This is a genomic window from Pantoea pleuroti, from assembly GCF_014156615.1.
GTDB classification, from domain to species: Bacteria; Pseudomonadota; Gammaproteobacteria; order Enterobacterales; family Enterobacteriaceae; genus Pantoea; species Pantoea agglomerans.
Genome location: NZ_SBFD01000003.1, coordinates 141,313 through 195,548, shown reverse-complemented (window position 1 = coordinate 195,548; position 54,236 = coordinate 141,313). Strand labels below are relative to the sequence as shown.

40 protein-coding genes (1 of these 40 running past the window's edge) are annotated in these 54,236 nt (G+C 49.6%); 32 read left to right on the top strand and 8 right to left on the bottom strand.

Going from position 1 to position 54,236, the window contains the following annotated elements:
• Positions 1–159: 159 nt before the first annotated feature.
• The 3 genes from yegD to EPG66_RS08630 form a co-directional block, all read right to left on the bottom strand.
• On the bottom strand, positions 160–1,512 hold the full coding sequence (yegD, locus tag EPG66_RS08640) for a molecular chaperone (protein ID WP_031591370.1): 1,353 nt from the start codon (positions 1,510–1,512) through the stop codon (positions 160–162).
• Positions 1,513–1,587: 75 nt separating this feature from the next.
• A complete protein-coding gene (locus EPG66_RS08635; protein WP_182686530.1) occupies positions 1,588–4,923 on the bottom strand; it encodes a diguanylate cyclase in 3,336 nt (1,111 codons plus the stop codon).
• 163 nt (positions 4,924–5,086) lie between these two features.
• On the bottom strand, positions 5,087–5,701 hold the full coding sequence (locus EPG66_RS08630) for a phosphatase PAP2 family protein (protein ID WP_010248160.1): 615 nt from the start codon (positions 5,699–5,701) through the stop codon (positions 5,087–5,089).
• Between the two features lie 283 nt (positions 5,702–5,984).
• Between EPG66_RS08630 and udk the strand changes: the two genes are divergently transcribed.
• The 3 genes from udk to asmA all read left to right on the top strand — a co-directional run bounded on the left by udk (position 5,985) and on the right by asmA (position 9,125).
• Positions 5,985–6,626, top strand: a complete 642-nt coding sequence (gene udk / locus EPG66_RS08625; protein WP_010670982.1) for a uridine kinase — start codon at positions 5,985–5,987, stop codon at positions 6,624–6,626.
• Positions 6,627–6,707: 81 nt separating this feature from the next.
• Positions 6,708–7,289 (top strand): dCTP deaminase, encoded by a 582-nt coding sequence (dcd, locus tag EPG66_RS08620; protein WP_004571280.1) that lies wholly within the window; start codon positions 6,708–6,710, stop codon positions 7,287–7,289.
• 12 nt (positions 7,290–7,301) lie between these two features.
• Entirely contained in the window at positions 7,302–9,125 is a 1,824-nt protein-coding gene (gene asmA, locus EPG66_RS08615) for an outer membrane assembly protein AsmA (RefSeq protein WP_182686528.1), read from the top strand.
• 30 nt (positions 9,126–9,155) lie between these two features.
• Here asmA and EPG66_RS08610 read toward each other — a convergent pair whose 3' ends face one another.
• Complete coding sequence (locus EPG66_RS08610; protein WP_083069061.1) at positions 9,156–10,727, bottom strand: TerC family protein; 1,572 nt, start codon at positions 10,725–10,727, stop codon at positions 9,156–9,158.
• 795 nt (positions 10,728–11,522) lie between these two features.
• On the opposite strand from EPG66_RS08610, the gene wbaP reads away from it, so the two are divergent.
• From wbaP to EPG66_RS08465, 29 genes are all read left to right on the top strand, one after another.
• Positions 11,523–12,956 (top strand): undecaprenyl-phosphate galactose phosphotransferase WbaP, encoded by a 1,434-nt coding sequence (wbaP, locus tag EPG66_RS08605; RefSeq protein WP_031591364.1) that lies wholly within the window; start codon positions 11,523–11,525, stop codon positions 12,954–12,956.
• Positions 12,957–13,243: 287 nt separating this feature from the next.
• Positions 13,244–14,383: a polysaccharide export protein gene (locus tag EPG66_RS08600; protein ID WP_010248145.1), complete on the top strand. Its 1,140-nt coding sequence runs from the start codon at positions 13,244–13,246 to the stop codon at positions 14,381–14,383.
• 9 nt (positions 14,384–14,392) lie between these two features.
• On the top strand, positions 14,393–14,827 hold the full coding sequence (locus EPG66_RS08595; protein WP_010248142.1) for an arsenate reductase/protein-tyrosine-phosphatase family protein: 435 nt from the start codon (positions 14,393–14,395) through the stop codon (positions 14,825–14,827).
• 12 nt (positions 14,828–14,839) lie between these two features.
• Positions 14,840–17,017, top strand: a complete 2,178-nt coding sequence (gene wzc, locus EPG66_RS08590) for a tyrosine-protein kinase Wzc (RefSeq protein WP_010248139.1) — start codon at positions 14,840–14,842, stop codon at positions 17,015–17,017.
• Positions 17,018–17,294: 277 nt separating this feature from the next.
• Positions 17,295–18,431 (top strand): EpsG family protein, encoded by a 1,137-nt coding sequence (locus tag EPG66_RS08585; RefSeq protein ID WP_010248137.1) that lies wholly within the window; start codon positions 17,295–17,297, stop codon positions 18,429–18,431.
• Positions 18,432–18,559: 128 nt separating this feature from the next.
• Positions 18,560–19,477: a glycosyltransferase family 2 protein gene (locus tag EPG66_RS08580; RefSeq protein ID WP_182686526.1), complete on the top strand. Its 918-nt coding sequence runs from the start codon at positions 18,560–18,562 to the stop codon at positions 19,475–19,477.
• 69 nt (positions 19,478–19,546) lie between these two features.
• Positions 19,547–20,299 carry a glycosyltransferase family 2 protein gene (locus tag EPG66_RS08575; RefSeq protein ID WP_010670978.1) on the top strand — a complete coding sequence of 251 codons (753 nt, stop codon included), beginning with the start codon at positions 19,547–19,549 and terminating at the stop codon, positions 20,297–20,299.
• A gap of 46 nt (positions 20,300–20,345) precedes the next feature.
• The gene (locus tag EPG66_RS08570; protein WP_010670977.1) at positions 20,346–21,380 is read left to right on the top strand and encodes a glycosyltransferase; all 1,035 of its coding nucleotides are present in this window, start codon (positions 20,346–20,348) and stop codon (positions 21,378–21,380) included.
• A gap of 82 nt (positions 21,381–21,462) precedes the next feature.
• A complete protein-coding gene (locus tag EPG66_RS08565) occupies positions 21,463–23,679 on the top strand; it encodes a phage tailspike protein (RefSeq protein WP_083069054.1) in 2,217 nt (738 codons plus the stop codon).
• A 159-nt stretch (positions 23,680–23,838) separates the two neighbouring features.
• Positions 23,839–25,101 carry a colanic acid biosynthesis pyruvyl transferase WcaK gene (gene wcaK / locus EPG66_RS08560; RefSeq protein WP_031591357.1) on the top strand — a complete coding sequence of 421 codons (1,263 nt, stop codon included), beginning with the start codon at positions 23,839–23,841 and terminating at the stop codon, positions 25,099–25,101.
• Between the two features lie 4 nt (positions 25,102–25,105).
• On the top strand, positions 25,106–26,329 hold the full coding sequence (locus tag EPG66_RS08555; RefSeq protein WP_031591356.1) for a glycosyltransferase: 1,224 nt from the start codon (positions 25,106–25,108) through the stop codon (positions 26,327–26,329).
• Positions 26,326–27,666: a lipopolysaccharide biosynthesis protein gene (locus EPG66_RS08550; RefSeq protein WP_031591354.1), complete on the top strand. Its 1,341-nt coding sequence runs from the start codon at positions 26,326–26,328 to the stop codon at positions 27,664–27,666. The genes EPG66_RS08555 and EPG66_RS08550 overlap by 4 nt, the downstream gene beginning before the upstream one ends.
• 278 nt (positions 27,667–27,944) lie before the next feature.
• The gene (gene galF / locus EPG66_RS08545) at positions 27,945–28,847 is read left to right on the top strand and encodes a UTP--glucose-1-phosphate uridylyltransferase GalF (RefSeq protein WP_031591353.1); all 903 of its coding nucleotides are present in this window, start codon (positions 27,945–27,947) and stop codon (positions 28,845–28,847) included.
• Positions 28,848–28,889: 42 nt separating this feature from the next.
• The gene (gene galE / locus EPG66_RS08540; RefSeq protein ID WP_010670976.1) at positions 28,890–29,903 is read left to right on the top strand and encodes a UDP-glucose 4-epimerase GalE; all 1,014 of its coding nucleotides are present in this window, start codon (positions 28,890–28,892) and stop codon (positions 29,901–29,903) included.
• A gap of 552 nt (positions 29,904–30,455) precedes the next feature.
• The gene (locus EPG66_RS08535) at positions 30,456–31,871 is read left to right on the top strand and encodes a mannose-1-phosphate guanylyltransferase/mannose-6-phosphate isomerase (RefSeq protein WP_060680585.1); all 1,416 of its coding nucleotides are present in this window, start codon (positions 30,456–30,458) and stop codon (positions 31,869–31,871) included.
• Positions 31,872–31,885: 14 nt separating this feature from the next.
• Entirely contained in the window at positions 31,886–33,268 is a 1,383-nt protein-coding gene (cpsG, locus tag EPG66_RS08530; protein WP_182686523.1) for a phosphomannomutase CpsG, read from the top strand.
• Between the two features lie 48 nt (positions 33,269–33,316).
• The gene (gene gmd / locus EPG66_RS08525) at positions 33,317–34,357 is read left to right on the top strand and encodes a GDP-mannose 4,6-dehydratase (RefSeq protein WP_182686521.1); all 1,041 of its coding nucleotides are present in this window, start codon (positions 33,317–33,319) and stop codon (positions 34,355–34,357) included.
• A 1-nt stretch (position 34,358) separates the two neighbouring features.
• Complete coding sequence (locus tag EPG66_RS08520; protein ID WP_182686518.1) at positions 34,359–35,261, top strand: GDP-mannose 4,6-dehydratase; 903 nt, start codon at positions 34,359–34,361, stop codon at positions 35,259–35,261.
• Positions 35,237–36,400 (top strand): glycosyltransferase family 4 protein, encoded by a 1,164-nt coding sequence (locus EPG66_RS08515; protein WP_182686517.1) that lies wholly within the window; start codon positions 35,237–35,239, stop codon positions 36,398–36,400. The genes EPG66_RS08520 and EPG66_RS08515 overlap by 25 nt, the downstream gene beginning before the upstream one ends.
• Complete coding sequence (locus EPG66_RS08510; protein WP_220495178.1) at positions 36,397–37,512, top strand: glycosyltransferase family 4 protein; 1,116 nt, start codon at positions 36,397–36,399, stop codon at positions 37,510–37,512. Before EPG66_RS08515 ends, EPG66_RS08510 begins: the two co-directional genes overlap by 4 nt.
• 135 nt (positions 37,513–37,647) lie before the next feature.
• Complete coding sequence (gene gndA, locus EPG66_RS08505) at positions 37,648–39,057, top strand: NADP-dependent phosphogluconate dehydrogenase (protein WP_010248093.1); 1,410 nt, start codon at positions 37,648–37,650, stop codon at positions 39,055–39,057.
• Positions 39,058–39,149: 92 nt separating this feature from the next.
• The gene (locus EPG66_RS08500; RefSeq protein WP_182686515.1) at positions 39,150–39,947 is read left to right on the top strand and encodes an ABC transporter permease; all 798 of its coding nucleotides are present in this window, start codon (positions 39,150–39,152) and stop codon (positions 39,945–39,947) included.
• Positions 39,947–41,176, top strand: coding sequence for an ABC transporter ATP-binding protein (locus EPG66_RS08495; RefSeq protein WP_182686513.1), 1,230 nt, complete (start codon positions 39,947–39,949; stop codon positions 41,174–41,176). The genes EPG66_RS08500 and EPG66_RS08495 overlap by 1 nt, the downstream gene beginning before the upstream one ends.
• On the top strand, positions 41,169–42,626 hold the full coding sequence (locus EPG66_RS08490; protein ID WP_182686511.1) for an FkbM family methyltransferase: 1,458 nt from the start codon (positions 41,169–41,171) through the stop codon (positions 42,624–42,626). Before EPG66_RS08495 ends, EPG66_RS08490 begins: the two co-directional genes overlap by 8 nt.
• A 9-nt stretch (positions 42,627–42,635) precedes the next feature.
• On the top strand, positions 42,636–46,334 hold the full coding sequence (locus tag EPG66_RS08485; protein WP_182686509.1) for a glycosyltransferase: 3,699 nt from the start codon (positions 42,636–42,638) through the stop codon (positions 46,332–46,334).
• 138 nt (positions 46,335–46,472) lie between these two features.
• The gene (locus tag EPG66_RS08480; RefSeq protein WP_182686506.1) at positions 46,473–47,423 is read left to right on the top strand and encodes a glycosyltransferase; all 951 of its coding nucleotides are present in this window, start codon (positions 46,473–46,475) and stop codon (positions 47,421–47,423) included.
• Position 47,424: 1 nt separating this feature from the next.
• The gene (locus EPG66_RS08475) at positions 47,425–48,063 is read left to right on the top strand and encodes a class I SAM-dependent methyltransferase (RefSeq protein WP_045140287.1); all 639 of its coding nucleotides are present in this window, start codon (positions 47,425–47,427) and stop codon (positions 48,061–48,063) included.
• A complete protein-coding gene (locus EPG66_RS08470) occupies positions 48,042–48,941 on the top strand; it encodes a hypothetical protein (RefSeq protein ID WP_182686504.1) in 900 nt (299 codons plus the stop codon). The genes EPG66_RS08475 and EPG66_RS08470 overlap by 22 nt, the downstream gene beginning before the upstream one ends.
• Positions 48,916–51,171 carry a hypothetical protein gene (locus EPG66_RS08465; protein WP_182686502.1) on the top strand — a complete coding sequence of 752 codons (2,256 nt, stop codon included), beginning with the start codon at positions 48,916–48,918 and terminating at the stop codon, positions 51,169–51,171. The genes EPG66_RS08470 and EPG66_RS08465 overlap by 26 nt, the downstream gene beginning before the upstream one ends.
• A 95-nt stretch (positions 51,172–51,266) precedes the next feature.
• Here the strand turns inward: EPG66_RS08465 and EPG66_RS08460 are convergent, their stop codons facing one another.
• The 4 genes from EPG66_RS08460 to hisIE form a co-directional block, all read right to left on the bottom strand.
• Entirely contained in the window at positions 51,267–52,565 is a 1,299-nt protein-coding gene (locus tag EPG66_RS08460; protein ID WP_115758977.1) for a succinylglutamate desuccinylase/aspartoacylase family protein, read from the bottom strand.
• A 106-nt stretch (positions 52,566–52,671) separates the two neighbouring features.
• Positions 52,672–53,463, bottom strand: a complete 792-nt coding sequence (locus tag EPG66_RS08455; RefSeq protein ID WP_115758976.1) for an ABC transporter substrate-binding protein — start codon at positions 53,461–53,463, stop codon at positions 52,672–52,674.
• 66 nt (positions 53,464–53,529) lie between these two features.
• A complete protein-coding gene (locus EPG66_RS08450) occupies positions 53,530–54,006 on the bottom strand; it encodes a YbaK/EbsC family protein (protein WP_182686500.1) in 477 nt (158 codons plus the stop codon).
• Between the two features lie 114 nt (positions 54,007–54,120).
• Positions 54,121–54,236, bottom strand: the 3' portion of a protein-coding gene (hisIE, locus tag EPG66_RS08445; RefSeq protein WP_109650766.1) for a bifunctional phosphoribosyl-AMP cyclohydrolase/phosphoribosyl-ATP diphosphatase HisIE. 496 nt of this gene lie beyond the right edge of the window; the window shows 116 of its 612 coding nt (coding positions 497–612); its start codon lies beyond the right edge, outside the window — the gene reads right to left on this strand; it ends in the stop codon at positions 54,121–54,123.

Genomic DNA, 54,236 nt, shown 5'->3' with positions numbered 1-54,236 from the left:
CGGTCCGTCAGGCAGAGGAATGAAGTGAAGGAACCGCGCAGCGGCGCGAGGACCGCCAGCCCCAGCCCGGCACCAGACTGCGTTATCACCTGTCGCTTAACTGACTGTCATTACACCCTCAGGTGCCGTTTTTTTATTGCAGCGCAGCGTAAAGCAGAATTAACGGAACATCACTTCCGCCCAGCGGGCCAGCCCTGCGGTGACGGAGGCGAAATCATCGCCGCCCGCAATCGGTGTATCCGGCAGCGTCTGCTGCAGCGCCGCGCGCAGCAGTGGCGAACGCGCACTGCCGCCGGTCAGGTAAATCACATCGGGCTTAATCTGGCTGGTGGCTAATGCCAGCTGCACCTGTTCCAGAATTTTCTCCAGCGGCTGACTGATGGCGTCCTGCAGCTGATCAACTCCAATCTCTGTCTCTAATGCGGCGGCAATAAAGTCGAGGGAGGCGGTATGCGCCGGGCTGGCTGACAGCGCAATCTTGCTCTCTTCCGCTGCACGCACCAGGCGATAACTGAGCTTCTGCTGCCATACTTTCAGCAGGCGAGCCACCACGTCACCCTGTTCCGCATCCCGCACTAAATCCCGCAGCCACTTTCCGCAGGCGGGACTGTAAAAGTCGCTTTGTGCCGGAACATCATTGATGGCGATCGCATTCCACCACGGCAGGGCAGGCAGGGCGGTGCCTTTCTGGGTGTTACCGCCCAGACCGAGTAGCGGCATCAGGGTCTTAAACGTCAGCATGATATCCAGGTCGTTACCGCCGACGCGGCAACCGCTGTGGCCCAGCAGACTTTCACGGCGGTCAGCTTTATCACGCCACTTCGGCCCCATCAGCAACATCGAGCAGTCAGTAGTACCACCGCCAATATCCACCACCAGTACCCGCGTCTCCTGCTGCAGCGTGGCTTCGAAATCGAGTCCGGCCGCCACCGGTTCGAACTGGAACTCCACGTCGCGGAAACCGGCGCGGTGGGCGGCGCGCAGCAAAATACCTTCAGCCTGCTGGTTAGACTCTTCACTGCCTAAACCCTGGAAGTTAACCGGCCGTCCGATCACCGCCTGATCGATAGCCTGATCAAGCTGGCTTTCACCCTGCTTGCGGATGTGCAGCATCATGGCGCAGACCAGATCTTCAAACAGGGCAATCTGCTGTGGCTTCAGGCCAGTAGCACCGAGGAACGATTTGGGGGATTTAACGAACCAGACATCTTCGGGATCGACCATATAGTGCTGCAGCGCGGTAAGGCCAAACTGCACGCTATTGGGCTGGACCTCGATATCTTCTTCACGGTTATATCGCAGCGCACGCTGCAGCAGCGCCGTGGTTTCGCTGTCAGGCGTCGCGACCTGATGATGACGATAGAGCCATTCGCTGATCGACTCGCGGGTTGGCGCACAGATCATCGACGGCAGCAGGCGCTGATCATTTTCCAGCGTTAACAGACGTGGCGTGCCATTTTCGCTGACTGCAATAGAGCAGTTAGCCGTGCCGTAATCGAATCCTATGAACATTTTCGCCCCCATGCCGGAAAAAAGGGGGCGACTTTAGCGCAGCTTCAGCAGGGTGGCAAGCGGGCAGCGCCGGAATTAACGAATAGCGAAGATGTGATCTTCGGCCAGTGAACGCAACGGCTGGCGCTCCGCCACGGCACTGCCCCAGACGCCATTAACATCGAGGTTAGCCAGGGTGCTGAGCAGGGCCGGTACCGAAACCGGACCGGCCAGCACCGAGATATTGCGCTGTGTGGCCTGGCCCTGGATGATGGTCAGCAGCATCTCATCCATCAGATTATTGTGAACGTTGGCAACCAGTTCAGGTGCCAGCACCAGATAATCGACCACCTCGTCACTCAGCAGATTGAAGGCATCCAGATTACGGCCAAAATGCTGCAATACGATGCGGCAGCCGCATTGCCGCAGTTGCAGCAGCGCGGTATAGAGCTGATCGCCCTGGCTCAGCACGCTGGCGGCAGGAAAAGCAAAACCACAGCCGCTGCTGGAGAGACCGGCGGCAACAAAGCGCTGGCAGAGTTGCTGCACAAAGGCGGCATCACTCAGTACCTGAGCATTGAGCGGCAGAATCACCGGGATGCCTTTGTTATTGAGCCGCTGCACGTCGTGGCGGAAAAAAGCCTCAAGAATATTGTTATCCAGCCGGCGACGCAGCGTTTCATCAGGCAGGTTATTGCGCAGCAGTGTCTCATCCAGCAGCAACCCGTCAGCGGTCAACAGCTGGACCTCAAGCAGCCAGATAAAGGCGGCCTGCGGCGTTTTTGGCGGGGCAACGGCCCAGGCGGGCAGTTCGATCTGCAGCGCATCAATCATCGCCGCATTCATGCCCTGATGGTTGCCCGACAGCGGTAAGCGATGCTGTTCGTAGACCACCAGCCGTCCGCGCCCGCTGCGTTTGGCGTTGTAACAGGCGATGTCCGCCTGCGAAAGCACGTCGCTGCTCTGACAGTTTTCTGCTGAAATCTGCGTCACGCCCGCGCTGGCACCGACCTGATAGAGGCGTCCCAGCCACTGGAACCGGTAATCATTTACCGCGGCGACAATGCGCTGCACCACATCATGCGCCTGTCCGATATCGCAATCGGGCATCAGTAGTGCAAACTCATCACCGCCCAGTCGCGCAAGGAAATCGCTGCTGCGCAGAGGGTGCTGCATCAGATCGGAGAGTTCGCGCAGTAACGCATCGCCTGCCGCATGCCCGGCGCTGTCATTGACCGCTTTAAATTTATCAAGGTCGATAAACACCAGCACATGCTGATGCTGATGTTCCGCGGCATCAAACAGCAGACGCTTAAGCTGAAGTTCGAAGCTGGCGCGGTTAGGCAGACGGGTCAGGGTGTCATGCAGCGCGCTGTAGCTCAGGCGCTTCATCAGTTTGCGTGACTCACTCACATCCTGAATGACCATCACCGCCCCCTGTTCCAGACCCGCTTCCGAACGCAGCGGCGTGATGCTGTAGTGAATATCGATATGGCCGCCATCCGGCGTATGCAGCACCAGATCTTCAGCGAGACCGGGGGTGATTTTTTCCGGCGGCAGCTGGCATAACAGCAAATTCTCTACCTCAGGGCCGTTACGTCCCTGCGTGATATGCAGCAGCTCACTCAGCGGCTGACCGGCGGCCTGCTCCTGCGACCAGCCACTCATTTTCTCTGCCACCGGGTTCATAAAGGCAACGCGCATCTCTTTATCGGTGCTGATGACCGCTTCGCCGATCGAATCCAGGGTGATCGCCATGCGCTCTTTCTCCTGAAACAGCGCCTCATTAAGATTGCGTAGCGGCGTGATGTCCTGACAGATGCCCAGCATGCGCTCAATGCGCCCCTCTTTACTCAGCAGCCGGTTGGCCTGAGTGCGCACCCAGCGATGCCCCTGGTCATCGACCACGCGGTACTCCATGTGAAACGCGCTGCGAAGCTCAATCGCCTGTTGCACCGTCAGTGCGGCATACTCGCGATCGGCGGGATGCAGCAGATGGATCCAGAGGTCATAGCTGGGCGATTCATGAGGAGCAAGACCAAACAGCGCGTACATGCGCTTATCCCATAACATCTCGCCGGTCAGCAGGTTCCACTCCCATACGCCGATGCCACCCGCTTCGTTGGCCAGCGTAATACGCTCCATCAGCCGGCGATTCACCTGCTCACTCTGCTTCAGCTCAGAGATATCGATAATCTGGGCAATAAAGTAGAGCGGGGCGTAGCTGCTGTCGCGCACCAGCGATACCGTCAGCAGCGTCCAGACAATCTCACCATCTTTGCGGAAATAACGCTTTTCCAGAGTGTAGGTATCAATCTCACCCGTCAGCAGCCGGCTCACCTGTTGCAAATCCAGGCTGAGATCGTCGGGATGGGTGATCTGCTGGAAAGTCAGCCGTTTCAGCTCCTCAGCCGGATAGCCCAGGATCTGGCACAGCGAGCGGTTGACCTGCTGCCAGCTGCCGTTCGGCGCCACCAGCGCCATACCGATGGCGGAATACTCCATGGCGTGACGGAAGCGGGTTTCACTGTCAGTGATATGGAGCTTTTCACGCCGGAACGCATCCATCACCAGCGACATAATGTGACTGGGGATTAGCACCAGCAGGAACGGCAGCCAGCTGGATACCGGGCCCAGCGCGCTGTTGTTGTTCACCACGGTAACCAGATCAAAGGCGAGCAGTATCGAGATAAAACTGGCGTTCAGGAAGAACAGCACAAACGCCTGCAGCTTGGGCAGGCGGACCGCGCACCAGAACAGGATCACCACGATAAAGGTAAATGGCCACGGCAAAAAGCGCAGCGCCAGATAACTGGCCCCGAGGGTGAGAAGAAGCGTCAGCAGAGCTTCGGCCAGGCGCAGATTGCTGAACACCGTGCGACGCAGCGGCCACGGCAGCAGTAACAGCATCGGGCCTAACACCAGCATGCCGATGATTTCGGAGATCACCCAGGTATAAAAGAAGGGAAACGAGGCGTGGCCGCTGACCTGCAGCGTCCAGAGTGCCAGCAGGCCGCTGAGCACCGGCGTCACGATGCCCACCGACAGTACCATCCGTGCCCAGTCATGCAGCGAATCCAGCGGCGCGCGCCGATCCAGCAGGGCGCGCAGTAGCATGCCACCCACACCGGCCTGGATAAGATTGAGCAGGGCGAATTTAATATTCGAGAGGGCAGGCCCGATGATGATGGCGTTAGCCCCGGCGGTGCCAAGCACGCAGGCTGTCAGCAGCAGCGGAAGCTGGCGTGACGGGCAGCGGAAAACCACGACGGTCATTAAGGTGGTCGGAAACCAGAGCGGGGAGATTTTGCCGCTGACGACGATCAGTTCCAGACAGAAGAGTGTCAGGACAAACACCACGCAGCCAAGGAGCAGCGCCGAGAGCCAGCGGTTTGGCGTGCTATTTTGCGGGGACAGGATCTCTATCGTCATGCGGACTTCCGGCAGGGTGCAGCGCTCCACAATGGCGTATCAGGCACCAGTCATTCTCTCACTGCATGCTAGCACATCCGGCCAGGAAAAAAGGGGTGAAATCAATATTGCCCGTTATTCGGCGAATTGACGGGCACGGTAAGATTGATTGCCAGCACGTTGATTACTGGCGGAAAAGATCGGCGCGGGTATAGGGTTTCTCCATGCCCGCAAGGCTGGCGGCGAAACGCTCCAGGAACTGCTGCGTGGTGGCGACACGACCGTGACTCATCAATACAAACGGCACTAACAGCGCAGCACCCACCTGCGGCCAGCTGAAGCCTTTGAGCGAGGTGCGACGCTGGGAGATCAGAAACGCCGTGCTCAGCGTGAAGCCCAGCAGCAGCCCGGTGACCACCTCACTTTTAGAGTGTGCGTGGATGACCAGGCGGGAGAAACCGACCATCAGGGGAATCAGATAACCAACCCCAATCGCCGCAATGCGCCACATCGCGGACCAGCGTCCGGAAATCAGCCATAGCATGACCGGCCACAGCGTGGCGGACATGGCGCTGTGGCCGCTGAAACCGGTAAAATTAAAGCGGGCGCTGCCGATGCCAAACCCCAGAAACAGAATTTTAGAGATGCTGACGGTCAGGCCAGCCAGGCCAAATGCCACAATCCAGTAAAAGACCGTATGACGATTATCACTCTTCCACGGCAAAATCAGCGCAATAATCACCGCTGTTGGAATCAACAGCATGCTGTCGCCAAAATAGGTCAAAGTCTTCCAGTGCATACCACTCCTGATGCATCTTCGGTCGTCACGTTAGCGACACGCGTTGTCTGAACAGCGCGCCGCGCAGGCCATTTTTTTTATAGTATGGTGTGCCGTTAGTTTATCGGTGAAATGAGTGGCGTCCAAAGGAGAAAGTCTGAAAAGTCGCCGACGCCATTTCTCTGGCATCAAAAGGCCGAAATCCCTATACTTAGCGCGAACACACCCTCTCCATTTCGGCCCGTCCGCTGCCCGCGTAATGTGTGACCAGTGGCAGGCTCCAGTTATCAGGTCTTAAAAAAGTATGACTGACAAGTCTCATCAGTGCGTGATTGTAGGCATTGCCGGCGCTTCCGCATCCGGTAAAAGTTTAATTGCCAGCACGCTCTATCGTGAAATCCGTGATCAGGTAGGTGGCGAGCACATCGGGGTCATCCCGGAAGATGCTTATTACAAAGATCAAAGTCACCTCACCATGGAAGAGAGGGTTAAAACCAATTATGACCATCCGAGCGCGATGGATCATGATTTGCTGTTGCAGCATCTGCAGGCGGTCAAAGCCGGTCAGGATATTGAGCTGCCGGTCTACAGCTACGTTGAGCACACCCGCACCCAGCAAACGCATCATCTGAGCGCAAAAAAGGTCATCATCCTTGAAGGCATTCTGCTGTTAACCGATGCCCGTCTGCGCCAGGAACTCAACTTCTCTATCTTCGTGGACACGCCGCTCGACATCTGTCTGATGCGCCGTATGAAACGTGACGTCAATGAGCGTGGCCGCTCAATGGATTCGGTAATGAGTCAGTATCAGAAGACCGTGCGTCCGATGTTCCTGCAGTTTATCGAGCCATCAAAACAGTACGCCGATATCATTGTGCCGCGCGGCGGAAAAAACCGTATCGCCATCGATATTCTCAAGGCGAAAATCAACCAGTTTTTTGAATAACGCACGTCCGTCCGGACGTGGTGCAGACCGGCGGCAGGCACGCATGCCGGTTTGCTACACTTATTCCATGGAGTTACCGCAATGAGATTATGCGATCGCGATATTGAAGCCTGGCTGGACAATGGCAAACTGGCCATTGAGCCACGCCCGCCGGTCGAGCGCATTAACGGGGCCACCGTCGATGTGCGTCTGGGTAATCAGTTCCGCACCTTCAGCGGTCATACCGCGGCCTTTATCGATCTGAGCGGCCCGAAACAGGAAGTGAGCGCGGCACTGGATCGGGTCATGAGCGATGAGATCGTATTGCCTGATGGCGAGGCCTTTTTCCTCCATCCGGGAGAGCTGGCACTGGCGGTGACGCTGGAGTCCGTGACGCTGCCTGACGATCTGGTCGGCTGGCTGGATGGCCGTTCATCGCTGGCGCGACTTGGGTTGATGGTACACGTTACGGCTCACCGCATCGATCCTGGCTGGCAGGGCCGTATCGTGCTGGAGTTCTACAATTCAGGTAAACTGCCGCTGGCTCTGCGTCCCGGTATGCTGATCGGCGCGCTGAGTTTTGAACCGCTTTCAGGCCCGGCTGCGCGTCCCTATAACCGGCGTGAAGATGCGAAATATCGCGGTCAGCAGGGCGCTGATGCCAGCCGTATCGACAAAGACTGATCTGAGGATGTAATGAAAAGAGTGATAACCACGCTGGCCATCCTGTTAGTGGTGGTCGTAACGGGAATGAGCGCGCTGGTACTGCTGGTCAATCCCAACGACTTTCGTGCCTATATGGTGCAGCAGGTCGAACAACGCAGTGGTTATCGCCTTGAGGTCAGCAGCGATCTGCGCTGGCACGTCTGGCCTCAGCTCAGCATCCTGGCCGGCCGGATGAGCCTTACCGCGCCGGGTGCCAGCCAGCCGATGGTCTCGGCGGAAAACATGCGGCTGGATGTTGATCTCTGGCCACTGTTATCGCATCAGCTCAGCGTCAGCCAGGTGATGCTGAAAAATGCGATAGTGCGGGTGACGCCAGATAGCCGCGCGCAGCGTGCCAGAAATGCGCCCCAGGGTCCGCGTGATGCGGAGCCGGCCTCTCCTTCCAGCGGCTGGTCATTTGATATCGCTAAACTGCGGGTAGCAGACAGTCTGTTGATCTGGCAGCAGCCAGGCGGCGACGAATATAATTTCCGCGACCTCAACATTAATATGGAACAGGACGCGAACAAGCTGGCGACGCTGTCGCTGAGCACCACGCTGATGCGCAACCAGCGCAACGCCACACTGAATCTCAAAGGCCAGCTGGATGCCGCGCAATATCCCCATCGCCTCAGCGGCCAGTTGCAGCAGCTTGATTACACCTTGTCCGGTGCCGACATTCCGGCACAGGGGATCAAAGGCTCGCTGAGCCTGCAGGGCGACTGGAATGGTGACCGCCAGCAGCTCTCCTTCAGTAATCTGCAGCTCACCGCCAATGACAGCACCCTGACCGGGCAGGGCAGTGGCCATATTGCGCCACCGCAGCAGCTGGCGCTGGATCTGAAAGCCAGCAACCTTAACGTCGATAATTTACTCACCAGTGCGCCCGTCTCTGACGCGCCTGGCGTGCAGCACGCCACCGTGGCCCGTTCGCCGGTGATTGCTGCGCCGCGGGAACGCAGCAACGCCGACTCTCCGCTGAATGACCTGGATCTGACGCTGAAGTTACAGGCTGACAATGCGGTATGGCGCGGACTCTCTCTGACCAATCTTTCGGTAAACGCCAGCAATCAGCAGGGAGTGATGACGCTGAAGACGCTAAGCGGCAAGCTGGGCAATGGCAGCTTCTCCATTCCCGGCAGTATCGATATCCGTCAGCCAGAGACGCGGGTCAGCCTTAAACCCCAACTCCGGTTAATTGCGATTCAGCCGCTGCTTAAAGCGTTTGAATTGCCGGAAAGTGTGCAGGGGAACCTGAGTCTGGATGGCGACCTGTCGGGCGATACGCTGACGGTCGAAGCAGCCAAACGTCGCTGGCAGGGCAGGGCGACCATCAGCGCCAGCAACCTGAAGCTGGCAGAGCTGAATCTGCAGCAGATGGTGCAGCGTGCCGTGGCGCGGGTCAGCGATAAGGTCAGCGGCGATCAGGCGGTGGATGAGGGGATTGAGTCGATTAGCGCACAGGTGGCGCTGAATAAGGGCGTACTCAGCTTCAGCGATATCAATGGCAACGGCCAGAATCTGGGCCTGCAGGGCGCGGGCAAAGTTGACATGGTGCAGCAACAGCTGGATATGACCCTGGGGCTGAAAATCAGCGGCTGGCGTGGCGATGATGCGCTGGTGAAGGCACTCTCCAGTCAGCCGGTTCCGCTGCGCATGTATGGTAGCTGGGACAGCCTGCAATACTCCCTGCCGGTGGATGACGTTCTGCGTAACCGGCTGCAGAGTGAGGCGAAATCACGGCTGAATCAGTGGATCGATCGCCAGAAAGAGGGCGAGAACAAAGAGAACCTGAAGAAAATAATGCGCCCGTAGCGGGCGCATTCCCTTCAGCCCGCTAATCGCTCAGACCTCGTAACTGATATCGGGCTGCAGCAGGATCTCGACTTTCTGCACCCGATGATTCTCGACCTGCAGCGTTCGCAGCAGATAGTCACCCAGTTGCAACACTTCGCCTTCCTGAGGGATGTGTTGCAGCTTATCCATCAGTAATCCCGCCAGCGTATGATAGTCACCCTGCTCATCGAGCGGCAATTTCACATAGAGCGCCAGATCTTCCAGTGGCATATGACCGTTAGCAATCCAGTGGCCTTCACCCTGAATCTGAATATCGTAGCGTGCATCGATTTCACCCGCCTCATTCGGCAGATTGCCGGCGATGGTCTCCATTACATCGCTCAGCGTGACCACGCCTTCCACCGAACCAAACTCATCGACCACAAAGGCGAAGTGAGTATGGGCCTGACGAAACTGTTCCAGTGCCTGCAGCACCGTCAGCCGTTCAGGAAAGACCAGCGGTTGTCGAATCAGTGCGCGTAAATCGAGGGAGTTCTGGTGCAGTGACTGATGCAGCAGATCGATAACGTGAACCACGCCCAGCGGTTCGCTGGAGTGATCCGTGATCAGTATTCGCGTGTGCTGGTTGCGGTCGAGGCGCGACATAATCTCTGCCGGATCATCACTGAGATCGATATGTTCTACGTCGTGGCGCGAGGTCATGATGCTGTTAATGTGGCGCTGACCCATGCCCAGTACGCGGGCAATCATCACCCGCTCCTGCCGGTTAAACAGCATGCTGTCATCACTGTCAGCAATCAGTGACGAGGTTTTCGCATCCAGCTCCGCCGGTTCTGCCGCGCCGCGCAGCAGTCGTAACACCGCTTCCGCCGTGCGCTGGCGTAGCGGACGACCGGCCGACAGCACCCGACGACGATTAAAGTGCGCTAACTGATTCAGTGCCTCAATGACCACCGAGAAGCCGATTGCCGCATAGAGGTAGCCTTTGGGAATCACAAAGCCAAAGCCTTCCGCCACCAGGCTGAAGCCGATCATCAGCAGAAAGCTTAAGCAGAGGATCACAATCGTAGGATGGTTGTTCACGAAGCGGGTTAACGGCTTGCTGGCGAGCAGCATCAGCAAAATGGCGATGGTAACCGCAATCATCATGACCGGTAAGTCATTAACCATGCCGACGGCAGTAATCACCGCATCCAGCGAGAAGATGGCATCCAGCACCACGATTTGCGCCACCACCGGCCAGAATTTAGCGCCGCCTTTTTGTTGACCGGACGCCTCATCATCCCCTTCAAGACGCTCATTCAACTCTGTGGTGGCTTTAAATAGCAGGAAAATCCCGCCTGTCAGCAGCAGTAAATCGCGCGCACTGAAGGGGTGGCCCGCAAGCGTAATCCATGGTTCTTTCAGCGTAACCAGCCAGGAAAGCGATGCCAGCAGCAATAATCGGCACAATAACGCCAGCAGCAGTCCAATCACGCGCGCGCGGTCGCGAAGCGGCCCTGGAAGCTTCTCAACCAGGATGGCGATGAAGATCAGATTGTCGATGCCTAAAACCAGTTCCAGAACGATTAGCGTGACTAATCCCGCCCATAGCGAGGGATCTGCAATTACCTCCAGCATGCCTTGTTCACCTGAATGTCTTAAATTGAGTTTTCTCTGATGATAGTGGAGTGCGAAGCCACGTACAAATGGCAGGGCAGGGGGCATGTTCTCAGATAACCACGCTATATCGTGCAAAATATGAACATAATAGTGTGACGCTTTGATTAACTTCACAGGACGCAGTAGAGATAATTCTTAGTCATTAGCTGACAGAAAAGAGATATTCACCTGTCGGGCTTATGCGATTTATCTCATCGGGAGTATGGCATTAATCCGAATTGTGAAGAAAGGATTGCACTGCCCGTCAGGCCTCAATACTAATTGCTGGTAGTCTTTTTCCTAAAATAGTCCAGGGATGGCGGGACCTGCTTGTAAACAAGCCAGTAATAACTAGTATAGCAACAAGTTAGCAAACTCTGCCCCAGAGTCGTAATCTGCGTACCTATTCGACATTAATCGCAATGTCACGAATGAGTAATTCGCCTGTGAACGTCTGCATGATGCGTTGCGGTAACGCTAACGCATTACGGGGAGCATTATGAATGATGACAGCGATATTGGCAGCGACAGCCAAGGGCGGTAGCGTGCCCGAATCGCGTTTTTGTTGATAAAGTGAGCAGCGCTGGCGGTGGTTAAGTCAGAGTAATCTGTTGGTATTCATCACAATATTATTGGTTTCATGGTTAAGATCATTGGCGTAAACGCCGCAGGAGCTCCCCTTAGAAACGGCTCACTCTGGAGAGGTTTCGTCGCTTAATGATTAAACAGGCGATAGCCGTTGCGGGTTTAAGGAAATAAAATAAAGAGTTAAATATGCGCGATACAGAATTTACGTTTAAAAGTCTTATTACCAAATTAATGCTGGCATGTTCAGACTTAATTTGTTTCAACGCAGCGTTATTTTTGGCGATGATGCTAATTAATTTGCAGTCAGATTCGCCACTGGCAGATATTTCTGAAAAAGAAATGAATTTAAAAATTGCCACGCACATTTGCCTGTCGGTAATTTGTATTGGCTGGTTCTGGGTAAGGCTGCGTCACTACACTTACCGCAAACCTTTCTGGTTCGAATTAAAAGAAGTTTTTCGTACCATTCTTATATTTTCTGTTATCGACCTGTCGATTACCGCCCTGTCGCAGTGGCAGATGTCGCGTTTCGTCTGGTTACTGACCTGGGTTCTGGCGCTGATTTTAATTCCGACCTGCCGCGCGCTTTCTAAACGTCTGCTGAATAAAAATGGCTTGTGGAAAAAACAGACCATTATTATCGGCAGCAGCAAAAATGCGCACGAAGCCTGGCAGGCACTGCAAAGCGAAGAGGTCATGGGTTTTGACGTTATCGCCTTCTATGACGTTGATGGAACCTGTCCGCAGGAGATCATGAACGGCGTGCCGGTGCTGCGCGACGAGCAGGAGCTCTGGAGCCTCACCAACAGCGAAACGCAGTTTATCGTCGCGGTTGAGTATGAGCAGAGTCAGTACCGTGATGTCTGGCTTAAATCGCTGGCGATGCACAACTGCCGTTCAGTATCAGTGATCCCAACCCTGCGTGGTGTACCGCTCTACGGTACCGACATGGCCTATATCTTCAGCCATGAAGTGATGATTCTGCGGGTTCAGAACAACCTGGCCAAACGCACTTCGCGCTTCCTGAAGCGGGCATTTGATATCGTGGGTGCGCTCTCGATTATCCTGATGCTGATGCCAGCGCTGCTGGTACTGGGTTTCCTGGTGGGCCGTGACGGTGGACCACCGATTTATGGTCACGAGCGTGTGGGAATGAATGGCCGTAAATTCAAATGTCTGAAATTCCGCTCGATGGTCATTAATTCAAAAGAAGTGCTGGAAGAGGTGCTGCGCACTGATCCGATTGCCCGTGCGGAATGGGATAAAGATTTCAAACTCAAAAATGATCCACGTATTACTAAAGTGGGCCACTTCATCCGTAAAACAAGCCTCGATGAGCTCCCTCAGCTCTGGAACGTGGTGCGCGGTGATATGAGTCTGGTCGGACCGCGTCCGGTCATTGAAGATGAACTCTGTCGTTATGCCGGTGATGTTGATTATTACCTGATGGCAAAGCCAGGCATGACGGGATTGTGGCAGGTCAGCGGTCGTAATGATGTTGACTATGAAACCCGCGTCTATTTCGACTCGTGGTACGTGAAAAACTGGTCACTGTGGAACGACATCGCGATTCTGTTTAAAACAGTGGGCGTGGTGTTAAAACGCGATGGTGCCTATTAATCGTGAGTCGGAATGAGCGCGTTAACGCGCGCTCAGAGGTGTTTTGCCGTTGTCAGGCGTGTCGTTGATAGTGGCCATCATCAGGGATATCGCTGTGCATCCATAGTCCGCTATGATGCGTGGCGTTCAGGGTACACCCTGGTAGATGGCCGCTACTTATAACAAGTGGAGCAAGGATAATGAACGACAGGTTCAGTGCTTAAGTCAGGTAGGATTTACTTTTTGTTGGACGCTTACACAGCGGCGGTTTCGCCTCTATCAATAAATAACTGATAGCGAAGATCTAAATGATTACAATCAAAATGAAATTGATACCCTTGCTGGTATCCGCCACATTCCTTAGCGGGTGTACGATCGAACCAGGTTCTCACCTTTCTACATCAGGAAAAGATGTTGTTGAACAGCAGGATAGCAACTTTGACATCGATAAATATGTCAATGTCTTCCCGCTAACGCCTTCACTGGTTGAAAGGATGCGTCCGAAGCCACTGGTGGCTCAGACGAATCCTGCCCTGCAGAACGAAATTCAGAACTACGAATACCGTATCGGTGTGGGTGATGTTCTGACCGTAACGGTCTGGGATCACCCGGAACTGACCACCCCAGCGGGTCAGTACCGTAGCGCCAGCGACACCGGTAACTGGGTGCATTCTGACGGCACTATTTTCTATCCCTACATCGGTCGTGTGCGTGTAGCGGGCCGTACCGTCGGCGAAGTACGTGACGAAGTATCACGTCGTCTGGCTCAGTACATTGAAAGCCCACAGGTTGATGTCAGCATCGCTTCGTTCAAATCACAGAAAACCTATGTGACGGGTTCAGTGACCACTTCAGGTCAGCAGCCCATCACCAACGTTCCGTTGACGGTGCTGGATGCGATCAACGCCGCTGGCGGCCTGGCCGCTGATGCTGACTGGCGTAACGTGGTGCTGACGCACAACGGTCGTGAACAGCGCATCTCTCTGCAGGCACTGATGCAGAATGGCGACCTGAGCCAGAACCACCTCCTCTATCCAGGCGATATCCTTTACGTTCCGCGTAACGATGATCTGAAAATCTTCGTGATGGGTGAAGTGAAGCAGCAGACCACCCTGAAAATGGACCGTAGCGGCATGACGCTGGCGGAAGCACTGGGCAATGCGGCCGGGATGGATCAAACCACCTCTGACGCCACTGGTGTATTCGTTATCCGTCCACTGCACGGCACCGATCGCAACAAGATTGCCAACATCTATCAGTTGAACACCAAAGATGCGGCATCCATGGTGATGGGAACCGATTTCCAGCTCCAGCCTTACGACATCGTTTATGTCACCTCTACGCCGCTGACGCGCTGGAATCGTGTGATTGGGCAGTTGATACCGACCATCGCAGGTATCAACGATGCAACACAGGCCGCATCGCGAATCCGTACCTGGGGTAATTAAGGTCCCGTCATGATTAAGTCCGTGTTAGTCGTTTGCGTTGGCAACATCTGCCGCTCTCCTACCGGAGAGCGCCTGTTTAAACGTGCGCTGCCCGATTTAGACGTTCGCTCTGCCGGCCTGGGGGCGCTGGTCGGCCACCCGGCCGACAAGACGGCGTCTGAAGTCGCTGCTGCGCAGGGTCTGTCGCTGGAAGGACATGAGGCGCAACAGTTGACGGCAGAGATGTGCCGCAACGTTGACCTGATTCTGGTGATGGAAAAGCGACATATTGAACAGGTGAATCGCATCGACCCGGCCGCGCGTGGCAAAACCATGCTGCTTGGGCACTGGCTCAATCAGAAAGAAATTGCGGATCCGTACAGAAAAAGCCGTGAGGCCTTTGAAGAGATTTACGGATTACTGGAAAACGCTACCCAGAAGTGGGTGAACGTATTAAGCCGATAGTTGGGATTATCCATGAATATAAAAAATAAGGTCAGAACCGCGCCGGGAGAGGATTCGAATGGATGGGATCTGGCGCATCTTGTGGGACAGCTAATTGATCATCGCTGGATCATTGTTGCCGTTACCGCTTTTTTCATGCTGGCGGGAACACTCTACACACTGTTTGCAACACCCATTTATAGCGCAGATGCGTTAGTTCAGGTTGAGCAGAAGAATGCCAGCACCGTTCTGAACGAAATTGACAGCATTCTGCCACCGACACCAGCCTCTGATACGGAAATCGAGATTCTGGAATCCCGTATGGTCATCGGCAAAACCGTTGACGATCTGGGTCTGGATACCGTCGTTGAGCAGAACTATTTCCCGGTTATCGGTAAAGGTCTGTCGCGCCTGATGGGCAACAAACCCGCCAGTATCGCGATTTCGCGCCTGGAAATCCCACGCACTATCGACAAACGTAACGTTGAACTGGAAGTGACCGGTCCGGATAGCTACACCGTCTCAAAAGATGGCGATGAGCTGTTCAAAGGTAAAGTCGGCCAGCTGGAGTCGCACGGCGACATCAGCATGCTGGTCAGCGAGATTCACGCTGATGAAGGCACCAGCTTCACCGTGACCAAGCTGAATAACCTGCAGGCGATCCGTTCAGTGCTCTCTAACCTGACCGTGGCAGACAAAGGTAAAGATACCGGCGTGCTGGGTCTGGAGTATCTGGGTGAAGATCCAGAGCAGATCAGCAAAGTGCTGAACCAGATTGTGAATAACTATCTGTTACAGAACGTTGAGCGCAAGTCAGCGCAGGCAGAGAAAAGCCTGGAGTTCTTACGCACTCAGCTGCCTGCCGTTCGCAGCAAGCTGGATGAAGCGGAAGACAAGCTGAACACCTTCCGTCGTCAGAACGAATCTGTTGACCTGTCACTGGAAGCGAAATCCGCTCTGGACTCCTCTGTCAGCGTGCAGAGTCAGTTGAACGAACTGACCTTCCGTGAAGCCGAAGTCTCTCAGCTGTTTACCAAAGATCACCCGACGTATCGCGCGCTGCTTGAAAAACGCAAAACGCTGGAAGGTGAGCAGGCTCAGCTGAATAAGAAAATTGCTGGCATGCCACAGACTCAGCAGGAAATCCTGCGTCTGACCCGTGACGTTCAGTCTGGTCAGGAGATCTACATGCAGCTGCTGAACCGTCAGCAGGAGCTGGGTATCAGTAAAGCGAGCACCGTGGGTGATGTCCGCATCATCGATGGCGCGCAGACCGCTAACTCACCTGTTGCACCGAAGAAGCTGCTGATCATCGCCGCGAGCCTGATTTTCGGTCTGTTCGTGTCAGTGGGTCTGGTTCTGCTGAAAGCGCTGCTGCATCACGGCATCGAGAACCCGGATCAGTTGGAAGAGCTGGGCATGAATGTCTATGCCAGCGTTCCACTGTCAGACTGGCAGCGTAAGAAGGATACCGAAGCCCTGGCGCGTCGTGGCAGCAAGGTGAAAACCGATCCGCACGAAACGCTGCTGGCGCTGGGTAACCCGACTGACCTCTCCATCGAAGCGATTCGTAGCCTGCGTACCAGCCTGCACTTCGCGATGATGGAAGCGAAAAACAATATCCTGATGATTACCGGTGCCAGTCCGGGTATTGGTAAAACCTTTATTTGTGCCAACCTGGCGACCCTGGTCGCGAAAGCGGGTCAGCGTGTTCTGTTTATCGATGGCGACATGCGTCGTGGTTACACCCACGAACTGCTGGGCGCAGATAACAAATCAGGTCTGTCCAACGTGCTGTCCGGTAAAACTGAATTCAGCCCGGCGCTGATTCAGCAGGGCGTCTACGGTTTCGACTTCCTGCCACGTGGTCAGGTTCCGCCGAACCCGTCTGAGCTGCTGATGCATCGTCGCATGGGTGAGCTGCTGGAGTGGGCGAGCAAGAACTACGACCTGGTGTTAATCGATACGCCGCCAATCCTGGCCGTCACCGATGCCTCTATCATCGGTAAGCTGGCCGGTACTTCACTGATGGTTGCGCGTTTCGAAGCCAACACCACCAAAGAAGTGGACGTCAGCTTCAAACGCTTTGCCCAGAACGGTATTGAGATTAAAGGTGTGATCCTCAACGCCGTGGTGCGTAAAGCCGCTAATGCGTATGGCTATGGTTATGACTACTACGCCTATGACTACGGCAAGACGAACAAAAGCTGATCATTGAGCAATAAAACAGGGGGCGGTCTGACCGCCCCTTTTTATCGTCCCTTTGAATGACGACACGCATCAATTTACACAGGTTATTCTGTCCAAACCCACAAAAGCGATACATCTATAAATCGCATGGCGAGCGTCACTCAACAGAATTCATCACCAGCAGGCATCGCCCGCACGCAATTTGTGACCGTGCAATCAGACTCGCTGTAAAGCCAGTCGGGGAGGCGAAGCGTGATTATTGCTGGCATGAGAACTTGTGGAATTAAGGAATCACACCATGGCTCCATATTGGTATGTATCAGGCTTTTTACTGCTGCTTTCGCTGTTTGAAATAGCGCTAAAAAAAGACGAACGCACAAATTATATTCTGACCTGGCTACTCTGTTTTGCCGCCGTGACTTTGATTATTTTCGGGGGAATACGCGGTCTTGGTACCGGCATGGATGACTTTCAGTACCGGAGCTTCTTCGAAGACTTTGTAAGACGTATTGAGATTAACGGCTTCTTTAATACCGTTGCGTTCTTCCGTTACGAACCGCTGATTTTTGCGATGGCCTGGCTCACCAGCCTGTTTTCGCACAATGCCAGTATCTTCCTGTTTGTCTTCTGCGCCATTGCCGTTTCCATCAATACTTGGTTTTTCAGGAAGATGTCTCCGTATCCGGTGCTGGCGCTGGTGCTCTATTCGGCGCACATCTTTATCAACAAAGACATTAACCAGATTCGCTTTGGCCTGAGTTCTGCGCTGTTCCTTGGCGTTCTCTGGTCGATCTATCTCAAGCGCTACTGGTGGGCATTTGCCTTCTTTATTCTGTCGTTTACGAGCCATAACACTGGTGTGATGGTGGTGACGCTTGTGCCGTTCCTGTTTATCCGGGACTGGCGCTGGTGGCCGGTCATTATCATCGTTGCCAGTCTGCCGCTATCGGTTGTGGGCGGCTCGGGCTTTATTGCCCTGATTGCCGGTCATCTGGGATCGCTGGGAGAGAGGGCATCGGGCTATAACAATGACCCCTCCTATGCAATGGGTGGCAGCATCCTGGCCGTATCGAACCTGAAAAACATCATGCTGGTGTTTGTCTTCTTCTATTTCATGCTGACCGATAAGCTGAAGCGCGAGAATTACGCCCAGTATCGCCTTAACTATCTGCTGATTTTAAGTTTTGCCATCGGCGGAGCGATCAGGATCTTCCTGTATAACTTCCCGTCAGGTTCGCGCCTGTCCAACTATCTGCAGCAGGTTGAGCCAATCATCCTGACCTCGCTGATTTATCAGGCAAGGCGATCCTGGAAGCCAGCGCTGTATGCCATGCTGGTGTTCTTCCTGCTCTATTACCTCTACTACAACACCATTTCAACCAAACAGGCCGTTACCGGTTATGAAGTGGCGCGGGAGTTTTGGCTGATCCACTAATCAATCTGACGACCGCCCCTGGGTGACGAGTTTCACCCAGGGGCGGTCGTCGGTCAGAACACAGGTTTTTCATCGACCGTTGTCGAATGAACTGTTTATTTTTGAACTACTTTAATGAGGTGCTGGCAATGAAGGACATTCGTTTCTCCATCGTAATTCCGGCTTATAACGCGTCAGAATCGATTGTCACGACGCTGGATTGCGTTAAAGCACAAACGTATCGCAATTTCGAAGTCATCATCGTTGATGATAAGTCTGCGGATGCTGCCGCGCTGGCGGATGTGGTGCGCAGCGAACGCTACCAGGAGCTCGATATCAATCTGGTGCTCTCCGAGGTCAAACTCAACGGAGCCGGTGCGCGTAACAAAGGTATTGAGCTGGCGACCGGTGACTATGTCAGCTTCCTTGACGCCGATGATGAGTGGGCTGCGGACAAACTGCAGCAGGTGAGCGAAAAAATTGCTCAGCTGGACGCGCAGGGCAAAAAGAATTTCGTCATTTTCAGCCAGGTGAATATCTATCAGGATGGTACGTTCCTGAAAGTGATGCCGATGCAGCCACCAGGCAAAAATGAAACGGTCGCGGAGTATCTGTTCGGCTGCTACGGCTTTATCCAGACCAGCACCATTGTGCTGAAGCGGGAAGACGCGGCAAAAATTCAGTTCGATACCCGCTACATCCGTCATCAGGATTATGATTTCTGCATTCGTGCCGACCGCATGGGCTATGACTTTGTGATGATCGCTGCTCCGCTGGCGAACTACCACCTGGTCACTAAATTTGGCTCGAAACACAAAGGCGAATCGGTGAACTACTCGATGTTCTGGCTCGATAGCATGAAGCCGCATCTGACCCCGCGTGACATCCACACCTACAAAGCTTTTAAGCTGCCGCTGCGCTACAAGATGGATGGTAAGTCGCTGATGGCGAGCCTGAGCTTCGTGCGCTACTTCTTCCTCACCAACAAAGACAACCGTGCTTATTTCATGAACCGGGTTAAAGACAAGGTCAAAGCACGTTTCGGCGGTGAGAAAGCGATCTCCTGACGCGCGCCGCGCCTCGCTCTGCTCCTGATGCCAGGAGCGACTCTTTTTACGATTAATTCAGGGTTGAAGATGAATACTTCTGTTGGAACCGTTGGCATTGTCATGCCTATGTATAATGCACGTCAGACGGTGTTACGCGCCGTGCAATCGGTTATCAATCAGCACTATACCGACTGGCATCTCTATCTGGTCAACGATAAATCGACCGATGACTCGCTGGAATTTGTGCGTGAGCATTGTCAGGATCCGCGCATTACCATTCTGGATAACGCGGTCAACATGGGCGCAGCAGAGACCCGAAATGTCGGGCTGCGCGCGGCAACTGAAGAGATTATCGCCTTTCTCGACAGCGACGATGAGTGGCATGCGGACAAGCTGACCCAGCAGGTTGCCGCCATTGCGGCCGGCGATGATTTTGTGATTACCGAATACCACTATAAAACCCGCAAGGCTGAGCACGATATTACCTACGGTAAACCTTACCTGCAGCAGGAAAACTTTGTGAAGAAGCAGTATCGCGTCTGCTTCTCCTCCGTCTGTTTCCGCCGTCCGCCGCAGGGGCTTTTCTTCCAGCGCAAAGGCCACGAAGATTTCCTGTTTTTGTATGAATTATTTACCCGCTATAAGCAGGCACGCGTAATTCAGACGATTCTGGTCAACTATTACGAATTAGGCGATTCCCTTTCCCGTAATAAGAACAAAGCGGCCCAGTGGCACCTTGAATTATTAAGAATTATCTATAAAAACAATCCTTTAAAAATCTATTACTATTACGCCTGGTATATGGTGAATGGTGTGCTGTTTACCCTTAAGCATCGTTAAGCCTGTCGGCAGGATTGTCTTTAAAATTTGAGGTGGATAGCGTTTCATGAAAAAAATTGTCCTGGTGATCAAAGATGCTTATTCGTATGCGGGCACCGAGAACATCTGTAACTTTATGTCAGAGTGTCTCGGCGAGACCCATGAAGTCACCATCTACTCGCTGGAAGGCAGTGGAAAAACCTTTTATCCGTTTGAGCACGTCAAACAGATCGTCAGCTTTGAAGGGCAGAGCAATCCGATCAAAAGCGCGGTTGCCCGGATTCACGAAGAGGGTTTCGATACCGTCTTCCTGATCAGCATGGGTCGCCTGAGCGTGATGTTCGCTTTCTGGAATCTGCTGGCGATGAAGAAGAAGCGGGGCAAAGCCTACGCCTGCGAACACATCGCCATTAACTCCTTCAGCAAACCGATTAAGTTCCTCAAGTTTCTGCTGCTGCGCTACTACGACCGCGTGATTGTTCTGACCGACAAAGATCATCAGGTGTTCAGCCGCTGGCGCATTCCCAGCAAGCAAATCCCAAACCCGGTGGTTTACAAAGACTATCAGCGTCAGACCCGTCATCGCCAGGCGCTGGCAGTTGGCCGACTGGATAACCAGAAGGGCTTTGACCTGATGCTGGATATCTGGCGCGACTTTGCCCGCAGCCATCCTGACTGGACGCTGGTGATTGCCGGTGATGGTGAACTGCGTCAGCAGCTGCACGACCAGGCGGCCGTGTTGGGCATCACCGACAGCGTGAAGTTTGTCGGCAAGGTCAGCAATATTAATGACTACTATCGCGACAGCGATATGGCGCTGATGACCTCGCGCTATGAAGGATTGCCACTGGTGCTGCTGGAAGCAAAATCCTGGTCACTGCCGGTAGTGGCATATGACTGCCCGACCGGTCCACAGGAGATCATCAATCACGGTGAAGATGGTTTCCTGGTTCCGATGAACGACAAAGCCACGTTTCTGGCCCGAATGGAGCAGCTCGCCAGCGATGACGCGCTGTTCTATGCCATGAGCGAAAAAACAAAACAGACCGCGCTGAAATTCGACGGTAATCAGATTAAGCAAAGCTGGCTGTCACTGGTTTAACCGGAGCTGGAAAAGCTCACTTGCGACGTGCCTCAGGGACACCGCCATGGCCAATGGCCTTATTGACTACGGGAAATGATGCATGAAAAGAAGAGAAGTTTTACAGACCGCCGCCTCCGCTCTGGTGGGGGCTCTCTCCGTGAGCACCTTTTCCAGCTACGCTGCAAAAAGTAACGGTATCGCCCTGAAGCCGGTTGATGCCACTGACGTGCCTAAAAGCGATGTGCCAATCCTTACCCCGGAAAATGTCTACGCCATGCCACCGCAGTTCTGGCAGGGCTTTGAAGGCAAACTCTGGATTGGTAAAGCAGGTGCAGATGCCAGCAAACCGGGCAACCAGATCCCGGTCTTCCTGCGTGATGCCAGCGGCAAAGTGTCGGAGATTGCTCAGCCTATCGCGCTGAACAAAGGCAACTTTGCCCAGTTTATTCAGGACAATGCTGCGCTGATTGCTAATCCTTCGCATTCGATGGCAGTTGAAGACAGCAACGGTCAGACGCTGTTCAACATCGCCGATGTCAGCCGTCCGGGCGCTGCAGATTTCAGCCAGCGTCTGGCACAGCCAGCGGGTTATCAGCTGATTGGTGAGATCCCGTCCGTAGCGGAGTTGCGCAAAACCCGTCCGCTGTTTGAAGGGGCCAAGGTTAAGCTGAAAAGCTGGCATGAAGGACGGGAAGTCGGCGGCGGCGAGTTTGTCGGCAGCTTCCAGCCCGCTCAGAATGATGGCGGCGTAAACTTTGCCGGTGAGGGCTTTTCCTGGCGTCGCGTGGTAGACGATTTCAACCGCCTGACCCTGTTTGATTTCGGTGCGATTGCCGATGGCAAAACCGATACGGCGCCCGCCATTATGGCGATGTTCCAGTGGTCACAGCAGGCTAACCAGCAGATCTGCGTCCAGTTCCCGGCCGGGACCTTCATGGTTTCAGCCTGTAACCTTGGCGATAAGTATCTCAACTTCTTCCGCATGTCCGGTGCGATGGTGAACTTCGGCTACTTCCCGGCGACCACTATTGTCTCAGATGGTAAGTCAGAGTTCGTCTTTGAGATGAATGCCCGTCGGGTTGAGCTTTCCAACCTGAATTTTAACGGCAACAGCGATAAGAGCCCCAACAAGCAGGGCTTTTTCCATAACAACTGCCCTGGCGGGCAATATTTCCGTGGTGCCTGCCTGCGCTTTAACGCAGTCGGCGGCACAGCCATCAGCCTGCAGGATACTCTGGATTGTAAAATCGACCAGTGGTACGCCTCACGCTGCAGTGGTGATGTGATCAAATCGGGCTGGTCAGGGCAGAAGCAGGGCAAATGGGACCACAGCACCGCGATCGAACTGTCGAACTTTAATGCGCAGTACTGTCGTGGTGGCAAAGTCCTCAACCTGCCGCGCTGTGGTCAGTCGATTATCCATAATGGCTGGATTGAGCACTGTGATAACCCGGGCGATCTCTCCAACGGTCAGTGGATTGTCGATGCGCTAAGCCTGGAGGATTGTAAGAATCCGCTGATCGCGCATAACACGCGCCTGAATATGCGCCAGACCAGCCTCCAGTCGGGCAGCTGGATCGACAACTCCATGCAGGGCGACCGTCTGCTCAGCATCTGGGAGATGGGATCGACCCGCGTGGAGTCCTATGGCGTCGCGCTGGATGGCAGCCTGAAGTACAACTACATCACCTCGCGCTGGCGTTTAGAGAACAACACGAATCAGGAGACCTGGTTTGATCTCGGCAGCCTCTACTCCCCGACGGTGGGTGACTCGTGGGAGATCGAAATTTTTGGTCAGTCACAGTTCAGCAACGGCAGTGGCGATAAGCCGCTGATGAACCTGATCGGTGACAAGACCACCGGTGGCCGCGCGGTGATCCACGTACAGCGCAAAAAGGATCGCTCTGAAGCGAGCTGGTCGGCCGAAGGCAGCAGCCCGATTGTCGATGTGCGCTATGTGGCTGAGCATGACACCGATGTCCGCATCTTCATCAAACTGGCGGGCTGGACGCCGTCGGTGGCCGTGCTGGTGAAAACCACCGGTAAAGATCGCTTTGTCACCGGTCGCTGTGCGCGCGTTAACGCGAAGATGGAGAAGGGCAATCCTCCGGCGGGCGACGCGACTAAACGCGCGCCGCAGCGCTTCAGCCTGCACAACGGCAAAGCGGGCGTGGGTGCCAACGAGCAGGGCGATCTGCTGATGGCTTCGCGTCCGCTCTCTGCCGATCAGGTCGATACCAGCAAGCCGGAAGGTTTTGTTTCCGTCGTGATCAACGGCAAACAGGTCGCACTGCCTTACTTCGCAATCAAGTCGTAACACCTTGCATCACGGCCGCCACAACGGAGGCGGCCGGTTTTAACAGGAGCACTACCTTTGGGTGCGTTATCCCGTAAAGCATGACTTTAAACAGAGTTCATTTTGCCCATTGCGGATCTGGGCGGCTTACAGAATTAAAAAAATTTATTCGGAGTTGTTATGAAAATTTTATTGGTGGGTAACCACACGTGTGGGAATCGCGGGGATGGCGCGATTCTTCGTGGACTGATTGATTCTATGAAGTCTGCACGCAGTGATTTAGAGATTGATGTTATTAGCCGTTATCCAACCAGCTCCGGTTATCTGCTCCAGCAGGATATTCAGCAGGACGCGCTGTATCTGCACAACAGCAAATCAGGCAAAGGTCTGGTCGGTTCGTTTAAGCGTAAAGTCGCGAACCGCCTGATGCCCGATATCATGATGGCGCATCTGGGCAAGGGCGGGATCTTTAAGTCTTTCTCTGTACCCCCGCACCTGAAGGCGTTTACTGACAGCCTTGCAAAATATGATGCGATTATTCAGGTTGGCGGATCGTTCTTCGTTGACCTCTATGGCGTGACCCAGTTTGACCATGCACTCTGTGCGCTGATGGCGAAAAAGCCGATCTACCTGATCGGCCACTCGGTGGGGCCCTTCCAGAACCCGCGGGTCAATGCGCTGGCGAACTTTGTCTTTGATCGGGTCGACAGCCTGGTGCTGCGTGAATCGGTCAGCCTTGACCTGATGAAGCGCGATGGCGTGACCAGCTCTAAAATTGCGTCTGGCGTTGATACCGCTTTCCTGGTGCGCGCACGCGAAGTCGAAAACCCGAGCCATAACCTGCTCTACTGGCAGGGCATTATCGATGGCCGTAAAACCATCGCGATCACCGTGCGTGAACTGGCACCGTTTGATAAACGTCTGGGTGTAACGCAGAAAGAGTATGAAGCGGCGTTTGGCCGGGTAATCAATGCCATGATTGCTGAAGGCTATCAGGTTGTTGCGTTCTCAACCTGTACCGGCATCGACAGCTATGCCAAAGATGACCGCATGGTCGCACTGACCCTGCGTGACCACGTAGAACAGCCTGAACATTACCATGTCATTATGGATGAATTTAATGACCTGGAGCTGGGCATCCTGCTGAATCATTGTCATCTGACCATTGGTACCCGCCTGCACTCGGCGATTATCTCCATGAACTTTGGCACCCCGGCTGTGGCGATCAACTACGAGCACAAGTCGATGGGTGTGATGAACCAGCTTGGTCTGCCGCAGATGGCAACCGATGTGAAAAGCCTGATGGATGGCTCGCTAATCGATAAAGTGAAAACTGTGCTTGCCGATTACGACAACATCAAGCTTAAGGTCGACACGGCCGTTGCGAATGAAAGGGAAATTGGCAACCGGATCACTGAAGAGATTCTCAAAGTATTAGGGTAATGTGATGAAACTGACTTTTTTCACCATGCGTTTCCCGGTTGCCTCTGAGACATTCGTATTAAATCAGGTAACCCATTTTATTGATGCCGGTTACGAGGTGGAGATTATTTCAGTCTTTCCCGGCGATTTAGTGAACCGGCATGCCGCTTTTGATGAGTATGGCCTGGCGGCGAAAACGCATTATCTGCTGCCGGAAGAGAAGGTCTCGATTGTCGATAAGCTGAACCAGCGCATTAAGCTGGTGCTGCCAAAAGTGACGAAACCGTCGCTGCTGCGTTCGCTGAATGTGCGCCGTTATGGCGCGCAGTCCAGCAAACTGCTGCTGCCGTCGATTGTGGCGAATGCAAAGCAGACCTTCACCGCAGATGTGTTCCTGGTGCATTTCGGCTATGCCGGTGCCCTGGCGAACAAACTGCGTGAGCTGGGCGTGCTTAAGGGTAAACAGGCGACCGTGTTTCACGGCGCCGATATTTCCCGTCGTCACATTCTGGAAGAGCACAAACTCGACTATGTGAATCTGTTCCGCCAGAGTGAGCTGATGCTGCCTATCAGCAATCTGTGGAAGAACAAGCTGATTGAGATGGGCTGCCCGCCGGAAAAAATTCACGTTACGCGTATGGGCATTGAGCCGGAGAAGTTTAACTTCCAGCCGCGCCAGGCGTTTCAGACGCCGCTGCGTATCGTTTCGGTGGCACGTCTGACCGAGAAGAAAGGGCTGGATGTGGCGGTCAAAGCCAGCGCCATCCTGAAGCAGCGTGGCGGTCAGTTTCAGTACACCATTATCGGTAACGGCGATCAGGATGAGATGATGCGTAATTTCATCGCCCGCGAGGGAATGGAAGATTGTGTCAGCATGCCGGGCTTTAAACCGCAGGAGGAGATCCGTCGCGCGCTGAGTGAAGCTGACATCTTCCTGCTGCCCTCCAAAACCGCCGCAGATGGCGATATGGAAGGTATTCCGGTCGCACTGATGGAGGCGATGGCGGTCGGCCTGCCGGTGGTCTCAACCTTCCACAGCGGCATTCCGGAGCTGATTGAGAACAACGTATCTGGCTGGCTGGTAGAAGAGGACGATCCTGAGGCGCTGGCGGAGACGCTGTTGAAGCTCTCTCAGGGTGAAGTGGATGTGGCGCCCGTGGTCGCGGCCGCCCGTCACAAAGTTGAGACTGAATTTAATCAGCATATCGCCTACGGCGAACTGGCACAGATTCTGGAGCGACTGGTGTGAGTGGATTTAAGTCACAGGCGATTTGGCTGTTCGGCAGCACCTGCTTCTCTGCGGTGCTGCAGGTTGCACAGTTAAGCTTTCTCGCCCGCAAACTGGAAACCCACGAGCTGGGGCTGTTAGCCATCATCAACGCCATCCTGGCGGTGGCGGGTGTGCTGCAGGATATGGGGATGAGCAGTTATCTGGTGCATCGCCAGAACATTACCCGTCGTGAGCAGAGCACTATCTACTGGGTGAACGTCTCACTCAGCTTATGTACCGGTCTGATCATGCTGCTGATCGCCTTCCCGGTTTCCTGGTTCTATCATCTGCCGGAGCTGGTGGGTCTGATCATGCTGACCAGCCTCAACTTCCTGGTGCTGGGTCATCTGTCGCAGTATCAGGCGCACTACATCAAAACCAAGCGGATGGTTTCGCTGGCGAAGATTGAGATGGGCACCAAGCTGTTTGCCTTCCTCTGTGTGGTGGCGATGCTGGAGTTCACCTCGCTCACCGTAGCGGCGGCGATTCTCGGTCTGTTCATCAACGCCTTTACCCGCATCCTCTGCATGATTGCGCTGGGTGAGAAGTCGTGGCGTCCGACCTGGGAGTTCGATAAAGCGACCTTTATCGGCGCGATTCGCTACGGCAGTTATCAGCTCGGTTCGCAGACCATTAACCAGCTGCGTACTCAGGCCGATGCGCTGGTGGTCGGTAAAGTGATGGGCGCCGAGATGCTGGGTGTTTACTCACTGGCGAAAGAGCTGGTGCTGCAACCGCTGAAGCTGGTGACGCCGGTGATTAACCGACTGGCACTGCCGCGCTTTGCTGAGAAGCAGCACGATGCCGAGCAGCTGAAGAAGCTTTTCCTGAAGGGCACGCTGGGGATCATGCTGTTCAGCAGCGCGATGTACCTTGCGATTGGTATCCTGTCACCCGTCATTGTGCGTGTACTTTATGGCGCGTCGCATGAGCAGGTCTATCACCTGATCCCGCTGATGCTGCTGTTTGGTATGCTGCGGCCGATGGGCGGTCTGACCGGCGCGATTTCCCAGGCCAACGGACGCACCAACGTTGAGTTCTACTGGAACATCGTGGCGAGTATTGTGGTTCTGGCGGTGCTGGCAACCACCTTTATCTGGCCGAACGTGCTCTATGTGGCGCTGACGCTCTCCATCTCGCAGATCCTGATCTCGGCACTGGCTCATCCGTTCTTTATCAAGCCGGTAATTGGCATTCGGTTTATTCCCTATGCCCGGCAATGGGTGGCGGTGTCGGTGGTATTTGTCGGCATAATGTTGCTGGTCAATCACTTTAATCTGTTTGTGATGCCGGAATGGTTTGAAGGCTGGTTGTAATCACAATTACGTTATATCAACGGGCGGCCTCAGGGTCGCCCGTTTTCATTTATGGCTGGTCTCAGCCGCTTGGCGACCCGGGGGGGAAATAACAGAGGTGATATTCGATTACTGATTGTCTTTATTCAGTTTATGCCGTTGCTGGCAATGGGAAAAATGCCGAATTTCCAAGTTATGACAGAGAGTTACTGTCCGATTTTCAGATAAAGATTATACTTGCTCTTCCGGCCGATCCTGCATAATCGACCCACATCTTCATTTTATTAAACGGAATAAATATGACCAAGCTTAAAGCAGTAATCCCGGTTGCGGGCCTCGGTATGCATATGCTCCCTGCGACTAAAGCCATTCCGAAAGAGATGCTGCCTGTCGTCGACAAACCGATGATCCAGTACATCATTGACGAGTGTGTTGCCGCGGGTATTAAAGAGATTGTGCTGGTCACGCATGCATCGAAAAATGCCGTAGAAAACCATTTCGACACCACCTATGAGCTCGAAGCGCTGCTGGAAGCGCGCGTGAAGCGTCAGCTGCTGAGCGAAGTGCAGTCTATCTGCCCGCCAGGCGTAACCATCATGAATGTGCGCCAGGCACAGCCGCTGGGCCTGGGCCACTCGATTCTCTGTGCCCGTCCGATGATCGGTGACAATCCGTTTGTGGTCGTGCTGCCAGACGTGCTGCTGGATGACTCCACCGCTGACCACATGCGTTATAACCTTGCGGCGATGGTTGCCCGTTTTGAAGAGACCGGCCACAGCCAGGTCCTGGCGCAGCATATGCCAGCGTCCGATCTCTCTGAGTACTCAGTAATCACCACTGAAGAGCCGATTGATCACCCTGGCGACATCAGCACCATTACCGATTTCGTTGAGAAGCCTGAAGATACCGCCGGCTTGAGCTCTGATCTGGCTGCGGTAGGCCGCTATGTCCTTTCTGCTGATATCTGGGCGGAACTGGAGCGCACTGAGCCAGGCGCGTGGGGTCGTATCCAGCTGACCGATGCTATCGCCAGCCTGAGCAAACATAAAACCGTTGATGTTTCGCTGCTGACCGGTCACAGTTTCGACTGTGGTCGTAAGCTCGGTTACATGCAGGCGTTTGTCTCTTACGGCCTGCGCAGCAACGCGCAGGGTCGCGATTTCCGCGAAGCTATCCAGACCATCCTCGCAAAACAACAGTAATTTATTTGCCGCGTCCTGCGTGGCAGATTGAAAGGAGCTCACATGGCAATTTTAGTCACGGGCGGAGCAGGGTATATCGGCTCCCATACGGTACTGGCGCTGTTGCAGCGCGGTGATGATGTTGTGGTTCTGGATAACCTCTGCAATGCCTCACGCGAAGCGATTAACCGCGTTGAGAAACTGGCGGGTAAAAAAGCGACCTTCGTTGAAGGCGATATCCGTGACCGCGCCTGTCTGCGAGACCTGTTTGCATCCAACAGCATTTCAGCCGTAATCCACTTCGCTGCGCTTAAAGCCGTCGGTGAATCTACGCGTATGCCGCTGGAGTACTACGAGAACAACGTCGCGGGCACCGTGGTGCTGCTGGAAGAGATGCGTGATGCCGGCGTCTGGAACTTTATCTTCAGCTCATCAGCAACAGTTTATGGCGCAGATGCCCCGGTTCCTTACGTTGAGACCACCCCGATTGGCGGCACCACCAGTCCATACGGCACCTCTAAGCTGATGACCGAATTCGTTATGCGCGACTTCGCCAAAGCGGAGCCGAAGTTCAAGGCGATTGCGCTGCGTTACTTCAATCCGGTTGGCGCGCATGAGTCAGGCGAAATCGGTGAAGATCCGGCGGGCATCCCAAACAACCTGCTGCCGTACATCGCGCAGGTTGCGATTGGCCGTCTGGAGAAACTGGGCGTGTTTGGCGGTGATTACGATACGCCAGATGGTACCTGTCTGCGTGACTACATCCACGTTGTTGACCTGGCGGAAGGGCACCTGAAAGCGCTGGATTATCTGAGCAAAGTTGAGGGCTACACCGCCTTTAACCTGGGCGGCGGCAAGGGCTTCTCGGTGCTGGAGATGATCAAAGCGTTTGAGAAGGCGTCCGGCAAGGCGATCCCGTTTGAGATCAAGCCACGGCGTGACGGCGACCTGCCTGCGTTCTGGGCCGATGCGTCACTGGCTAACACGACGCTCGACTGGCGCGTGACGCGCGGCATCGATGAGATGATGCGCGATACGTGGAACTGGCAGAGCAAGAACCCGGATGGGTTTCGGTAGTCTGCGATGAAATTCAAAAAAACCCGGCTCAGGCCGGGTTTTTTTGTGCCTGCGTTAAGAGAAATTGCATATTCCTGCTCACTCTCCTCACCTCAATGCCAGATTGTGACTGACTGATGACCTAATACGGAATTATCCTGGTCTGGCTTCTGTAGTGTTTAATCACAATAGCGGGTAATCCGACTCTGTGAAGAGGCGCAAAGCGCAATTCCCTATACGCTACTATGCTGTTTTGCCAGTGATTACATTTACTCATGCAGGATGAGAACAATGTTTAGTCACTCTTAAGTTTTGTCAGTGGCAATAAAAGATTAGGCATATTATTTTTGCCGCACAAAATGTACTATTTGGAGTTATCCCGGAACCCGTATGCGATTGATTGAAATATAATCAGCGCATCGACAGGCTAACCTGTGAAGGCAAGATTCCTATCACACAGCGCATTGGTTGCTGCAAGCCAGGGGCGGTAGCGTGGCTGTTTATTCATAATGAATAAAAATTGACCCGCTTATATGCATACATAGCATGTTTAAATTTGTTAGAGGATGTGGAATGTTACTTCCCGTAATCATGGCCGGAGGAACCGGCAGCCGCTTATGGCCCCTTTCCCGCGAACTTTATCCTAAACAGTTCATCTGTCTGCACGGTGAGCACTCCATGCTGCAGGAGACGGTTAATCGTCTGAGCGGCGTTGAAGCGCGCGCACCGATGGTCATCTGTAACGAGGAGCATCGTTTCCTGGTTGCTGAGCAGTTGCGACAAATTAACAAGCTATCTCATAACATTATTCTCGAACCGGTAGGGCGTAACACTGCTCCGGCCATCGCGCTGGCTGCGCTGAACGCTGTTGAGCAGGGTGATGATCCGGTTCTGCTGGTGCTGGCCGCCGATCACGTGATTGAAGACCGTGCTGCGTTTCATCAGGCTATCCAGGTTGCTACCGCTTATGCCAAGCAGGGCAAGCTGGTGACTTTTGGTATCGTGCCAACCGGTCCGGAAACCGGATACGGCTACATTCAGCGTGGCGAAGCACTGCCAGGCGCAGAAAGCGGCCCTTATCAGGTTCAGCGCTTTGTTGAAAAACCGAATCAGAGCACCGCTGAGCAGTATCTTGAGTCCGGTGAATACTACTGGAACAGTGGCATGTTCATGTTTCGAGCTAAACGCTATCTGCAGGAACTGGAGAAATTCCGTCCGGATATTCTGGAAGCCTGCCGTCGCGCTATGGCTAACGTCAAAGAAGGGAATGATTTCATCAGTATTGATAAAGATGATTTTATTGCCTGTCCTGACGAGTCAGTGGATTACGCAGTCATGGAACAGACCGATGCCGCTGTGGTCGTCCCGCTGGCAGCCGGATGGAGTGATGTCGGTTCATGGTCTGCACTGTGGGAAGTAAACGACAAAGACGCTCACGGTAATTCCCTGAAGGGCGATACCTTCCTGCACAACACCAAAAACTGCTATATCAACAGTGAAGACCAACTGGTTGCCGCCATTGGCGTTGAGAACCTGGTCATTGTTAACACCAAAGATGCTGTGCTGGTTGCACGTAAAGACCAGGTTCAGGATGTTAAGCGAGTGGTGGAGTTCCTGAAAAGCGAGTGCCGCAGCGAATATCGCCGCCATCGTGAAACTTACTGGCCATGGGGACGTTGCGATCTGGTGGTCAACACTGGCCGCTTCAACGTTAACCGCATTACGGTTAAGCCGGGTGAAGCCTTTGAACTGCAGATGCACTATCACCGCACCGAACACTGGGTGATTCTCTCAGGCACAGCGAAAGTCACCATTCAGGATAAAACCCTGCTGCTGACAGAAAACCAGTCAACCTTTATTCCAATCGGTCACCCGCATACGTTAGAAAATCCAGGCAAAATCCCTCTGGAACTTCTGGAAATCCAGTCGGGTTCTTACCTTGGTGATGACGACCTCATTTTGATTAAACAACAGTTTGCAAGTAAGTAAGGACAGACACGATCATGGCAGCACTGACCTGTTTTAAAGCTTATGACATCCGCGGCGAGTTAGGCACTGAACTGAATGAAGACATCGCTTACCGCATTGGCCGCGCCTATGGTGAATTTATCCGGCCAAAAACGATCGTGGTGGGCGGCGATGTTCGCCTGACCAGCGAGTCGTTAAAGCTGGCACTGGCAAATGGACTGCGGGATGCGGGCACCGATGTGCTCGACATTGGTATGAGCGGAACAGAAGAGATCTATTTTGCCACGTTTCATTTAGGCATTGATGGCGGCATTGAAGTGACTGCCAGCCACAACCCGATGAACTACAACGGGATGAAACTGGTACGGGAAGGTGCTCGCCCGGTCAGTGGTGATACCGGTCTGCGTGACGTGCAGCGCCTGGCTGAAGCGAATGACTTTGCTCCGGTAGAAGAGAGTAAGCGTGGCAACTATAAGCAGATTTCTGTGCTGGATGCCTATGTCGATCACCTGATGGGTTACATCGACCTGAGCAACTTCACTAAACCAATGAAGCTGGTGATCAACTCCGGTAACGGTGCCGCAGGTCATATCATTGATGAAATTGAAAAACGCTTTAAGCAGGCGAATGCGCCAGTAACGTTCATCAAAGTACATCATGAAGCTGACGGTAACTTCCCTAATGGTATCCCAAATCCGCTGCTGCCGGAGTGTCGCAAAGACACTTCTGATGCGGTGCGTGAGCATCAGGCCGATATGGGTATCGCCTTCGACGGTGACTTTGATCGCTGCTTCCTGTTTGATGAGAATGCAGAGTTCATTGAGGGTTACTACATCGTTGGGCTGTTAGCCGAAGCGTTCCTCAAGAAAGAGCCAGGAGCGAAAATCATTCACGATCCGCGTCTGACCTGGAACACCATTGATGTGGTGACCAAAGCGGGTGGTATTCCGGTGATGTCTAAAACCGGTCATGCGTTTATCAAAGAGCGCATGCGTGAAGAAGACGCGGTTTACGGTGGTGAGATGAGTGCGCACCACTACTTCCGCGACTTCGCTTACTGCGACAGCGGCATGATTCCATGGCTGCTGGTGGCAGAACTGCTGGCAGTGAAAGAGGAGACACTTTCCGGACTGGTTTCGGAAAGAATGAAGGCGTTTCCTTGCAGTGGTGAGATTAATTTCAAAGTTTCAGATTCGAAAGCTGTTATCGCTGCGCTCAACGACAGATATTCATCTTCTTCAGTGGCTAAGGATAATACCGATGGTGCGAGTCTCGATTGTCAGAGCTGGAGATTCAACGTCAGAACCTCAAATACTGAACCTTTGCTAAGGCTTAACGTCGAAACCAGAGGTGATACAGAGGCTCTGAGCAAATTACTGAAGGAAATTGAATCGCTTATTGAAGCATCATCGATTTAGTTCAACACCTAGATACTAATTTTAATTTTCTTAATCATGGGTTTACGAATGACGAATAAAACTGCAGTAATTACCGGCATCACAGGTCAGGATGGTGCTTATCTTGCTGAACTACTCCTGAACAAAGGTTATACCGTTTATGGCACCTATCGTCGTACAAGTTCAGTGAATTTCTGGCGCATCGAAGAGTTAGGAATTAAAAACAATCCTAATCTTCACCTGGTCGAGTATGACTTGACAGATTTATCGTCGAGCATTCGTTTACTTCAGGAAAGCAAAGCGACAGAAGTCTACAACCTTGCGGCTCAGAGCTTTGTAGGTGTTTCTTTTGACCAGCCGCTGACCACAGCTGAAATTACAGGTATTGGTCCGGTAAACCTGTTAGAAGCTATTCGCATCGTTAACCCTAAAATTCGTTTCTATCAGGCATCTACTTCAGAGATGTTTGGTAAAGTGCAGGCTATTCCGCAGAAAGAAGATACACCTTTCTATCCGCGTAGCCCGTATGGCGTTGCTAAGTTGTATGCCCACTGGATGACAATTAACTACCGTGAGAGCTACAACATCTTCGCATCAAGCGGCATTCTGTTTAACCACGAATCACCACTGCGTGGACAGGAGTTTGTGACCCGTAAGATCACCGATTCTGTAGCAAAAATTAAGCTCGGTAAGCTGGATGTGCTTGAGTTAGGTAACATGGACGCCAAACGTGACTGGGGCTTTGCTAAGGAATATGTTGAAGGTATGTGGCGTATGCTGCAGGCTGATGAGCCAGATACATTTGTTTTGGCAACTAACCGCACTGAAACAGTCCGCGACTTCGTTTCAATGGCGTTCAAAGCTGCTGGCATTGAATTGCGCTTTGAAGGCAAAGATGACCAGGAAGTTGCAATTGATGTAGCCACTAATAAAGTGGTGGTTAAGGTCAATCCTAAGTTCTATCGTCCTGCTGAAGTAGAATTACTGATTGGTAATCCACAGCGCGCGAAAGATATTCTGGGTTGGGAGCCAAAAACCACACTCGAAGAGTTATGTGCAATGATGGTGGAAGAAGATCTGCGCCGCAATAAACAAGGGTTCTCCTTCTGATATGACTAATGGCAAAAAAGCATTGATCACTGGGATCAAGGGCTTTACCGGCCAATATATGGCAGCGGATTTATCCGCTGCCGGATATGAAGTTTATGGTTTCGGTTCAACTTCCGCCCTGAAGGCCTCACGCTATTTTCAGGTTGATCTTACCAATGCAGCACAGGTAAAAAATGCTGTAGACAGTATTCAGCCTGACGTCGTTGTTCATCTTGCAGCCATCGCTTTTGTTGGTCATGCTGATCCGAATGCGTTCTATAATGTAAACCTTTGCGGTACGCGTAATCTGTTACAGGCTCTTAGCGAATCCGCAAAAATGCCGGATGCAGTTTTGATCGCCAGCAGTGCTAATGTTTACGGTAATAACACACCGGGAAAATTAGCAGAGTCGGTTCCTGCCAGACCTGCAAATGACTATGCGGTAAGCAAGCTGGCCATGGAGTATATGACCAGTCTGTTTTATGAAAAATTGCCGATTATTATTACCCGGCCATTCAATTACACCGGCGCCGGTCAGGCAGAAAATTTCCTGATCCCGAAAATCGTCAAACATTTTCGTGAGAGAAAAGATGTCATTGAGTTGGGCAACATAGATGTATGGCGTGATTTTTCTGACGTGCGTGACGTCGTTAAAAGCTATTCAGCGTTACTTCATTCCCGCTCATCTGGACAAACTGTCAATGTCGCTTCAGGTAAAATGCATTCATTGAGGGAAGTCGTTGATCTCTGCCAATTCCTGACCGGCCATGATATTAAGATTGAAGTTAATCCTGATTTTGTCCGGCCTAATGAAATTAAAGAACTTTGTGGCGATATCACTTTACTCAGTAGTTTAGTCGGTGAGACTTCGTCTAGAATCCCTCTTAGAGATACCCTGAAATGGATGCTGGAAGCAAAGCAATAAACGTCGTTTACTCTACGGACTGTATTAAATATCCTTTAACCGGTATTGGCCGTTATGCGTTTGAGCTAGCTAAACAGCTTCAGGAAAGAGATAACGTCGCGCTGACGTTTCTTCATGGTACTAAGACTCGCGACTCACTGGCAGTGGCGGGTGAGTCTGCTCAATCGGTTCAAACACTAAAGCGTAAGTTACAAAGAAGCAAAACCGTCAGTGAAATATATCGCCTGACTTTTCCGTTAATGAAAATGATGGCGCTGAGGAATTTTAAGAATCACATTTTTCATAGTCCAAACTACTACTTACCTCCTCGCGTGAAACACTGTGTCGCCACATTTCATGACCTTTCGGTATTTCACTGGCCACAGTTTCATCCGGCTGGCCGTGTTCACCTGATGCAAAAAGAGTTAAGGAATACCGTTTCGCGTGCATCAATGTTGATCACTGACTCTTATTACACAAAGAATGAGTTAATTGATTTCTTTGGTATTGAAGATAATAAAATTGCCGTAGCTCCTCTGGCCTGCAATGAACATTTTCATCCCCGGGATGAAGCAGGAACACAACATGTTCTTGAAAAATACAATCTTAAGTGGCGACGTTTCTTTCTGTATACCGGCACAATTGAACCAAGAAAGAATATCCTGACATTGCTTCAGGCGTATGATCGTCTGCCCGCTCAGGAAAAATCTGCTTTCCCGTTAGTCATTAGTGGTTATAAGGGTTGGGAAAATGAGCAACTCTTTAAACTCTTTGACAAGGGCGAGAGAGAAGGGTGGCTAAAATATTTAGGTTTTGTACCCGGTAAAGATCTGCCGTTTTTATTCAGTGCTGCAACGAGCTTTGTTTTCCCTTCAATCTATGAAGGTTTTGGCTTGCCGGTACTTGAAGCAATGGCTTCAGGAACGCCTGTGATTTGCTCAAATGCAACATCACTTCCGGAAGTCGCAGGAGATGCAGCATTAATGCATCAGCCTGACGATGTCCATGCTTTAACAACTTATATCCAGATGATGATAGAAAACGCTGACGAAAAGCGCCGTATGATTGATGCTGGATTAGTGCGCGCCCGCGAATTTTCATGGTCACTGTGTGCGGATAAAACCATTGAAGCTTATGAGCAGGTCGCAATATATATATGATTAAAGTTCTACATTGTTATAAAACCTACTATCCTGATACTTTTGGCGGCATCGAACAGGTTATTTATCAGCTCGCAGAAGGTGGTTTTAAATCAGGTATCGAATCTGTTGTTTTTACTCATAGTCCCCAATTTGAAAACAAAAAAAACAGACTGGATAACCATCAGATTCATCGGGTCAAAACTCAGTGTGAGTTTGCCTCGACGCCATTCTCTTATTCAGCCATAAAAGAGTTCAGAGAACTGGCTCAGGATGCGGATATCATCCATTATCACTTTCCGTACCCATTTATGGACTTCATGCATTTTGCCGCTGGCATCAAAAAACCATCAGTAGTGAGTTATCATTCTGATATCGTTAAACAGAAGGTGCTGTTAAGGCTCTATACGCCGTTGATGAACCGCTTTCTCTCCAGTGTAGACCGCATCGTTGCCGCGTCACCAAACTATGTTGAAAGTAGCCCGGTTCTGCAGCAGTTCAAAGATAAAGTTGAAGTTATTCCTTACGGTCTTGATAAACAGTTTTATCAAAATAACGATCCTGCCGTTCTGCAAAAATGGCAGGCAAGATTTCCGGATGGCTTCTTTCTCTTTATTGGAACATTTCGTTATTACAAAGGCTTGCATATCTTAATCGAGGCGGCAAAGAACAGCCGCTATCCAATCGTTGTGGTTGGTGCAGGACCTATTGAAGCTGAGCTCAAATCGCAGGCGCAGCAGTTAGGCGTGAACAATATTCATTTCCTGGGTGCGCTTGAAGACAGCGAAAAATCTGCCTTGCTGCAGTTATGTACCTGCCTGGTTTTCCCGTCTCATTTACGTTCAGAAGCTTTCGGTATCTCTTTGCTGGAAGGTGCTCTTTATTCAAAACCACTAATCTCCAGCGAGATCGGAACGGGAACAACCTTTATCAATATTGATAGGGTCACAGGATTAGTCGTCCCTCCATCTGATCCCGCAGCATTACGACGGGCAATGGATGAAATCTGGCAGAACCCCGAGCTGGCGATGACCTATGGTGCAGCTGCACTGGCACGCTTTGAATCCCTTTTCACAGCAGATAGAATGATTCAAAGCTATACAAAGCTTTATAAATCCTTGTTAAATGTGTGATTTATTTTCAGATAATTTCATCTGCACGACCGCACCATTCATTACCTTTAATCCGCTATCCTGAGTTAACATACTGATCACTTACAAAGTGGTGTTACGGGTAACACCATGCGAGACCACAGACAGGAGTATGTAATGTCCAAGCAACAGATCGGCGTTGTAGGTATGGCAGTGATGGGCCGCAACTTGGCTCTTAACATTGAGAGCCGCGGTTACACTGTTTCTATCTTTAACCGTTCACGCGAAAAGACTGATGAAGTCATCGCCGAGAACCAGGGCAAGAAACTTGCCCCTTTTTACACCGTTGAAGAGTTTGTCGAATCGCTGGAAAAACCTCGTCGCATCCTGCTGATGGTTCAGGCGGGTGAAGCGACCGATAAGACTATCGCCTCCCTGACTCCACACCTGGATAAAGGCGACATCCTGATCGATGGCGGTAACACCTTCTATAAAGATACCATCCGTCGTAACAAAGAGCTTTCTGACCAGGGCTTCAACTTCATCGGTACCGGTGTTTCCGGTGGTGAAGAGGGCGCACTGAAAGGCCCATCTATCATGCCTGGCGGTCAAAAAGAAGCCTACGAGCTGGTTGCACCGATTCTGGATAAAATTGCTGCACGTGCAGAAGATGGCGAAGCCTGTGTGGCTTACATCGGTCCGGACGGCGCGGGCCACTATGTGAAGATGGTTCACAACGGCATCGAGTATGGCGATATGCAGCTGATCGCAGAAGCCTATGCTCTGCTGAAAGGCGCGCTGGGTCTGAACAACGAAGAGCTGGCTGAGACCTTCACGGAGTGGAACAACGGCGAACTGAGCAGCTACCTGATCGACATCACCAAAGATATCTTCACCAAGAAAGATGAAGAAGGTAAATACCTGGTTGATGTGATTCTGGATGAAGCAGCGAACAAAGGCACCGGTAAATGGACCAGCCAGAGCTCACTGGATCTCGGCGAACCTCTGTCACTAATCACTGAATCTGTATTCGCCCGTTACCTCTCCTCGCTGAAAACCCAGCGTGTGGCAGCCTCTAAAGTACTGAGCGGTCCACAGGCGAAGGCCTTCACCGGTGACAAAGCGGAGTTCATCGAGAAAGTTCGTCGCGCTCTGTATCTGGGTAAAATTGTTTCTTATGCTCAGGGCTTCTCACAGCTGCGTGCCGCGTCAGAAGAGAACAACTGGGATCTGCATTACGGTGAAATCGCGAAGATCTTCCGTGCTGGCTGCATCATCCGTGCCCAGTTCCTGCAGAAGATTACTGATGCTTACGCAGAAGATGCAGGCATTGCTAACCTGTTGCTGGCACCGTACTTCAAAGATATCGCCGATCAGTATCAGCAGGCGCTGCGTGATGTAGTTTCCTACGCGATTCAGAACGGTATCCCGACGCCAACCTTCTCTGCGGCGATCGCTTACTACGATAGCTACCGTTCAGAAGTGCTCCCTGCTAACCTGATTCAGGCGCAGCGTGACTACTTCGGTGCGCATACCTACAAGCGCATTGATAAAGACGGTGTGTTCCACACTGAGTGGTTAGACTAAATCAGATAGAATTTAATTGTAAAACCCGGCTTTGCCGGGTTTATTTTAACAATCCCTTCGAAAAAAGAATTCTCGAATCTTCAGGATTTATAATGATATTCAACATTAGTAAAACGCTATGGACGTACCGTAGCTTTATATTGGGAAATATGAAGCGAGAGTTCCAGTCAAAGTATCAGAATTCATTATTAGGCGCACTTTGGAATGTTATCAATCCATTAGCGATGATAGTTGTTTATACAGTTATCTTTGCTGAAATAATGAGAGCCAAACTTCCCGGTGTAGATAGCACATATGCTTATAGTATCTATTTATGTGCGGGTGTACTTACGTGGGGATTCTTTTCTGAAATAACGTCACGTTCACAAAACGTTTTTATTGAAAATGCGAATATACTTAAAAAAATTAATTTCCCCAGGGTTTGTTTGCCAATAACGATTGTATGTAATGCTTTCGTTAATTTTTTAATTGTCTTTGGATTGTTTACTCTTTTCTTAATAATAAGTGGAAATTTTCCAGGTGCCGTTTATCTGGCATTAATTCCGGTTTACATTATCACTATTCTATTGGCTGTTGGCATTGGAGTAACATTAGGCGTATTAAATGTGTTTTTCAGGGATGTGGGCCATTTCTTTGGGATTTTTATGCAATTCTGGTTTTGGCTCACGCCTATCGTTTATCCTGTAACGATAATACCAGAGCGTTACAAAGCGTTAATTAATATCAATCCGATGAGTGGCATTATGTTTAGCTGTCAAAATATTCTGGTCAAACATATTGCTCCGGTCTGGAGCGATTTACTCCCTGCTATTTTTGTTGCAATTTTTTTCAATCTTATAGGGCTGTATTTGTACAGACGTCATGTTGGCGAAATGGTGGATGAACTTTAATGAGTCAGGTAATAAAAGTAAATAAAATTGGTAAAGCTTATAAAGTCTATCCAAACCGCTGGAGCCGCTTCCTGGAATGGATTTCACCCATTAAGAGAGATTACCATGAGCTAAGATGGGTCCTGAACGATATCAGCTTTGAAATAGTCAGTGGGCAAGCTGTCGGTATCATTGGTATGAATGGCGCGGGCAAAAGTACCCTGCTAAAAATACTAACTGGTACGACTAAACCAACCAAAGGTGTTATCACGACTACCGGTAAGATTGCGGCGCTGCTCGAATTAGGCATGGGTTTTCATCCCGATTTCACAGGTCGGCAAAACGTTTATATGGCTGGCCAGTTAATGGGGCTGACGGTTGAAACCATAAATAAGCTGATGCCGGAAATAGAAGAATTTGCAGAAATCGGTGAGTACATCGATCAGCAGGTCAGGGTCTATTCAAGCGGAATGCAAATGCGCCTTGCTTTCAGCGTTGCTACCTGTGTCAGACCGGATGTTCTGATTGTTGACGAAGCACTATCTGTGGGGGATACATACTTTCAACACAAAAGCTTCGAAAAGATTAGAGAATTTAAAAAACATGGCACAACGCTATTAATTGTTTCTCATGATAAACAAGCCATCCAAAGTATCTGTGATCATGCGATTTTACTTAATAGAGGGAGAATCGAGAAGCAAGGCGAGCCAGAAATGGTCATGGACTATTACAATGCACTATTAGCTGATAAGCAAAAACAGAAAATAGAGCAAGTAATGAACCAGCAAGGGAAGGTACAAACTATTTCGGGTACCGGTGAAGCTGTTGTAGATAATATAACAATATATAATGAGGCTGGCGAGCAGGTTGAATACATCGAAGTAGGAGAGACCGTTAAACTGTCTATTGATGTGCTCGTTAAGTCAGATATAGAAAAACTTGTAGTTGGCTACGGCATAAAGGATCGTCTGGGTCAGGTTATGTACGGCACCAATACACAGCTTAAGAAAAAACCTGTATTTAATACGAAGGCGGGAGAGAGATACAAATTCGAGTTCCAGTTCGATATGAATATGGGGCCGGGAAGTTACTCTATACAGACTGCGATAGTCAGTTCGGACACGCATTTGGTGAATAATTATGAATGGCGTGATCTTGCCTATGTGTTTAATGTCGTCAATGCGAGTCACCCACACTTTGAAGGTGTGAACTGGTTAGACCCAGAAATCGAGATAAATAAACATGACTAAGGTTTCATACGCTCAGAATTACGAAGACATCATGCTTTGGAGAGCGTTAAAGCATATTGAAAATGGATTCTACGTAGACGTCGGAGCTAACGATCCGATAATTGATTCTGTTACGAAATTATTTTACGATGCGGGCTGGAGTGGTATCAACATTGATCCTGTTGAGAAGTTCATCGAGAAATACCATCTTTTGCGTGAAAGGGATATCAGCATCGCAAAAGCGGTGTCGGATGAAAAAGGTGTAATGCAACTGTGGCAATGTGATGTACCTGGATGGTCTACACTAGACAGAGCGGTTGCTGCTAAACATGAATCGGAGGGATATGAAGGCTACTGGTCTGAAGTAAGCATCAATACCCTAGCTGCGATTCTTGAAGAACAAAATTTCTATGATATCCATTTCCTCAAAATTGATGTTGAAGGTGCTGAATATGCAGTACTTAAAGGCAATGACTGGAATAAATATCGGCCATGGATAGTATTAATTGAAGCGACTGTACCCAATACTCAGATTTCAGATTATGACGAATGTGAACAGCTACTATTAAAGAATGAATATCACCACGTTTACTCTGATGGGCTAAATCGCTATTATGTAGCAAATGCACATCCTGAACTCGATGATGCGTTCAAATATCCACCTAATGTCTTTGACGAGTTCATTTCTTATAGAGAATCTCAGCTACAATCAGGACTTGATGAAAACTATATCAGAATGGTTAAGGCAGTAAACGAAGCTAATACGCTTTATGAAAAAGAACAGGCTCTCATGCATGAACTGGCGAGACTCACGCTTCAAAAAGAAGAAACAGATGCTAACTATAAGACCCTTCTGGAGGAAAATTTAAAGCTAGCAGCGCTTGCTACCGGAGTTGATGCCGCAAAAGAGCAAGAAAATGAAATAAAAAATGATGACAGTAAAAAAGAAAAAAGTTTTCTGAAACAGAAAAACAAGCTTTTACAGAAAATTGTCAGTACTGAAGAAGAACTTGAGCAGTCGCAAGCTACAATTACTGAACTCAATAGTAAAATTGCAGAATTGAACCGACATGCCCATCACTGGTGGGAGACAGCACAACGATTTGAATCTGAGTTGAACCTGGTTTATGTAAGCCGAACGTGGAGGTATGGTACTTTACCAAAACGTATTCTCTCCCGCATTAAAAATAAAGCTCATTCACTCAAACATCAAGCCAGCCACTTTCTGTTTAGAATTAAAAACCTCACATACAGACTGGCAAAAAATGTGGCATTGAGCGCATTGCAGAAGCCGGCGGTTAGGGGCCCACTTCTAAAAGTAGTAAACAGATTTCCTGTACTCAAAAGCTATCTCAAAAGGAAATACATCAGAAGTGTAATTCAAAGTTCTGTACAGGAAAGTACAATGCCAAAAGATAGCGTTAAAATAAATCAAATAAAAAACGTTATCAAAGCCAAATTAAAAAAATAGGTAATTCTAATGCGTCTAGTTATCGACTTGCAGTCATTACAAGGAACAAACAGTAATCGTGGCATTGGGCGTTATGCCCTGTCACTAACTTCAAAGCTACTGGAGTTATGTCGAAATGATGAAGTATACCTACTACTGAATGGAAGCCTTTCTGAATCTGTACACACTATTCGGGAAGCGTTTAATGAAAGAATTAATCCAGATAATGTTTTAACATTTTTTTCCCTGGAACATACCGCTGGATTATATAGCGAAAATCAATGGCGGCAGGGCGTTGCTGAGTTATCCAGGGAAGCTTACATTGAAAAGATCGCTCCCGATGTAGTACTCATTACAAGCCTTTTTGAAGGAATTGTTGATGACACAGTGACAAGTATCATAAATAAAAATAAAAATTATCTGACTGCTGTTGTATTATATGATTTGATTCCCTTTATAGCTGAAAAAGATTACTTGGAAAACCCAGGGATGTCCAAGTGGTATTATAAGAAAATCGATCATCTTAGGCGTGCTGATATTTTATTAGCTATATCTGAATCTTCGCGCCAGGAAGGTATAAAATATCTTCCTTTCCCAGAAGATAAAATCATAAACATATCGACTGATGCCGACAGTAATTTCAAAAAATTAGAAATCGTTAACCCACAGGTACTGACTAAGTTTAACATTACTAAGCCCTATGTAATGTATACTGGTGGGATAGATAAACGAAAAAATATCGAAGGTCTGATAACTGCATATTCAGAACTTGATGAAAAAGTCAGAAGTGACCATCAGTTAGTGATTGTTTGTTCGGTCAATAATGAGAGTCGTCAAATACTAAAGAAACTTATCCATGAAGCACAGTTGAGTGAAACCGAAGTTGTAATTACGGGTTATATTACTGATGATGAACTGGTTGAGTTGTATAACCAATGTGCGTTGTTCGTCTTCCCAAGCTTCCATGAAGGATTTGGACTTCCCGTACTGGAAGCAATGCGTTGCGGTGCCCCTGTCATCTGTTCAGGGCTAACAAGTCTTCCAGAAGTTGTTGGACTTAAAGATGCTATGTTCGATCCAAAAAATGAACAGCAATTTATGGACTTGCTCGAAAAGGGATTAACAGATTTGAAATTTAGAGGTCTGTTAGTTTCACATGCTGAGAGGCAGCAATCAAAATTCTCGTGGGAAAATACGGCTCGTAAAACATTTGATGCACTTAATAAACTTAATGCACATAAAAGTCAGATGCCTGCCACCTCTCATTTACTTCAGCGTAAAAAATTAGCCTATGTTACACCCGTTCAACCTGCGAAGTCAGGCATAGCGAATTATTCAGCTATCTTACTGCCTGAGCTTGCAAGATATTACGATATTGACATTATTATTAAAGATAATGTCTCAGTCGATAGGGTTGCCGAATCTTACAGTAAAATAAGAAATACACAACATCTATTGGAAAACTCTGATAAATATGATCGGGTTGTTTACCAATTTGGCAATTCTGAACACCACGACTATATGTTTCCATTGCTGGAAAGAATACCGGGCGTAGTAGTATTACATGACTTCTATATTTCTGGCGTTGTGCAGCATATGGATGTATTCAATACCCATTCTGGTGTCTGGACACGTGAATTACTTAATGGTCATGGGTACAAAGCTTTAAGAGAACGTTATATAGAAAATAATAGCGCAGAAGTAGTATGGCGTTACCCTTGTAGCTATTCAGCCTTATCTCTGTCTCAGGGGGTCATTGTACACTCCGAAAACTCAGTTCGTTTGGCTAAGCAGTGGTATGGTACAGTTAATCCAAATTTATGGAGCGTGATACCTCACCTGCGTGAGCTGCCATTAATCAATGATAAAAGAGCTGCCAGGAAAAAGTTATCAATTAGCGATGATGCATTTGTAATCTGTAGCTTTGGATTCCTGGGTGAATCTAAATTGAATGACAGGCTGATTGAAGCGTTTGCTGAAAGCAGTTTATATGATTCTAAAGAATGTTACATCTTCTTTGTTGGTGAGATGCATGAAGGTGATTTCTCTAAAAAGATAACCCGTCGCATTACAAGTTTAAAAATAACAAACAGAATACAAGTTACAGGCTGGACCGATCTCGATACGTTTAAAGATTATTTACAGGCAGCTGATATAGCCGTGCAACTTCGATCACTTTCCAGAGGAGAAACCTCAGGGGCTGTGCTCGATTGCATGAGTTATGGATTACCAACTATCATCAATGCTAATGGCACTATGGCTGACATTAATCCTGAAAGTGTCATTATGCTTGAAGATAAATTTGATGATGAGTCGCTGGTTGAAGCCCTTGAGTCCCTTTTTAAATCAGAGAGTTTGCGAAACAAACTTTCGGGTAAAGCGATAGAAGAAATTTCAACTAAGCATTCTCTCTGGCGATGTGCAGAGCAATATTCAAATGCTATTGAAACATTTTATCACCCAAAAAATAATTTTGTTAGTGAGACGCTTGATTCACTGTTTCAGGTTGAAGGAGCTTATTCGGAGCAGGATTTAGATGCATTGGCTACGGCAACTGCTTACAATAAAGCCGCGGCTATTACCTATCCAAAATTGCTCGTTGATATTTCTGAGTTGGTTCAGCGTGACGCAAAGTCTGGTATTCAGCGTGTTGTCAGAAGCATTCTGATGCAATGGCTGGAAAATCCACCAAAAGGTTTTCGTGTTGAACCGGTTTATGCAACTAATGCGAGGGACGGTTACTATTTTGCTCGTTCATTTACGGCCAGGTTCCTCGGTATTGAAAATATACATCTTCAGGATGAACCTGTTGATTATGTAAATGGCGATGTTTTTGTTGGCCTTGACCTGCAACCACATATTACGGTAAGACAAGAAAAAACACTAAGCAAAATGCGCGCTTTAGGTGTTAAGATTAATTTTGTTGTTTATGATCTAATTCCTCTTCTTCATTCTCACTTTTTTGTCAGCCCCGAAGATGCCGCAAAAGACCATGCGCGCTGGCTCTCCGTGGCTGCAAACAGTGAATCACTTATTTGCATTTCAAAAGCCGTTGCTGATGAAGTAGAAGAGTGGTTAAAACTGGATTTCGAGGGTAAAGCTAAACCAGAAGTTAAATGGTTTCATCTAGGTGCTGACATTACTAATTCGAAACCCAGTGCGGGTATCACAGGCGAAGATGAACGGATCCTTAGCATTGTCAATGATGCGCCAACATTTCTGATGGTCGGTACATTGGAACCCCGTAAAAATCATTCCTTAGCATTAGAAGCTTTTGATAAGCTATGGCGAGAAGGTAGTGATGCTGTTTTAGTTATTGTCGGAAAAGAAGGTTGGGGCGTTGATGAATTGATGCAACGTATTAAAGTTCACCCTGAAAATAATAAAAAGCTTTTCTGGCTAAATAATGTCTCAGATGAATTTTTACAACGGCTGTACAAGGAATCCCAGTGCCTTATCGCTGCCAGTACTGCAGAGGGCTTCGGTTTACCCCTTATTGAAGCTTCACAAAATAATCTTGATATTATAGCGAGTGATATCAAGGTGTTCAAAGAAGTCGCACAGGAACATGCACTATATTTTAAAAGTGACGATGCTGAGTCGCTTAGTGAGACTGTTTTAAAATGGCTTTCACTAAAGCAGAGTAATACTCAACCTGTGTCTGCTAATCTCAAATGGAAAACATGGGGTGAGTCAGCACAGGATCTATTAAATTCAGTGATTAAATAATGTTGATTTTTAGTAGATTAAATTTTTGATAAACGAGGTGGTGTTTTAGCCCTGTAGCTGGTTTCCGATAATTATCTGCCATGTGACCAGGGCTTATACATTTATTGTATGTCATAAATGTCATAAGGCGTTTTAAGTGTGAAGCTAATTATTCAAATACCCTGTTATAACGAGGCTGAAACTTTGTCGATCGCACTGGCAGCTTTGCCAAGGCATCTTGAAGGTTTCAGTAAAGTTGAGTTGTTGATCATTGATGATGGAAGTACTGACGCGACATGTGAAGTAGCGCAAGCCTGTGGTGTTGACCATATAATAAAACATACGGGTAATAAAGGACTTGCAAAAGCTTTTATTACTGGAATTGAGGCATGCATTTCGCTTGGGGCTGATGTAATAGTAAACACTGATGCAGATAACCAATATAACGCAGATGACATTCCTGCGCTTGTAGCGCCTGTCTTGAGCAATCAGGCTGAGATAGTTATTGGTGCCAGACCCATACAGGCTATTGAACATTTCTCATTAGCCAAAAAAATACTTCAGAAAATCGGAAGTTACGTAGTAAGAAGCGCCAGCAAAACAACAATACCCGATGCACCAAGTGGTTTTCGTGCAATCAGCCGCAATGCAGCTCAAAAGTTAATGGTTTTCAGTGAATATACCTATACTCTTGAGACTATTATCCAGGCTGGACAAAAAAATATTTCAATTACATCTGTCCCTGTCAGGGTTAATGATGATCTCCGTCCTTCTCGTTTAGTGAAAAGTATCCCATCCTATATTCAGAGAAGCATTTTCACTATAATACGAATTTATGTGATATATCGCCCGTTCAGATTTTTCATGAGTATCGGGTCTCTGATTATGTTGACAGGATTAATTATTGCCGGCAGATTTTTGTTTCTATTTTTGAACGGCGACGGTGATGGGCATATACAGTCTCTGATTCTCTCAGCAGTATTAATGATGATGGGATTTCAAACTATCCTGGTGGCTTTTCTGGCAGATCTTCTTTCTGCTAACAGAAAGCTAATTGAAGATGTCCGGGAAAAAGTCGCAAAATTAACAATAGAGAAAGGTAGTAAATAAGATGGCTTTTTCATCAGGCAAAAAAGAAAACGGTATCGTATTTGGCAATGCTTATGATAAATATGGTTCAAATAATCCTATTGTTAAACATATGATGCGTGGTTTTGACCAATCTCTTGAGCGCTACATAAGCCAAACTGGCGCCAATGAGTTTCATGAAATAGGCTGTGGTGAAGGTTACTGGGTTTTAAAATATTTAGAAAAAGGATTTAATACGCGCGGAAGTGATTTCTCCTCGGAAGTTATATCGATAGCGAAGAGTAATGCTACAGAACGTGGTGTGTCAGAGGATCTATTTACCGTTAAAAGCATTTATGATTTAAACGCTGCCGCAGACTCCTCTCAACTGATCGTATGTTGTGAGGTTTTGGAGCATCTTGAAAATCCTCAAGCGGGTCTCGAAAAAATAAAAGAAGTTGCTCGTAATTATGTGATTTTGAGCGTTCCATCAGAACCATTATGGAGAGTTTTAAACCTTGCAAGGTTAAAATATATTTCTCAATTGGGTAATACGCCTGGTCATTTGAATCATTGGTCTCGAAATAAGTTTGTAGCCCTGATTTCTGAATATTTCGATGTTCTATCAGTAAGTTCACCAACTCCCTGGACAATGTTACTGTGTCAAGTCAAAAAAGATTGATGCTTTTAAAAAAAGCAGTGAATTACGTTTCTTATTTATTGGTTTTCCTCAGCGTAATTTTTATTGGCTATAAATTTTATACCTTACAAGGTCTGGTTAATCTTACAGGTTTTTTTAAAGATCATGGTCTGGTTTTTACTGTTGCGTGTCTGGTGTATGCTCTTAATAATTATCTCCTTGCGGCTGGTTGGCGTTTAATATTAGCCGGACTTGACGAAAAGATAACTATAAAGTTATCAGTGGCGATTTTTGGGGTTTCTCAAATTGCTAAGTATATTCCCGGTAATATATTTCAGTTCGCAGGGAAGCAAGTGCTTGCAGTCAGACATAACCTCAATTCTGCTAAAGTGGCGAAATCGCAATTTTTAGAAATCATACTCTTGTTGTTATCCTCTTTACCGTTCAGTATTTACGTAGGGGTGTATTACTTTCTCGAAATGGGAGTTGCGCTCTCTATTTTTACTTCTTTTTTGTTTTTTTTGGGCGCATCATTTATTATCAACAGAATTAGCACTAATTTTTTCAGAACCTTTTCAAGCTATATGATATTTATGTTTGTCTCGGGACTGATGTTCTTCTTGATAGTTACTTCGACAATAAAAGTAAATTCTACTTTATCTTTAGATGCATTTGTTTTATGTAGCTTTGTTGCGGCATGGCTGATCGGGTTTATTATGCCTGGCTCTCCAGCTGGATTAGGAGTAAGGGAAAGTATACTAATTCTTCTTCTTTTTCCGGTTTTTAGAGATCAGTCATTGGTTTTTAATGCCGCCATTCTAACACGTTTAGTGACAGTTATTGGTGACTTGATTTTTTTCATTTTCTCTTCAACGGTTCAAAGGTTTATTGATAGTGAGCGACAAACAAAAAGAATTTAAAAGAATCCCGTTCCTGTTTTTTTCATTTATTGCTGGTTTATTTTCACTTATCACTAATAATCTTATACCATATTTTTCGCTTCCTACGCTTGGGCAGGCTTTTTGGGCTGTGGGCTTCGCACAGTCTATAGCAAATAGCTCTGTGTTTACTGCTCACGCTTCAAATTTTGGATTCCCTTACGGCGGCAATATTTCATTCGGCTTGTCTGCTGTATATCCTATGAGTATTCTTTTACGATTAGGGTTTTCTCCTGCTAATAGTTATATTATTATTTTCACTTTATTCATATTAATTTCTTTTGTGTCTGCTTACAAAATAAGTAGGCATTTTAAGGTTAACCAGTATACATCAGTTTTATTGTCACTGTTATGGGTCATTACGCCTGTAGTCGTTCAGCATGCTAATTATTCCATGTTAACCCTGGGTATAGCATTGCTTCCTTTTTATTTTTTTAGTTTTATGAAGGCAATGACTTTTTGTGATGACAATCAGCGCCTTAAATTTTATATCTTTTCGTTGTTTATTTGTACTGTTTCATCCGTCATTTCCATTTTTATGGATGGATACACATTTATTATGCAGGCGGTTTTGAATTCATTTTATTTAATGTACTTTCTCTCCAGAGATAATAATCGAACGCTGAAGGTAGTTGTTAAAGTAGTTTCGGTGCACGCTTTCTCTTGTATATTTTCTTATATTCTTTATGCTGCATTTATAGGTAGGTCAGGCTATGAACCGCAGCAACTCTCTTTTTTCCGTTCCTGGGGCGTTGATATTTCTTTTCTTGCTGCCCCATCGTCAGGTATTTCATGGCTTCTGGATAATCTGCATTGGTCCGTGTTTCGCACCGAAGGGCAGTATTATGGAGATAGTTCCGTATGGCGAACGACATTTTTATTGCCCATGTTGATCTTATCTCTTTGCCATTTCTCTAAGTCAAAAATTAGAAATAATAAAAGTATTGTAATTTTATTCTTATCTGTCTTTATACTTTCATTGTATTTCTCGTTGGGACCTTCCTTCAAGTTTATGCTATTGAAACCTACAGGCCAGCCTAATCTCTCACCCATAATACCTGATAATTATCCTTTATTACCCACTGGCACCGGTTGGATTTCAGAACACATACCCGGTTTTGACGTTATGAGAGCATCGTATCGTTGGATAGCATTATCTTTTTTCGCTATATGGTGCTTAGTCGTTCTGCTGTTATCGTCCTGTAAAAATAATTTTTTCTCAGCGCTTTTAGTGAGCTTTGCTATTTTATTTTATATTCCTCCTCTTGAGAATCATTTATCAGCAGGCAGGTATTATAATGAAGCATTTGAACGTGTTGATAATGAAGTGGTGAGAAATCTTAAGCCGTTAATCAATTCTGGTGATTTGGTTGCTTATGTCCCTTGGGGTAATGATTTTTTGGCTAATTACCTGTCTTCCGCCCTGAATGTTAAGAGCTTCAACTTAGGTGGGGATAAAAATGTCCAGCAATCTATGGTGTATTGGCCTCAGGATTTCCTTAAGCTGCGGGGTGAGTTAACAGGCTTCAGCCTGAAATATATTATAAGGCTGCTAAGCTTCGAAAATGTAAATGCAGTTATTATACCTAACTTTGACATGCTCTGGTCAGCCCATGTCTGGCCCTGTAAGATGCCAGACACACCCGTTGAAGCGAAAATGATTTATCCTGACTTTACCTGTCCTGGCGCTAAAAGGATGCAATTTTTGCCGCTAGTGAACATTTTGAAGCAAGAGAAATATTTAGATGTTACTGAAAAGAAATTATTCACAGTTATTCGTCTGAATAAAAATGCTGTCAATTATCCATTGTTATTCTCTACAGATACATTAGTTAAATATAGAGTGCTCGGTAACGGATGGTACGATCCAGAAGAAAAGGGAATATGGTCATCGGCTCGTGCAGTTCTTAAATTACCGGTAGTAAAAGAAAAATTTAAGGGGGCGACTTTAAGGTTGAATTTTCATGTCTTTGATGCTTCGGAATCTCACCCCAGGAAAGTTATTTTTAGAGTAAAGTTATCTAATAAATCTTATGAGAAAACCATTGTTTCGGTGGGTGGCAACGATCATGTCGATTTAAATGTCGATAATATAGAAGATGCATTTGTTACATTTGAAGTTGTTGATGCTGTTTCGCCATCTGTTTTTGGCAGTCACGATGAACGAGTTCTCGGGCTATTTTTAACCAGCATTAATAATTTATCTTTATAGTACCTACTTCTTTTCTATTTCATACAACGCATCGTACTAAATTTAATCCATCGCATAATATGAAAGCTGCCAGTTCACAAAGCTGGCAGCTTTTTTTACCCTACCAGCAAATCCCCGCTCCGAATCTCTCGCTCACCTGCCAGCCTCACAACCAGCATGCCTGCCGTCGCAAACTTAGCCCAGTGTCTTGCATAGAGAATACCGCCATGTTCCGTTACCAGCGGGGTAATCTGGTCGGTTATCGGATCTACAATCTCCGCCACCACTTCTCCCGGCCGAATCTTTGCGCCCAACGGTTTACGATGCAGGATCAGACCGGATACCGGCGAATGAATGTATTCACAGCCCGCTAACGGCGTAGGTGGATTTTTCAGGGCAGGGGAGGCCGCCACCGATCCTTCGCTGTGACGCTCCTTGATTACACCAGCTTCTCCAGGTGCTTCAGCGATATCTGGCACGTTTAAACCAATCGGGCCGTCATTGATAGCCACGATATCGTCTCCGCCCGCGCTCGCCGGGACAAGTTCGTCGCCACCGATCACGGGCGCAGCCACTTCCACGGAAATCGCAGGCTCGCTGTAGCCGATATAACCGCCTTCCTGTAGCGCTGAAATAATCGCCTCCGCGTCTTTCTCTGCCTGTTCAGGCGACACATCACGCACGCCACGCAACTCCAGCGTCACTGGCAGCAATCCCCGTGGCATCGGATAATCTTTGCCAAACCGTTCCGCCAGCGTCAGCCAGGGTTCGCAACAGGCTTCATCAAACGGTTCACCGCCAGAGATCTGCGCCAGCAGCTGCACCTCGCTGCCTAACCAGCGCGCCAGCGGCTCAATGTCCGGCCAGGCGTGCGGCGTCGTGTACAGGTGTGGCACGGCTTCCCAGTCACAGTGCAGATCAATCATCAGATCGGCCTGACTGGCCATCCGCATCAGCGTGTGGCGTTGCGCATCCAGCTCGGTTTTTGGCACGGTATCGCGATAGTGGCGATCAATCGCCTCGCGGATCAGGCTCTTATTTTGCGTTTCACTCTGGGTCAGACTCTCAGCCAGCCCGGCCGCCAGGGTTGCGCCCAGTGACGGGAAACGGCGGTTGAAGTCCTGGCCAGAGAGCGTATGGAATCGGCCAAGATGGGTGCCATGCCAGTGCTGTCCCAGCGCCAGGGGATTAGCAACCGGCACCAGGGTAAAGGCGGCTTTAAGTTGACCGGCGGACTCCAGCGCCTGTAGTCGCTGCTTTAAAAACCACGCCACTGCCATACCGGGCAGTTCGTCGCCATGCAGCGCAGCCTGAATGTAGACCTGATGCTCGTTGTCTTCCGCGAAATGGAAACTGATGATTTCACGCTGGGTGCCTAAAGAGGCGCTTAACAGTGGATGATGTTGTTGATGCATACCGTGTTAATGTCCTTTAATCGGCAAAGGACGACAGCGTGCCGTCCCGAAATAGTTAGAGTATAGTGCCGGATCGCGGTGAGGATGAAAAAGGGCGACCGCGAGGTTAAGGCTGGATAGAGATATCCGTGGCGAAGTAGCGCTTTTGAATCTGGTCAAAGGTGCCATTCTTTTTGATTTCGACGAAGGCGTTATCCAGTGCGGTTTTCAGCTCGGTATCGCCTTTACGCAGGCCAATCGCCGTGCCGGGGCCGATGATCGGATCCTGTATAATCGGGCCAGCCAGTTCAAAATCTTTGCCCTGCGGATGCTTCAGGAAGCCGATGGCAGCCTGTGCCGCATCGGTGAATACCGCATCCAGTCGGCCTGAAACCAGATCGCTTTCAACCTGTGCCTGATCGCCATAAGGCACTACGGTCACACCGTGAGGCTGCCACTTCGCCAGCGCATAGCGCTCCTGAACCGTTCCCTGTTCTACGCCGACCGTTTTTCCTTTCAGGGACTCAGCGGTGGGCAATATGCCAGCACCTTTACGGGCAATCAGCTGAGTGTGGGTATCATAGAGCGGCGCGGTGAAATCAATCTGCTTCAGGCGCTCTTCGGTAATGCCCATGTCGGACAGAATGGCATCAAATTTACGCGCTTTAAGGGCCGGGATCATGCCGTCAAACTGGCTTTCAACCCAGACACATTTTGCCTGCATCTGAGTACAGAGCGCATTGCCCAGATCAATATCAAAGCCGACCAGCTTGCCCTGTGGCGTTTTCGATTCGAAGGGCGGATAGGTCGGATCGACCGCGAAACGCACCTGTTCGATTTTTGCCTGCGCGCCAAAAGCGCAGCCTGCCATAACGGCCACAGCCAGCGTCTGACGCAGGCGTTGAGTGAAAATGTTCATGATTTTGCTCTTATTCTGTCGTGATGAGTGATTATGCAGAGTATCGCCGGGCTGCCGGGATGGCAATTACTGCGTAATCTTCACCACGTCAGCCGCGCATAACGCGCGATAATCTTCGGTATTCAGGATCACTGAACGTTCCAGCAGACCAGCGTTAAATGCGATCTCCGGATAACATTCAAACAGCGCGGGGTCAACAACCAGTCTGAGGTCGGGATGAAAGCTGAACGGCGGAATCGCCCCGAATACGCAGCCGGTCAGCAGATCGGTTTCCGCCGGACTGGCGAGTGAGGCGCGTCTTCCTCCGACTGCTGCCGCGACTCTGCCCAGATCGGCCTGATGATCGGCAGGTAAAACCGCCAGTACATGCTGTTTAACGCCGTTGCCTTTCACATGACAGACCAGCGCTTTAGCACCCTGGCCGATTTCGGTGCCGCGTATCGCCGCGACGGCTTCACATTTACCGGTCGCCTCATGCTCCATCAGGCGATAGCGTGCCTGGTGCTGGTCGAGGAGGGCGATTAATTTCTCATGGGTGGTCACGGTTCTCTCCCTGAGGTTTGAGTTGCCGTCATTGTGTCGGATGGACGTGAGGAATGAGCAGAAGACTGCTCAGAATCCGCATAAAAACAAAATTCTGAGCAGCATATTGCACAGTTACTTATGGCGGTCGCGCAGGTTGTTGATCACGGCGCGGAAGTCGAGATCCTGATCCTGCAACAGCACCATCAGGTGATAGACCAGGTCAGAAGCTTCGTTGGTGAGTTCATCCC

Bases quoted from the DNA above. Each gene is read 5' to 3' on its own strand.
- yegD (WP_031591370.1), bottom strand. From the start codon at position 1,512: ATGTTCATAGGATTCGATTACGGCACGGCTAACTGCTCTATTGCAGTC.
- EPG66_RS08635 (WP_182686530.1), bottom strand. From the start codon at position 4,923: ATGACGATAGAGATCCTGTCCCCGCAAAATAGCACGCCAAACCGCTGG.
- EPG66_RS08630 (WP_010248160.1), bottom strand. From the start codon at position 5,701: ATGCACTGGAAGACTTTGACCTATTTTGGCGACAGCATGCTGTTGATT.
- udk (WP_010670982.1), top strand. From the start codon at position 5,985: ATGACTGACAAGTCTCATCAGTGCGTGATTGTAGGCATTGCCGGCGCT.
- dcd (WP_004571280.1), top strand. From the start codon at position 6,708: ATGAGATTATGCGATCGCGATATTGAAGCCTGGCTGGACAATGGCAAA.
- asmA (WP_182686528.1), top strand. From the start codon at position 7,302: ATGAAAAGAGTGATAACCACGCTGGCCATCCTGTTAGTGGTGGTCGTA.
- EPG66_RS08610 (WP_083069061.1), bottom strand. From the start codon at position 10,727: ATGCTGGAGGTAATTGCAGATCCCTCGCTATGGGCGGGATTAGTCACG.
- wbaP (WP_031591364.1), top strand. From the start codon at position 11,523: ATGCGCGATACAGAATTTACGTTTAAAAGTCTTATTACCAAATTAATG.
- EPG66_RS08600 (WP_010248145.1), top strand. From the start codon at position 13,244: ATGATTACAATCAAAATGAAATTGATACCCTTGCTGGTATCCGCCACA.
- EPG66_RS08595 (WP_010248142.1), top strand. From the start codon at position 14,393: ATGATTAAGTCCGTGTTAGTCGTTTGCGTTGGCAACATCTGCCGCTCT.
- wzc (WP_010248139.1), top strand. From the start codon at position 14,840: ATGAATATAAAAAATAAGGTCAGAACCGCGCCGGGAGAGGATTCGAAT.
- EPG66_RS08585 (WP_010248137.1), top strand. From the start codon at position 17,295: ATGGCTCCATATTGGTATGTATCAGGCTTTTTACTGCTGCTTTCGCTG.
- EPG66_RS08580 (WP_182686526.1), top strand. From the start codon at position 18,560: ATGAAGGACATTCGTTTCTCCATCGTAATTCCGGCTTATAACGCGTCA.
- EPG66_RS08575 (WP_010670978.1), top strand. From the start codon at position 19,547: ATGAATACTTCTGTTGGAACCGTTGGCATTGTCATGCCTATGTATAAT.
- EPG66_RS08570 (WP_010670977.1), top strand. From the start codon at position 20,346: ATGAAAAAAATTGTCCTGGTGATCAAAGATGCTTATTCGTATGCGGGC.
- EPG66_RS08565 (WP_083069054.1), top strand. From the start codon at position 21,463: ATGAAAAGAAGAGAAGTTTTACAGACCGCCGCCTCCGCTCTGGTGGGG.
- wcaK (WP_031591357.1), top strand. From the start codon at position 23,839: ATGAAAATTTTATTGGTGGGTAACCACACGTGTGGGAATCGCGGGGAT.
- EPG66_RS08555 (WP_031591356.1), top strand. From the start codon at position 25,106: ATGAAACTGACTTTTTTCACCATGCGTTTCCCGGTTGCCTCTGAGACA.
- galF (WP_031591353.1), top strand. From the start codon at position 27,945: ATGACCAAGCTTAAAGCAGTAATCCCGGTTGCGGGCCTCGGTATGCAT.
- galE (WP_010670976.1), top strand. From the start codon at position 28,890: ATGGCAATTTTAGTCACGGGCGGAGCAGGGTATATCGGCTCCCATACG.
- EPG66_RS08535 (WP_060680585.1), top strand. From the start codon at position 30,456: ATGTTACTTCCCGTAATCATGGCCGGAGGAACCGGCAGCCGCTTATGG.
- cpsG (WP_182686523.1), top strand. From the start codon at position 31,886: ATGGCAGCACTGACCTGTTTTAAAGCTTATGACATCCGCGGCGAGTTA.
- gmd (WP_182686521.1), top strand. From the start codon at position 33,317: ATGACGAATAAAACTGCAGTAATTACCGGCATCACAGGTCAGGATGGT.
- EPG66_RS08520 (WP_182686518.1), top strand. From the start codon at position 34,359: ATGACTAATGGCAAAAAAGCATTGATCACTGGGATCAAGGGCTTTACC.
- EPG66_RS08515 (WP_182686517.1), top strand. From the start codon at position 35,237: ATGGATGCTGGAAGCAAAGCAATAAACGTCGTTTACTCTACGGACTGT.
- EPG66_RS08510 (WP_220495178.1), top strand. From the start codon at position 36,397: ATGATTAAAGTTCTACATTGTTATAAAACCTACTATCCTGATACTTTT.
- gndA (WP_010248093.1), top strand. From the start codon at position 37,648: ATGTCCAAGCAACAGATCGGCGTTGTAGGTATGGCAGTGATGGGCCGC.
- EPG66_RS08500 (WP_182686515.1), top strand. From the start codon at position 39,150: ATGATATTCAACATTAGTAAAACGCTATGGACGTACCGTAGCTTTATA.
- EPG66_RS08495 (WP_182686513.1), top strand. From the start codon at position 39,947: ATGAGTCAGGTAATAAAAGTAAATAAAATTGGTAAAGCTTATAAAGTC.
- EPG66_RS08490 (WP_182686511.1), top strand. From the start codon at position 41,169: ATGACTAAGGTTTCATACGCTCAGAATTACGAAGACATCATGCTTTGG.
- EPG66_RS08485 (WP_182686509.1), top strand. From the start codon at position 42,636: ATGCGTCTAGTTATCGACTTGCAGTCATTACAAGGAACAAACAGTAAT.
- EPG66_RS08475 (WP_045140287.1), top strand. From the start codon at position 47,425: ATGGCTTTTTCATCAGGCAAAAAAGAAAACGGTATCGTATTTGGCAAT.
- EPG66_RS08460 (WP_115758977.1), bottom strand. From the start codon at position 52,565: ATGCATCAACAACATCATCCACTGTTAAGCGCCTCTTTAGGCACCCAG.
- EPG66_RS08455 (WP_115758976.1), bottom strand. From the start codon at position 53,463: ATGAACATTTTCACTCAACGCCTGCGTCAGACGCTGGCTGTGGCCGTT.